55 protein-coding genes and 1 riboswitch (2 of these 56 only partly in view) are annotated in these 55,087 nt (G+C 73.0%); of the genes, 28 read left to right on the top strand and 27 right to left on the bottom strand.

Going from position 1 to position 55,087, the window contains the following annotated elements; genetic code table 11:
- Positions 1-1,275, bottom strand: the 5' portion of a protein-coding gene (locus ACZ6IM_RS14410) for an NCS2 family permease (RefSeq protein ID WP_052839158.1). It extends 183 nt beyond the left edge of the window; only the first 1,275 of its 1,458 coding nucleotides appear in the window; its start codon is at positions 1,273-1,275; the stop codon falls past the left edge of the window.
- A gap of 204 nt (positions 1,276-1,479) precedes the next feature.
- Here ACZ6IM_RS14410 and ACZ6IM_RS14415 point away from each other — a divergent pair, with 204 nt between their 5' ends.
- Positions 1,480-1,737: a DUF2530 domain-containing protein gene (locus ACZ6IM_RS14415; RefSeq protein ID WP_052839157.1), complete on the top strand. Its 258-nt coding sequence runs from the start codon at positions 1,480-1,482 to the stop codon at positions 1,735-1,737.
- Between the two features lie 99 nt (positions 1,738-1,836).
- Positions 1,837-4,245, top strand: coding sequence for an HAD-IC family P-type ATPase (locus tag ACZ6IM_RS14420; RefSeq protein WP_469556733.1), 2,409 nt, complete (start codon positions 1,837-1,839; stop codon positions 4,243-4,245).
- A 4-nt stretch (positions 4,246-4,249) separates the two neighbouring features.
- On the opposite strand, the gene ACZ6IM_RS14425 is transcribed toward ACZ6IM_RS14420, so the two are convergent.
- The 3 genes from ACZ6IM_RS14425 to ACZ6IM_RS14435 all read right to left on the bottom strand — a co-directional run bounded on the left by ACZ6IM_RS14425 (position 4,250) and on the right by ACZ6IM_RS14435 (position 9,384).
- Complete coding sequence (locus ACZ6IM_RS14425; protein WP_052839155.1) at positions 4,250-5,008, bottom strand: hypothetical protein; 759 nt, start codon at positions 5,006-5,008, stop codon at positions 4,250-4,252.
- Positions 5,009-5,179: 171 nt separating this feature from the next.
- Complete coding sequence (locus ACZ6IM_RS14430; RefSeq protein WP_469556735.1) at positions 5,180-8,308, bottom strand: sacsin N-terminal ATP-binding-like domain-containing protein; 3,129 nt, start codon at positions 8,306-8,308, stop codon at positions 5,180-5,182.
- A gap of 149 nt (positions 8,309-8,457) precedes the next feature.
- Positions 8,458-9,384, bottom strand: a complete 927-nt coding sequence (locus ACZ6IM_RS14435; protein WP_052839153.1) for a DUF3027 domain-containing protein — start codon at positions 9,382-9,384, stop codon at positions 8,458-8,460.
- A gap of 344 nt (positions 9,385-9,728) precedes the next feature.
- On the opposite strand from ACZ6IM_RS14435, the gene ACZ6IM_RS14440 reads away from it, so the two are divergent.
- Genes ACZ6IM_RS14440 through ACZ6IM_RS14455 form a run of 4 tightly spaced genes read left to right on the top strand, consistent with a single transcriptional unit; the run spans position 9,729 to position 13,257 of the window.
- Positions 9,729-11,120, top strand: a complete 1,392-nt coding sequence (locus ACZ6IM_RS14440) for an MFS transporter (protein ID WP_052839152.1) — start codon at positions 9,729-9,731, stop codon at positions 11,118-11,120.
- Between the two features lie 58 nt (positions 11,121-11,178).
- Complete coding sequence (locus tag ACZ6IM_RS14445) at positions 11,179-11,688, top strand: DUF2771 domain-containing protein (RefSeq protein ID WP_469556738.1); 510 nt, start codon at positions 11,179-11,181, stop codon at positions 11,686-11,688.
- Positions 11,689-11,702: 14 nt separating this feature from the next.
- Positions 11,703-12,419: a futalosine hydrolase gene (locus ACZ6IM_RS14450; RefSeq protein WP_052839151.1), complete on the top strand. Its 717-nt coding sequence runs from the start codon at positions 11,703-11,705 to the stop codon at positions 12,417-12,419.
- Positions 12,409-13,257 (top strand): 1,4-dihydroxy-6-naphthoate synthase, encoded by an 849-nt coding sequence (locus ACZ6IM_RS14455; protein WP_052839294.1) that lies wholly within the window; start codon positions 12,409-12,411, stop codon positions 13,255-13,257. Before ACZ6IM_RS14450 ends, ACZ6IM_RS14455 begins: the two co-directional genes overlap by 11 nt.
- 19 nt (positions 13,258-13,276) lie before the next feature.
- On the opposite strand, the gene ACZ6IM_RS14460 is transcribed toward ACZ6IM_RS14455, so the two are convergent.
- Positions 13,277-13,660 (bottom strand): cold-shock protein, encoded by a 384-nt coding sequence (locus ACZ6IM_RS14460; RefSeq protein ID WP_003974650.1) that lies wholly within the window; start codon positions 13,658-13,660, stop codon positions 13,277-13,279.
- 174 nt (positions 13,661-13,834) lie between these two features.
- Here ACZ6IM_RS14460 and ACZ6IM_RS14465 point away from each other — a divergent pair, with 174 nt between their 5' ends.
- A complete protein-coding gene (locus ACZ6IM_RS14465) occupies positions 13,835-14,113 on the top strand; it encodes a hypothetical protein (RefSeq protein ID WP_052839150.1) in 279 nt (92 codons plus the stop codon).
- On the opposite strand, the gene ACZ6IM_RS14470 is transcribed toward ACZ6IM_RS14465, so the two are convergent.
- Positions 14,062-14,724: a haloacid dehalogenase-like hydrolase gene (locus tag ACZ6IM_RS14470; RefSeq protein ID WP_052839149.1), complete on the bottom strand. Its 663-nt coding sequence runs from the start codon at positions 14,722-14,724 to the stop codon at positions 14,062-14,064. The genes ACZ6IM_RS14465 and ACZ6IM_RS14470 overlap by 52 nt on opposite strands.
- A gap of 82 nt (positions 14,725-14,806) precedes the next feature.
- Positions 14,807-15,823 carry a hypothetical protein gene (locus tag ACZ6IM_RS14475; RefSeq protein WP_052839148.1) on the bottom strand — a complete coding sequence of 339 codons (1,017 nt, stop codon included), beginning with the start codon at positions 15,821-15,823 and terminating at the stop codon, positions 14,807-14,809.
- 140 nt (positions 15,824-15,963) lie between these two features.
- Between ACZ6IM_RS14475 and ACZ6IM_RS14480 the strand changes: the two genes are divergently transcribed.
- From ACZ6IM_RS14480 to ACZ6IM_RS14490, 3 genes are all read left to right on the top strand, one after another.
- Entirely contained in the window at positions 15,964-18,567 is a 2,604-nt protein-coding gene (locus ACZ6IM_RS14480; protein ID WP_469556741.1) for a helicase-associated domain-containing protein, read from the top strand.
- A gap of 404 nt (positions 18,568-18,971) precedes the next feature.
- Positions 18,972-19,148 (top strand): hypothetical protein, encoded by a 177-nt coding sequence (locus ACZ6IM_RS14485; protein WP_052839145.1) that lies wholly within the window; start codon positions 18,972-18,974, stop codon positions 19,146-19,148.
- Between the two features lie 78 nt (positions 19,149-19,226).
- Positions 19,227-20,873: a DNA repair helicase XPB gene (locus ACZ6IM_RS14490; protein ID WP_052839144.1), complete on the top strand. Its 1,647-nt coding sequence runs from the start codon at positions 19,227-19,229 to the stop codon at positions 20,871-20,873.
- A 45-nt stretch (positions 20,874-20,918) separates the two neighbouring features.
- Here the strand turns inward: ACZ6IM_RS14490 and ACZ6IM_RS14495 are convergent, their stop codons facing one another.
- Positions 20,919-21,665 carry an SDR family oxidoreductase gene (locus ACZ6IM_RS14495; protein ID WP_052839143.1) on the bottom strand — a complete coding sequence of 249 codons (747 nt, stop codon included), beginning with the start codon at positions 21,663-21,665 and terminating at the stop codon, positions 20,919-20,921.
- Between the two features lie 99 nt (positions 21,666-21,764).
- On the opposite strand from ACZ6IM_RS14495, the gene ACZ6IM_RS14500 reads away from it, so the two are divergent.
- Positions 21,765-22,646 (top strand): LysR family transcriptional regulator, encoded by an 882-nt coding sequence (locus ACZ6IM_RS14500; protein WP_052839142.1) that lies wholly within the window; start codon positions 21,765-21,767, stop codon positions 22,644-22,646.
- On the opposite strand, the gene ACZ6IM_RS14505 is transcribed toward ACZ6IM_RS14500, so the two are convergent.
- On the bottom strand, positions 22,643-22,828 hold the full coding sequence (locus ACZ6IM_RS14505; protein WP_003974657.1) for a hypothetical protein: 186 nt from the start codon (positions 22,826-22,828) through the stop codon (positions 22,643-22,645). The genes ACZ6IM_RS14500 and ACZ6IM_RS14505 overlap by 4 nt on opposite strands.
- Before the next feature lie 289 nt (positions 22,829-23,117).
- On the opposite strand from ACZ6IM_RS14505, the gene ACZ6IM_RS14510 reads away from it, so the two are divergent.
- Entirely contained in the window at positions 23,118-25,163 is a 2,046-nt protein-coding gene (locus ACZ6IM_RS14510) for a HelD family protein (RefSeq protein ID WP_052839141.1), read from the top strand.
- 154 nt (positions 25,164-25,317) lie between these two features.
- Here ACZ6IM_RS14510 and ACZ6IM_RS14515 read toward each other — a convergent pair whose 3' ends face one another.
- From ACZ6IM_RS14515 to ACZ6IM_RS14525, 3 genes are all read right to left on the bottom strand, one after another.
- A complete protein-coding gene (locus ACZ6IM_RS14515; RefSeq protein ID WP_052839140.1) occupies positions 25,318-26,007 on the bottom strand; it encodes a copper homeostasis protein CutC in 690 nt (229 codons plus the stop codon).
- Between the two features lie 85 nt (positions 26,008-26,092).
- The gene (locus ACZ6IM_RS14520) at positions 26,093-26,776 is read right to left on the bottom strand and encodes a maleylpyruvate isomerase family mycothiol-dependent enzyme (protein ID WP_052839293.1); all 684 of its coding nucleotides are present in this window, start codon (positions 26,774-26,776) and stop codon (positions 26,093-26,095) included.
- A 10-nt stretch (positions 26,777-26,786) separates the two neighbouring features.
- Positions 26,787-27,437, bottom strand: coding sequence for a helix-turn-helix domain-containing protein (locus tag ACZ6IM_RS14525; RefSeq protein WP_052839139.1), 651 nt, complete (start codon positions 27,435-27,437; stop codon positions 26,787-26,789).
- 101 nt (positions 27,438-27,538) lie between these two features.
- On the opposite strand from ACZ6IM_RS14525, the gene ACZ6IM_RS14530 reads away from it, so the two are divergent.
- Both ACZ6IM_RS14530 and ACZ6IM_RS14535 read left to right on the top strand, forming a co-directional pair.
- Positions 27,539-28,219 (top strand): HD domain-containing protein, encoded by a 681-nt coding sequence (locus tag ACZ6IM_RS14530; RefSeq protein ID WP_469556745.1) that lies wholly within the window; start codon positions 27,539-27,541, stop codon positions 28,217-28,219.
- Between the two features lie 10 nt (positions 28,220-28,229).
- The gene (locus ACZ6IM_RS14535) at positions 28,230-29,318 is read left to right on the top strand and encodes a GNAT family N-acetyltransferase (protein WP_052839137.1); all 1,089 of its coding nucleotides are present in this window, start codon (positions 28,230-28,232) and stop codon (positions 29,316-29,318) included.
- On the opposite strand, the gene ACZ6IM_RS14540 is transcribed toward ACZ6IM_RS14535, so the two are convergent.
- Both ACZ6IM_RS14540 and ACZ6IM_RS14545 read right to left on the bottom strand, forming a co-directional pair.
- On the bottom strand, positions 29,300-29,599 hold the full coding sequence (locus tag ACZ6IM_RS14540; protein ID WP_052839136.1) for a DUF4031 domain-containing protein: 300 nt from the start codon (positions 29,597-29,599) through the stop codon (positions 29,300-29,302). The genes ACZ6IM_RS14535 and ACZ6IM_RS14540 overlap by 19 nt on opposite strands.
- 10 nt (positions 29,600-29,609) lie before the next feature.
- Positions 29,610-29,990 (bottom strand): hypothetical protein, encoded by a 381-nt coding sequence (locus tag ACZ6IM_RS14545; protein ID WP_052839135.1) that lies wholly within the window; start codon positions 29,988-29,990, stop codon positions 29,610-29,612.
- A gap of 67 nt (positions 29,991-30,057) precedes the next feature.
- Between ACZ6IM_RS14545 and ACZ6IM_RS14550 the strand changes: the two genes are divergently transcribed.
- From ACZ6IM_RS14550 to ACZ6IM_RS14590, 9 genes are all read left to right on the top strand, one after another.
- Positions 30,058-31,017, top strand: a complete 960-nt coding sequence (locus ACZ6IM_RS14550; RefSeq protein ID WP_469556748.1) for a MurR/RpiR family transcriptional regulator — start codon at positions 30,058-30,060, stop codon at positions 31,015-31,017.
- Between the two features lie 133 nt (positions 31,018-31,150).
- On the top strand, positions 31,151-32,086 hold the full coding sequence (gene murQ / locus ACZ6IM_RS14555; protein WP_052839133.1) for an N-acetylmuramic acid 6-phosphate etherase: 936 nt from the start codon (positions 31,151-31,153) through the stop codon (positions 32,084-32,086).
- A 68-nt stretch (positions 32,087-32,154) separates the two neighbouring features.
- A complete protein-coding gene (locus tag ACZ6IM_RS14560; protein ID WP_052839132.1) occupies positions 32,155-32,724 on the top strand; it encodes a hypothetical protein in 570 nt (189 codons plus the stop codon).
- 1 nt (position 32,725) lies between these two features.
- Positions 32,726-33,322, top strand: coding sequence for a TetR/AcrR family transcriptional regulator (locus ACZ6IM_RS14565; protein ID WP_052839131.1), 597 nt, complete (start codon positions 32,726-32,728; stop codon positions 33,320-33,322).
- A 164-nt stretch (positions 33,323-33,486) separates the two neighbouring features.
- Positions 33,487-34,182 (top strand): sigma-70 family RNA polymerase sigma factor, encoded by a 696-nt coding sequence (locus ACZ6IM_RS14570; RefSeq protein ID WP_052839130.1) that lies wholly within the window; start codon positions 33,487-33,489, stop codon positions 34,180-34,182.
- A 112-nt stretch (positions 34,183-34,294) separates the two neighbouring features.
- Complete coding sequence (locus ACZ6IM_RS14575) at positions 34,295-36,610, top strand: helix-turn-helix domain-containing protein (RefSeq protein ID WP_052839129.1); 2,316 nt, start codon at positions 34,295-34,297, stop codon at positions 36,608-36,610.
- A 197-nt stretch (positions 36,611-36,807) separates the two neighbouring features.
- Positions 36,808-37,767 (top strand): AraC-like ligand-binding domain-containing protein, encoded by a 960-nt coding sequence (locus tag ACZ6IM_RS14580; protein ID WP_052839128.1) that lies wholly within the window; start codon positions 36,808-36,810, stop codon positions 37,765-37,767.
- A 63-nt stretch (positions 37,768-37,830) separates the two neighbouring features.
- Positions 37,831-38,268 carry an SsgA family sporulation/cell division regulator gene (locus ACZ6IM_RS14585; RefSeq protein WP_052839127.1) on the top strand — a complete coding sequence of 146 codons (438 nt, stop codon included), beginning with the start codon at positions 37,831-37,833 and terminating at the stop codon, positions 38,266-38,268.
- 168 nt (positions 38,269-38,436) lie between these two features.
- On the top strand, positions 38,437-39,408 hold the full coding sequence (locus tag ACZ6IM_RS14590) for an alpha/beta hydrolase (RefSeq protein WP_469556807.1): 972 nt from the start codon (positions 38,437-38,439) through the stop codon (positions 39,406-39,408).
- Positions 39,409-39,437: 29 nt separating this feature from the next.
- Here ACZ6IM_RS14590 and ACZ6IM_RS14595 read toward each other — a convergent pair whose 3' ends face one another.
- Positions 39,438-40,187: an SDR family NAD(P)-dependent oxidoreductase gene (locus ACZ6IM_RS14595; protein WP_469556752.1), complete on the bottom strand. Its 750-nt coding sequence runs from the start codon at positions 40,185-40,187 to the stop codon at positions 39,438-39,440.
- Between the two features lie 96 nt (positions 40,188-40,283).
- Here ACZ6IM_RS14595 and ACZ6IM_RS14600 point away from each other — a divergent pair, with 96 nt between their 5' ends.
- Positions 40,284-40,892: a TetR/AcrR family transcriptional regulator gene (locus tag ACZ6IM_RS14600; RefSeq protein WP_052839125.1), complete on the top strand. Its 609-nt coding sequence runs from the start codon at positions 40,284-40,286 to the stop codon at positions 40,890-40,892.
- A 4-nt stretch (positions 40,893-40,896) separates the two neighbouring features.
- Here ACZ6IM_RS14600 and ACZ6IM_RS14605 read toward each other — a convergent pair whose 3' ends face one another.
- Both ACZ6IM_RS14605 and ACZ6IM_RS14610 read right to left on the bottom strand, forming a co-directional pair.
- Positions 40,897-41,433, bottom strand: a complete 537-nt coding sequence (locus ACZ6IM_RS14605; RefSeq protein WP_469556754.1) for a hypothetical protein — start codon at positions 41,431-41,433, stop codon at positions 40,897-40,899.
- A 32-nt stretch (positions 41,434-41,465) separates the two neighbouring features.
- Positions 41,466-41,855: a hypothetical protein gene (locus ACZ6IM_RS14610; protein WP_469556756.1), complete on the bottom strand. Its 390-nt coding sequence runs from the start codon at positions 41,853-41,855 to the stop codon at positions 41,466-41,468.
- Between the two features lie 118 nt (positions 41,856-41,973).
- Here ACZ6IM_RS14610 and ACZ6IM_RS14615 point away from each other — a divergent pair, with 118 nt between their 5' ends.
- On the top strand, positions 41,974-42,813 hold the full coding sequence (locus ACZ6IM_RS14615; protein ID WP_469556758.1) for a helix-turn-helix domain-containing protein: 840 nt from the start codon (positions 41,974-41,976) through the stop codon (positions 42,811-42,813).
- The gene (locus tag ACZ6IM_RS14620) at positions 42,797-43,069 is read left to right on the top strand and encodes a DUF397 domain-containing protein (RefSeq protein WP_052839122.1); all 273 of its coding nucleotides are present in this window, start codon (positions 42,797-42,799) and stop codon (positions 43,067-43,069) included. The genes ACZ6IM_RS14615 and ACZ6IM_RS14620 overlap by 17 nt, the downstream gene beginning before the upstream one ends.
- Here ACZ6IM_RS14620 and ACZ6IM_RS14625 read toward each other — a convergent pair.
- The 7 genes from ACZ6IM_RS14625 to thrC form a co-directional block, all read right to left on the bottom strand.
- Positions 43,032-43,379, bottom strand: coding sequence for a hypothetical protein (locus ACZ6IM_RS14625; protein ID WP_052839121.1), 348 nt, complete (start codon positions 43,377-43,379; stop codon positions 43,032-43,034). The genes ACZ6IM_RS14620 and ACZ6IM_RS14625 overlap by 38 nt on opposite strands.
- Positions 43,376-44,917: a carboxylesterase/lipase family protein gene (locus tag ACZ6IM_RS14630; RefSeq protein ID WP_052839120.1), complete on the bottom strand. Its 1,542-nt coding sequence runs from the start codon at positions 44,915-44,917 to the stop codon at positions 43,376-43,378. Before ACZ6IM_RS14630 ends, ACZ6IM_RS14625 begins: the two co-directional genes overlap by 4 nt.
- A gap of 33 nt (positions 44,918-44,950) precedes the next feature.
- Complete coding sequence (locus ACZ6IM_RS14635; RefSeq protein WP_469556761.1) at positions 44,951-46,081, bottom strand: NADH:flavin oxidoreductase; 1,131 nt, start codon at positions 46,079-46,081, stop codon at positions 44,951-44,953.
- Positions 46,082-46,315: 234 nt separating this feature from the next.
- Positions 46,316-47,941 (bottom strand): chaperonin GroEL, encoded by a 1,626-nt coding sequence (gene groL / locus ACZ6IM_RS14640; protein ID WP_030186285.1) that lies wholly within the window; start codon positions 47,939-47,941, stop codon positions 46,316-46,318.
- Between the two features lie 325 nt (positions 47,942-48,266).
- Entirely contained in the window at positions 48,267-48,470 is a 204-nt protein-coding gene (locus ACZ6IM_RS14645) for a cold-shock protein (protein ID WP_004929928.1), read from the bottom strand.
- A gap of 419 nt (positions 48,471-48,889) precedes the next feature.
- Positions 48,890-49,165: a ubiquitin-like small modifier protein 1 gene (locus ACZ6IM_RS14650; protein WP_052839118.1), complete on the bottom strand. Its 276-nt coding sequence runs from the start codon at positions 49,163-49,165 to the stop codon at positions 48,890-48,892.
- Complete coding sequence (gene thrC / locus ACZ6IM_RS14655) at positions 49,162-50,481, bottom strand: threonine synthase (RefSeq protein WP_052839117.1); 1,320 nt, start codon at positions 50,479-50,481, stop codon at positions 49,162-49,164. Before thrC ends, ACZ6IM_RS14650 begins: the two co-directional genes overlap by 4 nt.
- A gap of 17 nt (positions 50,482-50,498) precedes the next feature.
- A riboswitch (SAM riboswitch) is annotated at positions 50,499-50,646 on the bottom strand.
- Between the two features lie 141 nt (positions 50,647-50,787).
- Here thrC and ACZ6IM_RS14660 point away from each other — a divergent pair.
- Together ACZ6IM_RS14660 and ACZ6IM_RS14665 are read left to right on the top strand one after the other, a co-directional pair.
- Entirely contained in the window at positions 50,788-51,732 is a 945-nt protein-coding gene (locus tag ACZ6IM_RS14660) for a glucosyl-3-phosphoglycerate synthase (protein WP_469556764.1), read from the top strand.
- Positions 51,733-51,814: 82 nt separating this feature from the next.
- Positions 51,815-53,203, top strand: coding sequence for a trehalose-6-phosphate synthase (locus tag ACZ6IM_RS14665; protein WP_052839115.1), 1,389 nt, complete (start codon positions 51,815-51,817; stop codon positions 53,201-53,203).
- Between the two features lie 7 nt (positions 53,204-53,210).
- Here the strand turns inward: ACZ6IM_RS14665 and ACZ6IM_RS14670 are convergent, their stop codons facing one another.
- The 3 genes from ACZ6IM_RS14670 to ACZ6IM_RS14680 form a co-directional block, all read right to left on the bottom strand.
- Positions 53,211-53,702, bottom strand: coding sequence for a hypothetical protein (locus ACZ6IM_RS14670; RefSeq protein ID WP_052839114.1), 492 nt, complete (start codon positions 53,700-53,702; stop codon positions 53,211-53,213).
- Between the two features lie 139 nt (positions 53,703-53,841).
- Positions 53,842-54,711 carry a trehalose-phosphatase gene (otsB, locus tag ACZ6IM_RS14675; protein WP_469556765.1) on the bottom strand — a complete coding sequence of 290 codons (870 nt, stop codon included), beginning with the start codon at positions 54,709-54,711 and terminating at the stop codon, positions 53,842-53,844.
- 161 nt (positions 54,712-54,872) lie between these two features.
- A protein-coding gene (locus ACZ6IM_RS14680) for a DUF3263 domain-containing protein (RefSeq protein WP_052839112.1) crosses the window boundary here: on the bottom strand, positions 54,873-55,087 show its 3' portion. It continues 19 nt past the right edge of the window; the window shows 215 of its 234 coding nt (coding positions 20-234); the start codon falls outside the window, past its right edge; it ends in the stop codon at positions 54,873-54,875.

The raw sequence follows: 55,087 nt of genomic DNA on the forward strand, positions 1-55,087 counted from the left end.
GGCCGGGATGGCGATCGTGAAGTCCGACCAGTCGATCTCCCGGATCGAACCGGCCAGGATCAGGAAGCCGACCGCGATCAGCGCCGGGGTCGCCGCCTGGGACGGGACCATGGTGGCGACCGGCGTGAGGAACAGCGCCAGGGCGAACAGCGCGCCGGTGACGATGTTGGCGAAGCCGGTGCGGGCGCCCTCGCCGACGCCCGCCGTGGACTCCACGAAGCAGGTGGTGGCGGAGGCGGAGCTGGCACCGCCCGCGGCGACGGCGACACCGTCGACGAACAGGACCCTGTTGATGCCCGGCATCTGGCCCTCGCCGTCGGTCAGCTTCGCCTCGTCGCTGACGCCCATGATCGTGCCCATCGCGTCGAAGAAGCACGACAGCAGCACCGTGAAGACGAACAGCAGGCCGGTCAGGACGCCGACCTTGTCGAACCCGCCGAACAGGCTGACCTCGCCGACCAGCCCGAAGTCGGGCGTGGCGACCGGGTTGCCGGGCCACTCGGGGGTGGTCAGGCCCCAGGACGGGATGTCGGTGACCGCGTTGATGATCACCGCGACGACCGTCATCACGACGATGGAGATCAGGATGGCGCCCGGGGTCTTGCGGACGATCAGCGCGAGGGTCAGCAGCACACCGAGGACGAAGATCAGGACCGGCCAGCCGTGCAGGTGCCCGCCGACGCCCAGCTGGAGCGGGACCGTGGTCTGCGCGGCGTCCGGCATCCGGGTGACGAAGCCGGAGTCCACGAGGCCGACGATCATGACGAACAGGCCGATACCGATGGAGATGGCCTTGCGCAGCCCGTAGGGCACCGCGTTCATCACGCGCTCCCGCAGGCCGGTGGCGACCAGCAGCATGACGATGAAACCGGCCAGCACCACCATGCCCATGGCGTCCGGCCAGGACATCCGCGGGGCGAGCTGGAGGGCGACGACGGAGTTCACGCCGAGGCCCGCGGCCAGCGCGATCGGGACGTTGCCGATGACGCCCATCAGGAGGGTGGTGAAGGCGGCCGTCAGGGCGGTGGCGGTCACCAGCTGACCGTTGTCGAGCTGGTTGCCGTACATGTCCTTCGCGCTGCCCAGGATGATCGGGTTCAGCACGATGATGTAGGCCATCGCGAAGAAGGTGGCGAAGCCGCCGCGGATCTCACGGGGCAGGGTGCTGCCGCGCTCGGAGATCTTGAAGTAACGGTCGAGGCCGTTCTGCGGGGGCCGCCGGTCTTCCGGCGACTCGGGGGACGGGGGGACCTTGGCGGAGGCCGAGGTGGACATGCGGGGACCTCATGCACCAACAGGTTCCCCCACGGCCTTGTCGGTGTTCCTGTTGGTGGTTTCTACGAATGAAAGCGGTCAGAGACAAACGGGTTCAGTATGAACGTATGAGCCCCTGATCGCTATCTCCGCGCGTAGACCCGCGCCGTCACCGTATGGCGCCGCGCCGTCAATCCGTTCGCGCGCTCCTCGTAAGCTGTACGCATGACGAAGTGGACACCCACGCACGAGGCGCCGGAGCCCCTGGAGGGCCCCGTGGTTCCGACCATCGTCGGGGGCACCGTCCTCTGGTTCGTCCTCTTCCTGGTGCAGCTGCCCTTCTACGGCTGGTTCGACGACCACGGGCACACCTGGTGGGTGTGGACCTGCCTGGCCGGCGCCGGTCTCGGCCTGATCGGCATCTGGTACGTCCGGGGGCGCGACGCCGCGATCAAGCGGGACGCCGCCAGGGCCCAGAAGTAGTACCGGAGCAGCACACCGCGCCGGTACACCTCGTACCCAGGTCGGATCTTCTCCGCACTCGGTGGGTGAAGCCGTAAATCCGCACGTACCGTCGATTGCATGACGCATCTCGACGCGGACAGACGCGAGCCCGCGCACCCCGTGCACGCCGTTGACACCACCCCGCCCGCGACCGGCCTCACGGCGGCCGCCGTCGCCGAACGGATCGCGCGCGGCCAGGTCAACGACGTGCCGGTGCGCAGCAGCCGCTCGCTTGCCGACATCGTCCGCGCCAACGTCTTCACCCGGTTCAACGCGATCATCGGCGTGCTCTGGGTGATCATGCTGTTCGTCGCGCCGATCCAGGACAGCCTGTTCGGCTTCGTGATCCTCGCCAACACCGGGATCGGCATCGTCCAGGAGTGGCGGGCGAAGAAGACCCTCGACTCCCTGGCCCTGATCGGCGAGGTCCGGCCGACGGTGCGCCGGGACGGGAAGCCCGCCGAGATCAGCACCTCCCAGATCGTGCTGGACGACGTCATCGAGATCGGCCCCGGCGACAAGGCCGTCGTCGACGGGGTGTGCGTCGAGGCGGACGGGCTGGAGATCGACGAGTCGCTGCTGACCGGCGAGGCCGACCCGGTCGTCAAGCAGCCCGGCGACCAGGTCATGTCGGGCAGCTTCGTGGTCGCGGGCGGCGGCGCCTTCCGGGCGACCCGGGTGGGGCGCGAGGCGTACGCCGCGCAGCTCGCCGAGGAGGCCTCCCGCTTCACGCTGGTCCAGTCCGAGCTGCGCTCGGGCATCTCCACGATCCTCAAGTACGTCACGTGGATGATGGTCCCGACCGCGATCGGCCTGATCCTCAGCCAGCTGCTCGCCAAGGACAACGAGCTGGACGACTCGATCGCGCGCACCGTCGGCGGCATCGTGCCCATGGTCCCCGAGGGGCTGGTCCTGCTCACCTCCGTCGCCTTCGCGATCGGCGTCGTCCGGCTCGGCCGCAAGCAGTGCCTGGTCCAGGAGCTGCCCGCCATCGAGGGGCTGGCCCGGATCGACACCGTCTGCCTGGACAAGACCGGCACCCTCACCGAGGGCGGCATGGACGTCACCGACCTGCGCCTGCTCGACGGCGCCGAGGAGTCCTACGTCCGCACCGTGCTCGGCGCCCTCGGCGAGTCCGACCCGCGCCCCAACGCCTCCCTGCAGGCGATCATCGACACCTACCCGGTCGACGGGTCCGCCGGGGCGTGGCGGCCCACGGGGGCGCTGCCCTTCTCCTCCGCCCGCAAGTACAGCGGCGCCGCCTTCGACGAGGGCGACGGCGTCTTCCGCACCTGGCTGCTGGGCGCACCGGACGTGCTGCTGGCCGAGGACGACCCGGCGCTCGCCGAGACCGGGCGGCTCAACGAGCAGGGCCTGCGGGTGCTGCTGCTGGCCCGCACCGCCCGCGCGCTGGACGACCCCGGGGTCGCCGAGGGTGTCGTACCCACCGCCCTGGTCGTCCTGGAGCAGCGGCTGCGCCCGGACGCCGGCGACACTCTGCGCTACTTCGCCGACCAGGACGTGCGCGCCAAGGTCATCTCCGGCGACAACGCGGTGTCGGTCGGCGCGGTCGCCGCCAAGCTCGGGCTGTCCGGGGCCGCCGTCGACGCGCGGCGGCTGCCGGCCGAGCGGGAGGGGATGGCCGAGGCGCTCGACGAGGGCACGGTGTTCGGGCGGGTCACCCCGCAGCAGAAGCGGGACATGGTGGGCGCCCTTCAGTCACGCGGTCACACGGTCGCGATGACCGGCGACGGCGTCAACGACGTCCTCGCGCTCAAGGACGCCGACATCGGCGTGGCGATGGGCTCCGGATCGGAGGCGACGCGGGCGGTCGCGCAGATCGTGCTGCTCGACAACAGCTTCGCGACGCTGCCGTCGGTGGTGGCCGAGGGCCGCCGTGTCATCGGCAACATCACGCGGGTGGCGACCCTGTTCCTGGTCAAGACCGTGTACTCGGTGCTGCTTGCGATCCTGGTGGTCTGCTCGCAGGTGGAGTACCCGTTCCTGCCCCGCCACCTCACCCTGCTCTCCACCCTCACCATCGGCGTCCCCGCCTTCTTCCTGGCCCTCGCCCCGAACAAGGAACGGGCCAGGCCCCACTTCGTCCGGCGGGTGATGCGCTACGCGATCCCGGGCGGAGTGGTGGCGGGCGCCGCGACCTTCGTGACGTACCTGGCCGCCCGGCAGCACTACACGGGGCCGGGCGCGCTGGACGCGGAGACGAGCGCGGCGACGCTGACGCTGTTCCTGATCTCGATGTGGGTGCTGGCGATCATCGCCCGGCCCTACACGTGGTGGCGGGTGCTGCTGGTGGCGGCGATGGGGCTGTGCTTCGTGGTGGTGCTGGCGGTGCCGTGGCTCCAGGACTTCTTCGCGCTGAAGCTGGTGGGCGTGACGATGCCATGGGCCGCCGTCGGCATCGCGGTGGCCGCGGCGGCCGTTCTGGAGCTCCTGTGGAGGTGGGTCGGCCGCCGCTTCCCCGTGTAACGGGCTACTTCACGTCGACGAAGTCGGAGACCGAGGTGATCGCCCCGGACGCCGAGTTGCCGGCGAAGACGTAGCGGTAGTAGCCGTCCGCGCCGGCCTTGACGGTGGTGCTGAGGTTGCCCGCCGAGTTGGACTTGACGGTCTTCAGCACGGTGTACGCCTTCGTGCCCTTCTTCAGGTACTGGAGCTGCACCGACTGGCCGGAGTACGCCCCGTACTTGAGGGTCTCCCAGTTGGCCCGGCTCAGCTTGCCGGTGACCGTGAGGGTCTTGCCCTTCTTCACCGGCTCCGGCGAGGCGTTGGTCGTCACGGCGCTGCCCCGCTGGAACTTGAAGGACCCGGCCTTGTCCTTCCACACGTAGTCGCCGTCCTTGGCGTCGATCCACACGCCGACGTACCAGGTGCCCGCCATCGCGTTGCCGAGGTAGTCGGTCCGCGGGTCGATCTTCACCGAGGCCGTGCAGGTGGAGGTGGTGGCACCGGCCTTCTTGCAGGTCGGCTTGCCCGTCGTCTCGTATCCGTAGCCCGGCCCCTTCAGATCGAAGGAGTCGGCGCCCAGGATGCCGGAGTCGTCGGTGGCGGTCACGCTGACCGAGAAGGTCTTGGCGCTGCCGGTGCCGATGGACACCTTGTTGTCGCCGTCGACGACGACCTTGGTGATCCGGATGTCGCCGCTTCCGCCGTCGGCCTGAGCGGCCGGGACGGCGAGGGCGGTCAGGGCCAGGGCGCCGGTGGCGGCCGCCACCAGGACTCGTGTGCGCATGTGTTCCCCACGTCAGGACAAGGGGTCCCGGCCATCGTCACCGCGCCGGGACCCGGAGGGTCGTGAGTCTGCTGACTCGACTCATAGATCCACGGCGCGGCGAGATGGTTGTACAAGAAGTGAAGGAAATGTGCGTACACCTTCACATCCGGACGGTCCGGGCGGAGCGGTTCAGTCGAACCAGCGGTCCCGGGCCAGCTCGTCCGTCCGCGACTCGTCCTCCAGCAGCGCCGCCACCTCGAACCGCCGCGGCCACTGGCCCGCCGCCCAGGCGAGCCCCGCCGCGACGCCCTCCAGCGTCGCCGCGTGCAAGACCCCGTCGTTCGTCAGCCGCCAGTCGATCTCCACGCCGTCGACGACCAGTTCCCCGTGCTCCACGTACGACGCCGGGGTCCGCGCCCCGAGCAGCACCCGCACCGGCTCCGGTACGCCGTGCTCGGTGCCCTCGGAGTCGACGCGGCCGGTGACGGACTCGCTCAGCCGCCGCACCTGGAACAGTTCCGCCAGCTCGGCGGCCCGGGCCGGGCGGACCGGCAGCAGCGGCACGCCGGACGTGAAGGGCAGCAGGTCCGGCGAGTCGACCACGACCGCGTCGGCGGCGTCCACCACGCGCACCTCGCCGTCGACCACCGCCCGCACCTCGTCCGGCAGGGTCACCCGCTCCGGGTCCAGCTCGGCCAGCGCGCCGTACAGGGCGTGCAGTTGGGCGGCCGTGACCGGACGGCCCGGGTCGGCGAGCCGGTCCAGGAGTTCCGCCGCGCCGCCGGGCTCGTCGAGGAGCGCGGCGACCGAGGTGCGCACGCCCAGCGCCCGCAGCACCTGCTCGTCCTCGAAGCCGGACGCGTCGGCCTCCTCGTACAGGCCCCGCAGCAGCGGGTCGCCGCCCGCCGCGCGCAGACCGGCCGGGCGGCGTCCGCCCAGCACCGGGTGCCCGCGCAGCCACCACGCCGTGTACGGCCGTACGACCTCGTGGGTGCCGTCGGGCAGCAGGACGCGCACGGGCTGGACGAGCGCGTCGCGCAGCGGCGGCCGGGACAGCAGGGCGAGGGCCTCGGGCCAGTGGTCGTCGTCCACGAGGTCGAGGTCGCGCACGGCGACGATCTCGGTGGCGACCGGCGGCACGGGGGTGTCCGGGAAGCGGTCGAGGACGTCCTCGCTCCACACGTCCACGGCGTCGAGCAGGCCCGCGTCGTCGGGCTCGGCGAAGTCTCCCTCGCGGGGCTCCAGTTCGTCCGGGTCGAGGACCACGTCGGTGGCGCGGACCAGGGCGAAGGTGACCAGGACGCCGCAGGCGGCCAGCGGCTCGGGGCCCCACCTCTCGGCGAGTTCGGCGTCCACGGCGGCGAGTTCGTCCTCGCGCATGATCCGGGCGAACGGGCCTCCGGGGAAGACGAGTTCACCCGCCGGGGAGAGTTCGCCGTCCTCGTCGGGCAGGGCGAGGGCGCCCAGCCAGGGCTCGTCCCCGGGGTCGAGTCCGGCGTCGCGGACCAGGCCAAGGACGGTGTCGGCCAGTTCCTCGGCGTCGAGGGCGTCCTCCTCCCAGTTCGTGCCGCCCTCGTCGTCCAGGGAGGCGGCGACGGCGGCCCGGACCTGCGGGGTGGTGAGCACGGCGCGCGGGGTGGCCGGGAGGGCGCCGAGCTTCTCCAGCAGCGGGTGCGCGGCGTCCGGGTGGGCGACCTTGAGGCCGAGCCGGGTGAGGACCTCCGGGTCGAGGGAGGCGGCCTCCGGGGAGGGCAGCAGTACCTGCCGGGGGCCGATGGTCGTACGCCCGTCGGCGAGCGGCACCGGCAGCCCGGACAGCCGGTCGGGGTCGACCCCGGCGAGGCTGTCGTAGAGGCGCCGCCACCAGCCGGGGGCCTTCTCCAGGCCCGCCAGCCGGTCGACCGCGTCGGTCAGCGGCACCCGGGCCACGCCCAGTGTGCGCAGTTCGGCACGGCGTTCGAGACCGGCGGGCAGCAGGGTCGGCAGCACCTCCGCCAGCACCCGCACGGTGTCGGCGCCCGCGCCCTCCACCACCTCGGCGTCGCGCGGCCGCAGGGACTCCGGGAGGTCGTCCTCCGCGTCCCGGCCGCCGGAGGGAAGGGCGGGCGGCAGGAAGGACGTACGGGGCAGCCGGTCGAGGATCGCCTGCCGCAGCGCGCCGTCCAGTTCGCCCCGGCCCAGCGCGCCGGGCACCAGGTCGATGAGGCCGGCGGTGACCGGGTGCCAGTCGGCGAGCAGTCCGGCGTAGGCGTCGGCGGCCCGTTCCGTCAGGAAGTCGGTGAGCGGCCCCGGCGCGGTGTGCCGTCGGGTGGCGTCCAGCGGGAAGGACGCGATCAGCAGGGCGGGCACGCCGAGCGGCTCGTCGCTGGGCGTCGGGGCGTGCACGACGGGGCTGGTGCGGGGGCGGGCGGGGGCACCGTCGGCGTCGACGGGCACCGCCCAGGTCACGGACCAGTGCGGGCGCAGCCGTTCCTCCACGGGCCGGTCGGCGAGGAGGTCGGGGGTGAGCGGGCCGTGCGCGGCGGCAGTGCGCCAGCGGGTGACGCCCTGCCGGGAGTCCTCCACGACGGTCAGGGCGTCCTCGGTGCGGCGGGAGAGGGTGCGCGCCTCGTCGCCCGCCTCGATCACCACCTCCGCCAGGCCCGGCAGGGCGAGCAGCAGGGCGTCGTCCACACCGTGCAGGAGGCGTTCGGCGAGGTCGGCGGCGGCCGTGTCGCGCAGCGGCAGGATGACGGCCGTGTCGTACGGGGCGGGGGCGCTGCCCTCGGCGGGGAACGGCAGCCGCAGCAGCGGGACGTGGCCGTCGCGCCGCCGGATCTCGTCGCCGAGCCCGGGGCTGTGCCCGGCGGTGTCGGCGGCCAGGTCGCGGGCCTCGGCCAGGGACCAGCGGACCCCGCCGTGCCGGCCGACCACGGCGGGCTCGTCGGTGACGGCCAGGACGGCGGCGAAGCCGACCCCGAACCGGCCGACCGATCCCTCCACCGCGTCCCGCTTGGCGGAGGCGCGCAGCGTGGACAGCGACTCCACGCCGGTCGCGTCGAGCGGGGCGCCGGTGTTGGCGGCGACGAGGACGCCGTCGCGCAGGGTCAGCCGGAGCCGGCCCGGCACACCGGACCGCGCGGCGGCGTCGGCGGCGTTCTGCGCGAGTTCGACGACCAGCCGGTCGCGGTAGCCGCCGAGGACGAGGTCCTCCTCCGCGTTGGCGTCCTCACGGAAGCGGGCCGGGCTCGTCGCCCACGCGTCCAGCACCCCGCGCCGCAGACGCGCCGTCCCGAACGGGTCCGCGCCTTCGTCGGCAGGCCGTACGAACATGCTCACGGTGACTCTCCTCATCGACGGACCACGAAGGTACCGCCCATCCAGCCCGTTGGAGGTGCCCCCTCTGGGGGAGTTCGAGGACGAGGCCGTCAGGCCGAAGGGGATCTGGGGGCACAGCCCCCAGGGACCTCAGCCACCCACGGCGGACCTCAGGAGTGCCCCAACTCCGCCGAGGCCTGGTCCTCACTCACCGGCACCGAGCCGGAGTCCGCGGCCGGCCGCAACGGGAACGGGTCCACCCGCGTCTCATCGATCACCGGCGGAGCCACCCGCGGCGGCTTCGGCATGACCGCCGCCTCGGAGTGCCCCCCGCACCCGTAGGCCAGCGACACGACGTGCCCGTCGGCCGGGGAGAACTCGTTGGCGCAGACCCCGAACGCCTGTCCGAGCGAGCCGCCGATCCGGGCGAGGAAGCCGCAGCTGACACAGGAGGCGGGGGCCGCCTGGGCCATCGCGGTCTTGGGGCCGTAGCCCTCCTCCCAGCGGTCGGCTGCGACGTGCAGGCCGTACCGGGACAGCACCCGGGTACGGCGCAGGCCCAGCTCCTCGGCGACCGCCGAGATGGTGCCGCGGGCCGGGACGGTGGACAGCTCGGCGGGCGGCCCGGAGGTCACCTCGGCGTCCTCGGCCTCGACCAGGTCGGCCATCTCGTGGGAGACGGCCGAGTTCGGCGGCGGCTCGTCCTCGCCGGTCCAGCCGGGCTCAAGGCGCAGGTCGTCCGCGTCGGTGGGCAGCAGGTCGCCGGGGCCCATGTCGCCGGGCCGCAGCCGCTCGCTCCACGGCACCCACTCGGGGGCGAGCAGCGCGTCGGGGCCGGGCAGCAGCACCGCCTCGTCCACCGTGACGATCTTGGCGCGGGAGGCGCGGGCCACCGTCACGGCCCAGCGCCAGCCCCGGTACCCCAGCTCCTTGCATGCGAAGTAGTGCGTGACGACCCGGTCGCCCTCCGACACCATGCCCTCGTGCTCGCCGACGACGCCGGGTGCGGCGGCCTCCTCGGCTGCGGCGCGGGCGAGGTCGACGGCCTCGGCGCACAGACGGTCAGGGGTGCGGCTTCGCGTTGTCGCTGCGCTCACAGGTATCGCTTCTCTCCATACGCCGTCTCACGAGTGCGCCGCTGCCTGCGAGGGGCGGACGGAGCGGACCTGTGGACCGCGTCGACGTCCGCGCCCGATCGCGCTCGGGCGCACCTACGTCATCCATTCTGCGGGATGGCCGTAAGGCGCGCGGCCGAGAACGTTCGCCACGGCGCGCTACGCACGCTACCTGCTCATGTGCCCTGGGCCTACACCGACGGGAGTTTCGGCGGGGTACGACCCCGCGTTCCCGGGCGGTGCCGGCCTCGGAGTCACTCGACCCGATCACCGCCATACGCGCCGTATCGACGCTACAGCCGCCGCCGACGGGGCACTATGACGGGGTGGCCACCGCACGGACGGAGTTCAAGCGCGGGAGCCGGCGGCGCGGCCCCGGCTCCCGGTTCCGTGCGGTCGGCCGGGCGCTGCGCCTGCCGGTGACCGGTGCCGTGCGCGGCATCCGGCGGGCGACGCACGCGCACGGCGCGGGCGAGTCGGGCCTCGGCAAGCTGATCGAGCTGCACGGGGTGAACGGTGCCGGGGACGTGATGATCACCGTCGCGCTGGCCTCCACCGTCTTCTTCTCCGTCCCCACCGACGAGGCACGCGGGCGGGTCGCGCTGTACCTCGCCATCACCATGGCGCCGTTCACGCTCCTCGCGCCGGTGATCGGCCCGCTCCTGGACCGGCTGCCGCACGGCCGCCGCGCCGCGATGGCGACCGCGATGGGCGCCCGCGCGGTGCTCGCGCTGGTGCTGTCCGCCGCGGTCGTCACCGGCGGCATCGAGCTGTACCCGGCCGCGCTGGGCGTGCTGGTCGCGTCGAAGGCGTACGGGGTGGTCAGGAGCGCGGTGGTGCCCCGGCTGCTGCCGCCCCGGGTCTCCCTGGTGAAGGCGAACTCGCGGGTCACGCTGTGCGGGCTGCTGGCCACCGGCGTGGCCGCGCCGATCGGTGCGGGGCTCCAGCAGGTGGGGCCGCGGTGGCCGCTGTACGGCGCGTTCGTGATCTTCGTGGCGGGCACCGTGCTGTCGTTCACGCTGCCGCGGAAGGTGGACTCCTCGCGCGGCGAGGACCGGGCGCTGCTCGCCGCGGACGAGGAACACCTGCCGGGACCGCTGCGGGAGCGGGGCAAGCGTCCCGGCCTGCGCACGGTGGGTCCGGCGGTGACGCACGCGCTGGCCGCCAACGCCGCCATCCGCTGCCTGACCGGCTTTCTGATCTTCTTCCTGGCGTTCCTGCTGCGGGTGCACCCGATGACCGGCCAGAGCGCGGCGGTGTCGCTGGGGATCGTGGGCGTCGCGGCCGGTGCGGGCAACGCGCTGGGCACGGCGGTCGGGGCGTGGCTGCGGTCCCGGGCGCCGGAGGTGATCATCGTGACGGTGGTCGCGATCGTGCTGGGCGCGGCGGTGGTGGCCGCGGTGTTCTTCAGCGCCTTCCTGGTGGCGTGCCTGGCGGCGGTCGCCGGGTTCGCGCAGGCGCTGGCCAAGCTGTCCCTGGACGCGCTGATCCAGCGGGACGTGCCGGAGCAGGTGCGGACGTCAGCGTTCGCGCGCTCGGAGACACTGCTCCAGGTCTCCTGGGTGCTCGGCGGCGCGGTCGGCATCGTGCTGCCGCTCAACGGCACGCTGGGCCTGGCGGTGGCCGCCGCGATCATCGCCGCCGGGTGGCTGACGACCGTACGGGGGCTGCTCGACTCGGCCCGGCACGGGGGACGGACTGGGCCGAGGGTGGCGTGACCACGCCACGCCGTACCCAGGTGGGGGGCGGGGCGGAGGCGCCGTATAGCCTTCCGCCATGACCACGTTGCCCCGCGGCACCGCCGCTCTCGGACACCGCGTTGTGCGACGCCGCCGCGCCGTCGCCGCCGCAGGCGCCGTGTCCGCCGGACTTCTCCTGCTGTCCGCCTGTGACGAGCCGACCCCGATCTCGACGATCACGGTCGGCAGTGACTCGGTCAGCTCCGAGGCCACCTGCGGCGGAGAGGGCAAGACCCTTTCGGCCGACGAGATCGACAAGTGCCTGCAGGACAAGGACGCGAAGTCCATCACCGTCGACCAGGACGAGACCGTGCGGTTCGGTGTCGACCCGGACGTCGCCGACAAGCACTGGACGATCCTGATGAACGGTCAGCAGCTGGTCGAGGACAGCGACAAGACCTACCGCACCGTGCCGGGCAGCGTGTTCTTCAACGCGCAGTACGGCGCCCAGGGCAACTCGACGAACGTCGCCGTCGCGGCCCGTGACGGCAAGGACGACAGCCAGAACATCACCGGTGTGTGGGTCTTCAAGCTGAAGAAGGACTGACGCCCACGTCCTCCGTGCACCTCCTCGTGGCCACCGCGGTCCCCGCCGAACGGGACGCGGTGGCTCGGGCGTTCCCGGCGCCGGGCACCGAGGTCTCCCGTCCGGGGGTGGTCCTGCACCGGCTGCCGGACGGCTGGGACCTGCTGGCCGCCGGGGTCGGACCGGCCCTCGCCGCCGCCTCCACGGCCGCCGCCCTGACCGCGGCGGCCCTCGACGGCACGCCCTACGACCTGGTCGTCTCGGCCGGCATCGGCGGCGGCTTCGTCCCCCACGCGCCCGTCGGCTCGCTCGTCGTCGCCGACGCGATCACCGCGGCCGACCTGGGTGCCGAGACCGCCGACGGCTTCCTGCCGGTCACCGACCTCGGCTTCGGCAGCGTCACCCACCTGCCGCCTGCCGGTCTGGTCCGCGCCGTCGCCGGGGCGACCGGGGCCCGGCCCGGCACCGTCCTGACCGGCTCCACCGTCACCGGCACCGCGGAGCGCGCCGCGCTGCTGCGCGAGCGCCACCCGGGCGCCCTGGCCGAGGCGATGGAGGGCTTCGGCGTCGCCGAGGCCGCCGCCGCGCACGGCGTGCCGGTGCTGGAACTGCGCGCGGTCTCCAACCCGGTCGGCCCGCGCGACCGTGCCGCCTGGCGCATCGGCGAGGCACTCGCGGCACTGACGGACGCCTTCGGGAAGCTCGCCCCCGCCCTCACGAGTTGGAACCCACATGACCGACATGACCACTGATCCCCTGCGGATCGCGTACTCCCCCTGCCCGAACGACACCTTCGTCTTCGACGCCCTGGCCCACGGCCGCGTCCCGGACGCCCCCGCCCTCGACGTGACCTTCGCGGACATCGACATCACCAACGGCATGGCCGAGCGCGGCGAGTTCGACGTGCTGAAGGTGTCGTACGCCGTGCTGCCGTACGTCCTGGACGACTGGGCCCTGCTGCCGTGCGGCGGTGCGCTGGGCCGGGGCTGCGGCCCGCTGGTGCTGACCCGGGAGGCGGGCGCGGACCTGCGCGGACGCACGGTGGCGGTGCCCAGCGAGACCTCGACGGCGTACCTGCTCTTCCGCCTGTGGGCGGCGGACACCGTGCCCGGCGGGGTCGGCGAGATCGTGGTCATGCCCTTCCACGAGATCATGCCGGCCGTGCGGGACGGGAAGGTCGACGCGGGCCTGGTGATCCACGAGGCGCGCTTCACGTACCGGAACTACGGGCTGCACAAGCTCGCCGACATGGGCGAGCACTGGGAGCGCACCACCGGGCTGCCCATCCCGCTCGGCGCGATCATCGCGAAGCGCTCGCTGGGCGCGCAGACGCTGAACCGCCTCGCCGACGCCGTCCGCGCCTCGGTCCGCGCGGCCTGGGACGACCCGGAGGCGTCCCGGGCGTACGTCATGGAGCACGCGCAGGAGATGGACCCGGCCGTCGCCGACCAGCACATCGGGCTGTACGTCAACGAGTTCACCGCCGACCTCGGCGAGGACGGCTACGCGGCGATCCGGGGCCTGCTGACCCGCGCGGCGGCCGAGGGACTCGTACCGGCCCTCGGCCCGGACGCGCTGGCGTTCCCTTAGGACTGCGGGGGCGGGGGGATCAGACGTCGAGCTGGTCCGCGACCGCGCGCAGCAGCCCGGCGATCTTCTTGCCCGCCGTCTTCTCCGGGTAGCGGCCGCGCTCCAGCATCGGCGTGATGTTCTCCAGGAGCGTCGTCAGGTCCTGCACGATGGAGGCCAGCTCGTCCGGCTTCTTGCGCTGCGCGGCCGCGACCGAGGGGGCCGGGTCGAGGAGGGCGAGCGACAGGGCCTGGTCACCGCGCTGCCCGGCGACGACCCCGAACTCGACGCGCTGTCCCGGCTTCAGGCTCTCGACTCCGGCGGGGAGGACCGAGGAATGGACGAAGACGTCACCGCCGTCGTCGCGGGAGAGAAAGCCGAAGCCCTTCTCGCTGTTGAACCACTTGACCTTGCCGGTAGGCACGTCTGTCCTCGTCCTCGTACTCGTCGGAAAACTGCTCGGAAATATGCTCGGAAACGGCTCTTGATAGCACTTGGGCGGGTCGTCCTGACCCGCCGGTACCAAGGCTAATGGTCTTCAGGCCGGTGACAAGACGTCCCCCGGCTGTTCTCCAGGCCTGGGAACTACCCTGGTCGGGTGCGTGAACAAACCCAAACGAATTCCGCCGCCCCCGGCGACCGGCTGATCCGCGCCGGTGCGATCGTCTTCTTCGTCGGCGCCGTGGCCACTCTGGTCACCGTGGCCCCGCTGCTGCTGGGCACGACGCCCTTTCCCACCTACATGTTCGGACTGAGCATGCTGATGGGAGTGGGCTTCCTGGTCGCCGGTGCCGGGGTGCTCCGGTCGATCGCCGCCGGGCGGCGTCAGGCGCGCGCCGCGACCGGCCCCTCGGCGTCGCCCTCGCCGTCCCGGTAGGCCGCGAGCCACCCCGGGAACTCGCTGAGGTCGGCGAGGACCACGTCGGCGCCCGCCGCGCGCAGCTCCTCGGCGTCGCACGGCCCGCTGGCCACGGCCACCGAGCGGGCACCGGCGGCGCGGGCACCGCGTACGTCGCCCACGTGGTCGCCGACGTAGACGTCCGCGTCGTGCTCGCGCAGCGCGACGGCCTTCTGCTCGGCCCACAGCCCGCCGATCACGGCGTCCGGCTCGATGCCGAGGTGCACCAGGTGCAGCTTGGCGTTCGGTTCGTACTTGGCCGTGACGACGACGGCCCGCCCGCCCGCCTCGCGCACGGCGGCGACGGCCTCCCGGGCGCCGGGCAGCGCGAGCGTCGGCTCTATCGCGTACGCCGGGTAGATCTCCCGGTACAGGTCCGCGACGGCCTCGATCTCCCCGGCCGGGAACCAGTGGGCCAGCTCCTCGGCCAGCGGCGGCCCGAGCCGGGTGACGGCCAGGTCGGCGTCGACGTGCGTCCCCGTGCGCGCGCTCAGCTCCAGGTAGCAGGCGCGGATGCCGGGCCGCGAGTCGATCAGCGTCATGTCGAGGTCGAAGCCGACGGTGGGCGCGGGGCGAGTCGTGGAAGCCATGGCCCCCATTGTGCCGGGACCCTTGGCGGGCCCGGCCGCCCGCCGGTTTCGGTCGGCCGGGGGGGCAGCCCGGGGGGGGCGGTCAGCCGCGGGGGCGGCGGGCCTTCCAGAGGAGATACAGCGCGGTGGCGACGGCGGCGCCGCGCAGGACCCAGGGCCAGGTCTCGGCGATCGCCTCGCTCATGTGGCCCTCGGCGACCGGATCGCCCCAGCGGCCCTCGGTGCGGCCCCACAGCCAGACGACACCCGCGACGGCGACCGTGCCCGGCAGGCCCAGGACGGCCCACTTCGCCTGGGCCGGCGTGAGCCGGCGGGAGAGGTAGGCGATCAGCCAGCCCAGGCCGAGGGGGACGAGGCTGCCGAGCACGGCACCGGCGATCAGCAGCGCCGCGGCGAGCAGCAGGAGGGGGTTGTTCCAGCCGCCCTCGGGCCACAGCCGGGGCAGGCGGCGGACCCTGCCCTTCCCCGTCGGCCCGGCTGCCGGCACGTCGGCCTCCACCGGCGCCGCGGCCCCGGGTGCCTTCCCGGCGGGGGCGCCCGGCCGGTCCGCGTCCTCGTCGCCCGGCCCCGGCGGTCGTCTGAGCAGCTCCGGGATCTCCACCCCGCCGACGAACCCGGGCACGCTGTCGCCGAGTCCGCCGCCGGCGAAGGGGCCGTCGTCGACGCGCCACCAGTCGGGCCGGCCGTCGCCGACGTCCCCCAGCTCCCGCGCGCTCGCCAGGTGGGGCGGGGAGGCGGCCTCGGGCGCGGCCGGGGGCTCGGGTGCGGGGCGCCGCCTGCCCTTGCGCCGCTCGGCGTCTCGGGGACCGGTGTCCCGCTGCTCGGGCACGGCGGTGGGCGACGGCGCCGGCGCCGGCGGCCGTACGCCGGCGGCACCGCCCGCCGCGGTGACGATGTCGTCGGGGTCGCCGAGCCGGTCCAGGATGCGGCGGACCGCGGCGGGGCTGTCCACGGTGGTCTTCGCCCGGTGCCGGTCGATCTCGTTGCGCAGCTCCGACACCAGCCGCATCCGGGTGGCCGACGGCAGCTGCCGCTGCTGGGCCACGTCGCCGACGCGGCTCAGATACTCGAAGACGACCTGGTCGCTCTCGATCCCCACGTTCCCCTCCGGGCCGGTGCGTTGCGGTACTCCGGCGTACCCCGTCGGACGAAGGTACCGAATCCTCCCCGTCCGGCCGACGGCACCGCACCGTCGCACACGCACCCCCGCCGTCCGGCCCACCCGCTAACGTGGACCGGATGAGCACCGAGGAGAAGTCCGCGGCCCCCCGGTCCCTGGCGGAAGCGCTCCGCGTCAGGGACGACGTCTCGCTGGCCGCCCTCCTGCGCAGCCGTCCCGACCTCATCACCCCCGTGCCGACCGACCTCACCCAGCTCGCCACCCGCGCCGGCACCCGCGCCTCCGTCGTGCGGGCGCTGGAGCGACTGGACCGGTTCACGCTGCAGACCGCCGAGGCCCTGGCCGTGGCGCCGGACCCGGCGTCGTACGGCGAACTGCTCGCCCTGATGGCCGGCGACGAGCAGGACCCGGCCGTCGCCGCCGCGCTGCCCCGGGCCGCCGCCCTGCTGCGCGAACAGGCGCTGGTGTGGGGCGCCGACGACCGGCTGCGGCTGGTGCGCACCGCCCGTGAGCTGCTCTCGCCCTCCCCGCAGCACCCGTCCCCGACGGGGCTCGGCCCCACCGTGCGGGAGGCGACGGCGGGCATGTCCCCGGGGCGCATCCAGGAGATCCTCGCCGCGGTCGGGCTGCCCTCGACCCACGACTCCGTCTCCGCCGTGTCCGCGCTCGGCGCCCTGTTCGCCGACCGGCGGCGGACGGCCGCGCTCCTCGCCGGGCTGCCGGCGGAGTCCCGGGAGGTGCTGGACCGGCTGGTGTGGGGACCGCCGTACGGCCAGGTCACCCACGACCCGGCCGCGCATCTGCGGGCCCTGCTGGACCGGGGCCTGCTGCTGCCGACCGCGCCCGGCACGGTCGTCCTGCCCCGCGAGGTCGCCCTGCACCTGCGCGCCGGCCGGGCGCACCGCGCGCCCGAGCCGGTGCCGCCGCCGGTGGAGGCGGCCGCCACGCACCGTCCACAGGTGGTGGACGCCACCGCGGCCGGGCAGGCCCTGGCGGCGCTGGCGACGGTGGACGAGCTGCTGAAGGAGTGGGACGAGGGGGGACCCACGGTGCTGCGGGCCGGCGGTCTGAGCGTGCGCGACCTGAAGCGGACCGCCGTGGCCCTGGACGTGCCCGAGCCGGTCGCCGCCTTCTGGGTCGAACTGGCCTACGGCGCCGGTCTGATCGCCTCCGACGGTGAGGAGGAGGAGCGGTACGCGGCGACCCCGGCGTACGACGAGTGGCGCGAGCTGCCGCCCGCCGAGCGCTGGGCCAGGCTCGCGGGGACATGGCTGGCGGCCACCCGGACGCCGGGTGTGGTCGGCGGGCGGGACTCGAAGGACCGGACGCTCTCGGCGCTGGGCCCGAACCTTGACCGTTCGGCGGCGCCGGAGGTGCGCCACCGGGTGCTGGCCCTGCTGGCGGGGCTGCCCGAGGGCGCCTCGCCCGTCGAGGAGTCGCTGCTGGCCCGGCTGCGCTGGGAGCGCCCGCTGCGCGGCCCGCAGCGGGAGCAGCGGGAGCACCGGGAGCCGGGGAAGGCGCGGGACGACGATCTGCGGAGCCGGCTCGCCCGGTGGACGCTGTCCGAGGCCGAGCTGCTGGGCGTCACCGGGCGCGGCGCGCTGGCGGCACCGGGGCGGGCCCTGATCGGCGCCCCCGAGGCACCCCGCCCGGCGGCGGAGGAGGAGGAACCCGAGGGTCCGGGCGACAAGCTCCCCGTCCACCACCACCGCACGCCCCCGGTGACCGCTGAGCCGACCCCCGCCGAACGGGCCGCGGCCACCGCGAACGCCGCCCGGCTGCTGGCACCGCTCTTCCCCGAGCCGCTGGACCACGTGCTGCTCCAGGCCGACCTGACGGCGGTGGCGCCGGGGCCGCTGGAGCGCGAGCTGGCCGACGTGCTGGGGGTGCTCGCGGACGTGGAGTCCAAGGGCGGGGCGACCGTCTACCGGTTCACGCCGGGTTCGGTACGCCGGGCGCTGGACGCCGGGCGGAGCGCCGCCGAGCTGCATGCTTTCCTCGCCCGGCACTCCCGTACGCCGGTGCCGCAGCCCCTGACGTACCTGATCGACGACGTGGCCCGGCGGCACGGGCGGCTGCGGGTGGGCGCGGCCTCGGCGTACGTGCGCTGCGACGACGACGCGACGCTGGACGAGATCCTCGCCGACAAGCGGGCCGCCGCCCTCGGCCTGCGCCGGCTGGCGCCCACCGTGCTGGCCGCCCAGGCCGACCCGGCGGCGCTGCTGGAGGGGCTGCGCGCGCTGGGGTTCGCGCCGGCCGCCGAGTCCGCCGCGGGCGACGTGCTGATCGCCCGCGCGGACTCCCACCGCACCCCGCCGAGGACGGCACCGGAGCCGGTCCCGGACGGTCCGCCGGCCCCCGACGACACGCTCCTGACGGCGGCGATCCGCGCCGTGCGCGCCGGTGACCTGGCCTCCACGACCCCGCGCAAGCCGGGTGCCGGGAGCGGGGAGGGCGGCGGCGAGGACGGTGCCCCGGGCGGCGCGCTGCCCCGCACGGGCGCCGCCGAGACGCTGGCCACGATGCAGGCGGCGGTCCTGACCGGCGAGACGCTGTGGATCGGCTACGTGAACGCCGAGGGCGCGGCCAGCCAGCGCGTGATCGCGCCGATCCGGGTCGAGGGCGGCTTCGTCACGGCGTACGACCACACGGCGGACGAGGTGCGCACCTACCCGCTGCACCGGATCACCGGCGTGGCCGAGCTGGCCGACGACGCGGGCTGAACCGGCGTACGAGGTTCAGCGCACTTTCGGGTGTACGCGGTGGTTCATGCACGCCACGCCGGGTGATTCGCACCTGCGAGGGAGCTTTTTTCATATTCCGCATCGGGTTCGGGGCGGTCGGGCAGCCACCGGGTGCCCCGCAAACCAACCGAAAGGAAGAACCCGATGCGTACTGCCGTTCGCCGTGTCGCCACCGTCCTGACCTCCACCGCGGCACTGCTCGCGGCGTTCGCCGCCGAGGCCGCCGCGATCGGCATCGACCTCGGCGGAGGCGTCACCCTCTGACCGTCCCCCTGCCGCGTTCCCGGCGGCGGGCCGGTCCCCAGCCCTTCGGGCCCGGCCCGCCGCGCTCTCCCTCCTCCCGCTGGATCTCCTCGAACCGTCGGCTCCCCGAAAGGCCTCCCGTGCGCGACACGACCACCGACCCCGCCCGTTCCACCGGCCGTTCCACGGTCCGTTCCGCCGTCGCCGTCTCCGTCGCCGCCCTGATCACCGCCGCGGCGCTGTTCGGGGCCCTCGCCCCGAAGGCCGCCGCGCTGGAGGGACCGCTCATCAACAACATCAACGTCGCTCTCCGGTAGGCCCCGCCCCGCGATCAGGCACACTGGACGTTTGGCCGAGCCGTCGTCCGGCCGTACGCACGCGAAAGGGTGCCGCCCGTGAATGGTCCGCTGATCGTCCAGTCCGACAAGACCCTGCTCCTCGAAGTCGACCACGAGCAGGCCGCCGACTGCCGTCGGGCCATCGCGCCGTTCGCGGAGCTGGAGCGGGCGCCGGAGCACATCCACACCTACCGGGTGACCCCGCTGGGCCTGTGGAACGCCCGGGCGGCGGGCCACGACGCCGAGCAGGTCGTGGACGCGCTCGTCGAGTACAGCCGCTACCCGGTGCCGCACGCGCTGCTGGTCGACATCGCCGAGACGATGGACCGCTACGGCCGCCTGACCCTCTCCAAGCACCCGGCGCACGGACTGGTCCTTACGACCACCGACCGGCCGGTGCTGGAAGAGGTCCTGAAGTCGAAGCGGATCGCGCCGCTGGTCGGCACCCGCATCGACGCCGACACGGTGGCCGTGCACCCCTCCGAGCGCGGGCAGATCAAGCAGACGCTGCTGAAGCTGGGCTGGCCGGCCGAGGACCTCGCCGGGTACGTGGACGGCGAGGCACACCCGATCGAGCTGGCCGAGGACGGCTGGGCGCTGCGCCCGTACCAGAAGCAGGCGGTGGAGAACTTCTGGCACGGCGGCAGCGGCGTCGTCGTGCTCCCCTGCGGCGCGGGCAAGACGCTGGTCGGGGCGGGCGCGATGGCCGAGGCCAAGTCGACGACGCTGATCCTGGTCACCAACACCGTCTCCGCCCGGCAGTGGAAGCACGAGCTGGTCAAGCGCACCTCGCTGACCGAGGACGAGATCGGCGAGTACAGCGGCACCCGCAAGGAGATCCGGCCGGTCACCATCGCCACGTACCAGGTGCTGACGACCCGCCGGAAGGGCGTCTACCCGCACCTGGAGCTGTTCGACTCCCGGGACTGGGGGCTGGTCGTCTACGACGAGGTGCACCTGCTGCCGGCGCCGGTGTTCAAGTTCACCGCCGACCTCCAGGCCCGGCGCCGTCTCGGTCTGACCGCGACCCTGGTGCGCGAGGACGGCCGCGAGTCGGACGTGTTCTCCCTGATCGGGCCGAAGCGGTTCGACGCGCCGTGGAAGGAGATCGAGGCGCAGGGCTACATCGCGCCCGCCGACTGCGTGGAGGTCCGGGTCAACCTCACCGACGCCGAGCGGCTCGCCTACGCCACCGCCGAGACGGAGGAGAAGTACCGCTTCTGCGCGACGACCGACACCAAGCGGAAGGTGACGGAGGCGATCGTGCGGCGCTTCGCCGGGCAGCAGATCCTCGTCATCGGCCAGTACATCGACCAGCTCGACGAGCTGGGCGAGCACCTGGGCGCGCCGGTCATCAAGGGCGAGACGTCCAACGCCCAGCGGGAGAAGCTCTTCGAGTCCTTCCGGCAGGGCGAGATCAGCGTGCTGGTCGTGTCGAAGGTCGCGAACTTCTCGATCGACCTGCCGGAGGCGACCGTCGCCATCCAGGTGTCGGGCACCTTCGGCTCGCGGCAGGAGGAGGCCCAGCGCCTGGGCCGGGTGCTGCGGCCGAAGGCCGACGGCCACCAGGCGCACTTCTACTCGGTCGTCGCCCGCGACACCCTCGACCAGGACTTCGCCGCCCACCGCCAGCGCTTCCTGGCGGAACAGGGCTACGCCTACCGGATCATGGACGCGGACGAGGTGCTGTCGGAGGACGCCTGAGCAGGCCTTGGGAGCTCGCCGGTGCTCTCCCATGCGGTCACAGCACTAGAGTTGCGATGCCCCTCCGTCGACAGGGAACTCTGTTCCCGTCGAGAAGGTCGCACCGAACGCCAGGTACGCCACCGCGGCAGCCACCTCCTCGGACGACCCAAGCCGCTGCATCGGAATGGTGCTCCGGTAGGTGTCCTTCGTCGCCTCGACGACATCGGCGGGCAGCGAGGAGCGGTCCAGGATGCCCGAGTCGATCGGGCCGGGGCTCACGGCATTGACGCGCACCTTGCGCGGCAGCAGTTCGCGGGCCAGGGTGCGCGTCATCGACCGCAGGGCCGCCTTGCTCGCCGAGTAGACACTGAGCGCGTCGAGGCCCAGGACGTTCACCACCGACGTGGTGAGCACCACGCCGCTTCCCTCGCGCAGCAGCGGCGCCAACGCCTGCACCGTGAAGTACGGGCCCTTGGTGTTGACGCCGAACAGCTCGTCGTACATCTCCTCCGTCGTCGAGTCGAACGGCGCGGACGCGGTGACGCCGGCGTTGACGAACAGCGCGTCCACCGCGCCGAACCGCTCCTGCACCGTGCCGGCCAGCGCCTTGATGTCCTTCAGGGACGCGGCGTCGCTACGGACGGCGATCGCCTTGTCCCCCAGCCGTTCCAACGCGGTGTCCAGCGAGGAGCGGGTACGGCCCGTGATCAGTACGTGCGCCCCGCCGTCCGCGAACAACCGGGCCGTGGACAGGCCGATACCGCTGCTTCCGCCCGTGATCACGATCTTCTTGCCGTCGTAAGTGGTCATGCCCGCAAGCCAAATACCCACCCGCGCACCGTGTCCAAGACCTGTTCCGTATGCCGTCATGCCCCGGGCGTATGACAGCGCGCGGCGTACCCTGAGCCGATGGACGTCGATCTGCGGCTCGTGCGCTATTTCACGGTCGTGGCGGAGTACGGCAACTTCGGCCGGGCCGCCACCAAGCTGCACCTGGCGCAGCCGTCGCTGAGCCGCCAGATCCAGCGACTGGAAGCCCAGCTCGGTGTCCGGCTCTTCGACCGCTCGCCGCACGGCAGCAGCCTCACCGACGCCGGTCGGGCCTTTCTTCCCGGTGCACGGACACTGCTCCACGAGGCCGAGCGAGCCGCCTACACGGCCAGAGCCGCCGTCCAGCCCCGTACCATCACTGTCGGCTGCGCCGAAGGACTGGTCATCACCTCCTGCGTGCAGGAGCTGCGCCGCCGGCACCCCGACAGCCAAGTCCGCACCCGGCACCTCGACTGGCGGGACACACACGCCCTCGCCGAGGGCCGGGTCGACGCCCTCGTCGCCTACAAACCCCTGCCCTGGCCCACGGACGGCCTCCGGGTGACCAAGCTCCACGAGGAGCCGCGGGTGCTCGTCACGTCGGCGAGCCATCATCTGGCGAGGGGGAAACCCGTCAGCCTGCGGGCTCTGTCGGACCAGGAACTGGTGAGCTGCGTCAGCACTCCGGTCGTCTGGAGTACGCCCAAGCCGGTCGGCGACCGGCCGGCACCGCCCCCGCCCGCGATCGACGACAGCTACGAGGACAAGCTGGAACTCATCGCCACCGGCCACTGTGTCGCGATCTTCCCTGTCGGCGATCGACGCCCCGCCATGCGTGAGGACATCGCCCTGGTGCCTGTCGTCGACGTCGATCCCTGCGAAGTCGTGCTCGTCACGCGCGCCGACGACCCCGACCCGCTGCTCGGATCACTCGAGGACGTCGCACGTACGGTGTTCGGCACGGTGCGGTCGGAGCACTAGTGGCGGCGGACTCCGGCCTCCTCGCCGTACTCACCGAGGACGACCACGTCGAAGGCGGCGCCCGCGAACACCCTGACGGCGCGCAGGGTGTCACCGAGCCGGTGCCGGTGGCTGCCGGCCACGGGCGTGGCACCGGACGCGCGGCCCGGTGCGGGGGCGGGGGAGATGGTTGCTGCGCTCATGTCTCCATGGTGCGACCGCCCTCCCCCGACCGGCATCGGTCTGCGGACCCAACCTCCGTAGTCCTCCGCTACGACCCGGGAGGGAGCGCATCCCCCGGAGCGGATGACGCGATCCCCTAAGGGTCGAGCGCGGGGCGGAGAAAAAGGGTTGGCCCGCGCCGCACCCGCTCCCCTAGAATCTCCGCTCTTGCCCGCCTCCCCACGGAGTGCCGCCGTCCGGACGGAAACCGGTCGGCCCACCGCGCGCGTCCCGCGCCCACCGCACCGCAGGTCATCCGGAGGCACTCCCTTGTCCACGCCCGTCCACGACGACCCTCTCTCCAGGGAACGCGCCCACCTCGCCGCCTCCCGTTCCGCGCTGCGCGCCATGCGTGAGGACGTCGAGTCCCTGGACATCACCGACGTGACCGCGAACTGGGTCAACGCCGCCGTCCTGGAGAGCCAGATCGAGCAGCGCATCAAGGCGCTCGCCGATCTCAGCGAGACCCCGCTGTTCTTCGGCCGGCTCGACTACCTGCACGCTCCGGGGGCGGAGCAGGCCGAGGGCGGGGAGGGCGAGCGCTTCTACGTCGGACGCCGGCACGTGCACGACGCGGACGGCGACCCGATGGTGATCGACTGGCGGGCACCGGTCTCCCAGCCGTTCTACCGGGCGTCCAAGAAGGACCCGCAGGACGTCTCGCTGCGCCGCCGCTTCGGCTACACCGGCGGGGACCTGACCGCGTACGAGGACGAGCACCTGCTCGACCCGGCCGAGGCGGCGACCACCAGCAAGCTCCTCCAGCAGGAGATCGAGCGGCCCCGCGTCGGGCCGATGCGGGACATCGTGGCGACGATCCAGCCCGAGCAGGACGAGATCGTGCGCGCCGGGCTGGCCGGCTCGGTGTGCGTGCAGGGCGGCCCCGGCACCGGCAAGACCGCCGTCGGCCTGCACCGGGTGGCCTACCTCCTGTACGCGCACCGGGAGCGCCTGGCCCGCACGGGCACGCTGGTCATCGGCCCGAACCGGTCCTTCCTGCACTACATCGAGCAGGTGCTGCCGGCGCTCGGCGAGCTGACGGTCCGCCAGGCCACCGTCGACGATCTGGTCGCCCACGTCGAGGTGCGCGGCACGGACGAGGCGGCGACCGCGGTGATCAAGGGTGACGCGCGGATGGCGGAGGTGCTGCGCCGGGCCCTCTACTCCCACGTCACGCCACCCGCCGAGGGCGTCGTCGTGGTGCGCGGCTCGCGCCGCTGGCGGGTGCCGGTGTACGAGCTGGAGGAGATCGTCCGCGAGCTGCTCGCCCGTGACATCCGCTACGGCGCCGCCCGCGAGGCGCTGCCGCAGCGGATCGCGCACGCCGTGCTGGTGCAGATGGAGCGGGCGGGCGAGGCGCCGGACGACCGGGTGCAGAACGCGGTGGCGCGCAACGCGGCCGTGAAGGCGCTGGTGAAGTCGGTCTGGCCGCAGGTCGACCCGGCCAGGCTGGTGCTGCGGCTGCTCACCGACGCGGACTTCCTCGCGGCGCACGCCGCGGGTGTCCTCACCGAGGACGAGCAGAAGGCGCTGCTGTGGGTGAAGCCGGCCCGCTCGGTGAAGTCCGCCAAGTGGTCACCGGCCGACGCCGTACTGATCGACGAGGCGACCGACCTGATCGAGCGCACCCACTCCCTCGGGCACGTGGTCCTCGACGAGGCGCAGGACCTGTCCCCGATGCAGTACCGCGCGGTGGGCCGGCGCTGCACCACCGGCTCGGCGACGGTCCTCGGCGACCTGGCGCAGGGCACCACGCCGTGGGCGACCCGGAGCTGGGCGGAGGCGCTGGGGCACCTGGGGAAGGGCGAGGCGGTGGTCGAGGAGCTGACGGCCGGTTTCCGCGTGCCGACGGACGTCATCGCGTACGCCTCCCGGCTGCTGCCGCACATCGCGCCGGGCCTGACGCCGGTCGCGTCGATCCGCGAGAACCCGGGTTTCTTCGACATCCGTACGGCCCCGGACGGGGCGGCGGACGTGGTGGCGGCCTGCCGTGAGCTGCTGGAGCGGGAGGGCTCGGTCGGTCTGATCGCCGCCGACGCGCGGGTGCCGGAGCTGGCGGCGGCCCTGGCGGCGGCCGGGATCGGCCACGTCGGCCCCGGCGAGGAGACCACCCACGCCACCCGCCTGACCCTGGTCCCGGCCTCGCTGGCCAAGGGCCTGGAGTACGACTACGTGGTCCTGGACGAGCCGCAGGCGGTGGTCGACGGCGAACCGGACGAACGGACGGGACTGCGCAGGCTGTACGTGGCGCTGACCCGAGCGGTCTCGGGCCTCGTCGTGACCCACGCGACGGAGCTGCCGCCGCAGCTGGCGTAGCGCCGCTGCGGGCAGTCGTGCCTCCCCCAGGGCCCGAACGGCCTGGGAGGTACCCCCAGGCGGCACGGGTGGGCGCAGCGGCACCCCGCCACGCCGGGCTGCGCTCCCCACCCCCCGCGAGCACCAGCGCAGGCGTACGGGACAAGCCGAACGCTCAGTGTCCGAGCACCCTCCGCCACTCAGCCACCGCCTCCGCCGACACCGGCCCCTCCCACCCGGAGGGCCGTGCCGCCCCGCCGATGTGGAAGCCGTCGATCCCCGCGTCCAGCAGCCCCGGCACGTGGTCGAGCCGCAGTCCGCCGCCGACCAGCAGCTGCTGCTCGTACCCCGGCTCGCCGCGCCGCCGCGCCTCGGTGAGCAGCGTGTTCAGGCCGTCGTCCACGCCGCCGGCCGCCCCGGCCGTCAGGTACGTGTCCAGGCCCGGGAAGTCCGCGAGCTGCTTGCGCAGCGCGTCCCGGTTCGCGGCGCGGTCGATGGCCCGGTGGAAGGTCCACCGGCACCCGTCCAGCACCTCGGCGATCCGCTCCACCGCGCCGAGGTCCACGTCGCCCTCCGCGTCGAGGAACCCCAGTACGAACTGCGTGGCCCCGGCCTCCCGCATCTCACCGGCGACGCGTGTCAGACGCTCGACGTCACCGGCGGCGAACCCGTCCGCGAGCCGGAGCATCACCCGTACGTCGATGTCGACGGCGGCGCGGATCGCGGCGACGGTCGCGGCCGACGGGGTGAGTCCGTCGGCCGCCATGTCGGTGACCAGTTCGAGGCGATCCGCGCCTCCGGCCTGGGCGGCGACCGCGTCCTCGGCGTCGAGGGCGATCACCTCCAGGACTGCACGCTTGCTCATGGGACCCCATTCGTCGGCCTGCTACAGGTCTAGTCCAATCCAAGACTACGCGCCCGACGGCAGGCCCGGGTCCCCGCGTCGCCGCTCAGTCGCCGAAGATGTTCAGTTCCGCCGCCTCCACCCCGGCCAGCTCGTATCCCGCCGCGCCGTCCAGCGGGCGGCCCGCGTAGAGTCGTACGAGGGTGGCGGCGTCGCCGATGTACCGGCCCGGCGGCCGCTCACCGCTCACCTCGCCCAGCTTCAGCGGCTCGTCGAGGTCGTCCAGGTCGGCGTGGAGCGGCACGTGACCGCGCGCCCGGGTGATGGAGGCGAGCAGCGCGAGCGCCTCCGGCAGCCCGCGCCCCGCGTACGCCCCCGGCTCGCCGAAGGTCACCCGTACGTCACCGGCGTGCACCCACTCGCCCAGCGCGACGGCGTCCAGCACGCCGTCCGCCCGGGCGATCACCGGCCCGGCCTCGGTCATGCCGCGTTCCAGCTCGTCGACGACGCGGCCGTTGCTCCAGTCGGCGCGTTCGGCGATGTCGCGGTCGTTGCACTCGGGTGAGAAGACGCCCTTCTCGAAGCTTTTCTCCACCACTCGGATCAGCGCGCTGGAGCAGTGCGCCAGCATGTCGCGCACGGTCCAGCCCGGACACGCGGCCACCGGCAGCGCGAAGTCCGCGTCCGGGCGGGAGCGCAGCAGCGGCACCAGTGCGTCGCGTTCGAGGGTCAGCAGCCGGCCGGGCAGCTCGGGGTCGCGTACGTCGTGCAGGTCTGCGGGAGTCGTCATGGACTCCACGTTAGGGGCCCAGCAGGTCCTTCAGTTCGGCGTCGAAGAGAAGGGCGGGGTCGAAGCCCATGCCGGTGAACTGCCCGGCGAGTTCCAGGGACAGGACGCCGTGCAGCCGGGACCAGAAGGTCAGGGCGCGGTGCAGGGCGGCCGGGTCGGCCGTACGGTCCCCCGCCCACCGCCGGTGGGTGTCGAGGTGGGCGTCGAACACGTCGGCGGCGCCCTCCGACGGCGGCAGCGCGGCACAGGCGTCGACGATGACCGCCATGGTCTCGGCGGCGATCTCGGTGATGTCGTCGGGGGCGCGGTAGCCGGGGACGGGGGTGCCGAAGATGAGGAGGTAGCGCTGCGGGTCGTCCAGGGCCCAGGAGCGCAGGGCGTGCGCGAGACCGGCCAGGTCGGCGCCGGCCTCGGCGGCCGCCCGGAAGGTGTCGGCCTGGCTGCGGTAGGCGTCCCTGATCAGTTCCGTGATCAGCTCGTCGCGGCCGTCGAAGTACCGGTAGAGCGCGGGCCCGCTCATGCCCATCCGCTTGGCGATCGCGTTGAGGGACAGCGCGGAGGCTCCCGCCGTGGCGATCTGCTCCCAGGCGTGTTCCTTGATCTCCGCGCGCACCTGGGTGCGGTACCGCTCGCGCGGGGTGCTGGTGCGCGCCTTGGGCATGGTCCGGTCGCCGCCTCTCGACTTCCGCCCGGCCCGCCCGGCCGGGAACGCAGACACTTCGGTTAGAAGCTATCACGAACATTATCTGGAAGAATGCGCCCATGGCCGACCTCGACGCCCTGCGCTCCCGCTTCGCCCGCGCCCTGGCGGGAGCCACCGCCCACGGCACGGCGCCCGGCGCCGCCCCCGTCCCCGACCCCGCGCCGTACGCCGACGACCTGCTCGCCCGCTGGCAGGAGCCCCAGCGGCGGTACCACACCCTGGCGCACCTCACCGCGGTCCTGGACCACATCGACGTACTGGCGGAGCACGCAGACGACGTGGACGTCGTCCGGCTCGCCGCGTGGTTCCACGACGCCGTCTACCGGCCCGACCGGTCCGAGAACGAGGAGCGCTCGGCCCGGCTCGCCGAGCGCGCCCTGCCCGAGGCCGGGGTGCCGGCGGCGAAGACCGCCGAGGTGGCCCGGCTGGTGCGGCTCACCGTCAGCCACGCGCCGGACGGCGACGACCGCGACGGGCAGGTGCTGTGCGACGCGGACCTCGCGGTCCTCGCCTCGCCGCCGTCGGCGTACGCGGCGTACACGGCGGCCGTCCGCGAGGAGTACCACTTCGTGCCGAACGCGGCCTTCCGCGAGGGCCGCGCCGCGATCCTGCGCCAGCTCCTCGCCCTGCCCAGCCTGTTCCACACCCCGCACGGACGGCGGGAGTGGGAGGCGACCGCCCGCCACAACCTCACCGGCGAGCTGGAAATGCTGTCGCTCCCCGACACCCCGGACGTCTAGCCTGCCCGGCATGCGGACACTGGGCGGGGAACAGGTCGAAGAGGCCGTGGCGGGCGCCGTCGCGCTGCTGCGGACGGCGACGGACCGGGACTGGGAGGCGGCGCGGGCCGGACGGCTGGAGTGGAGCTGCCGGACCACGGCGGAGCACATCGCGGGCGACCTCATCACCTACGCCGGCCAGCTGGCCGGACGCGCCACCGAGGGGTACGTGCCCTTCGAGATCACCCTCGACGAGGGCACCGGCAACAAGGGCCTCCTCCAGGTCGTCGAGACGACCGGCGCACTGCTCGCCGCCACCCTGCGCACCACCCCGCGGGAGGTCCGGGCCTTCCACCCGTACCCCTTCCGCAGCGCGGACCGCGAGGGCTTCGCCGCGATGGGGATCACCGAGGTGTTCCTGCACACGCACGACATCGCCGAAGGTCTCGGGCTGGCCTACGAGCCGCCCGCCGAGCGGTGCGCGGACCTCCTGGCCCGGCTCTTCCCGCACGTCCGGCCCGACACCGACCCCTGGCGCACCCTGCTGTGGGCCACCGGCCGCGGCGACCTGCCCGGACGGGCCCCGGTCACCGAGTGGCGCTGGCGCAACAACCTGGTGATCCCGGCCGAACGGCTCACCCTCCAGGGCCTCACGCCCGCTGCCGCCGCCGACCTCACCGCGGGCGGCGACGGCGGCTTCACATGGGTCGACGGCGGCCCCTTCCAGGGCACCCGGGACGCCGCCGGAATGCTGCTGAAGTCCTACGAGACGGGGGTCCACCGCCCGGTGTGGGGGATCTTCGTCCTCGTCCGGCGCGAGGACGGGCGCGCGGTCGGCGGCATCGGCTTCCACGGGGTGCCGGACGAGAAGGGCCGGGTGGAGATCGGCTACGACCTCGCCGAGGCGGCCCGGGGCAACGGCTACGCGACCGAGGCCCTGCGCGCCCTGTCCGCGTGGGCGCTGGGGCGGGAGGCGGTGACGTCCGTGCTCGCGACGACCGAGCCGGGGAACACCGCGTCGCAGGCCGTCATCGCCCGCGCCGGGTTCACCCGGATCGCCGGGGAGTCCGCCGAGGGCGGCGAGAGTGCCGGGCAGTTCGCCTACGAGCTGCGCCGCTGAGCACCCGGGGCGGCCCAGCCGGTGGACCCCTTGCGGCGGCGCAGTCCCGCCCCGTGCAGCAGCCGCACCACCTCGCGGCTGCTGACCTCCCGCGCGCCGGCGGACACCGCGTCGGCGTACCGGTGGGCGGGCAGGTCGTAGTGGTCGCGTTCGAAGGCCCGGCGCGGCACGCCCAGGGCCTCGGCGAAGGCGTGCAGTTCGGCGTAGGAGACGTCGCTGACCAGGTGGGACCAGAGGCGGCCGTGGCCCGGCCAGGTCGGCGGGTCGATGTAGAGGGTCACCGGAGGGTCCTCACGAGGGGGCACCGCCGGTGGCCGTGCCCAGCGAGCCGACGGCCGCGACCTTCACGCCCGCCTTGCCGCACACCCAGTGCGGGTCGGGACCCAGCTCGGGCTCGACGTCCAGCGCGTGCGGGTCGCCGGAGCCGCACACCGGGCACAGCGGCCAGCGGCCGTAGCGCTCCAGCAGGGCGTCCTGCACGTCCTGGGCGACCAGCCCGGCCACGAACTCCGCGCCCTCCGGCCACTGCTCGACCCACCAGCGCCGCTGTACGACGGACTCCTCGACCAGCGACACGACGTCCGGTTCGGCGACCTCGCCCGCCACCAGGTCGGCGAGCACGAGGGCGCGGGCGGCGTGCAGCGCCTGCTCCAGGGGGCTGATGGGGTTCATGCACCCATTGTGCGCACTCTTGACCCGCGGACCGAAACGAAAATATCTTTCATGAGTGACCGATGAAGTGAAGGAAACTTTCGCGACCGCTTCCGGGGGCCGCCGGGCCGCCGGCGGCGGAAACGCACCACCCGCACCGCCCGCGCCCGCCGCCCTCGCTGCCAAGGTCCGCACCCTGGCGCCGTCGATGACCCGGTCCATGCAGCGGGTCGCCGAGGCCGTCGCGGGCGACCCGGCCGGCTGCGCGGCCCTCACGGTCACCGGCCTGGCCGAGCTGACCGGCACCAGCGAGGCGACCGTCGTCCGCACCGCCCGGCTGCTCGGCTACCCCGGCTACCGCGACCTGCGCCTCGCGCTCGCCGGGCTGGCCGCCCAGCAGCAGTCCGGCCGTGCCCCCGCCATCACGACGGACATCGCGGTCGACGACCCGATCGCCGACGTGGTCGCCAAGCTGGCCTACGACGAGCAGCAGACTCTCGCGGACACCGCCGCCGGACTGGACACCGTCCAGCTCGGCGCGGCCGTCGCCGCACTGGCCGCCGCCCGCCGCACCGACGTGTACGGCATCGGCGCCTCCAACCTGGTCGCCCAGGATCTCACCCAGAAGATGCTGCGCATAGGTCTCATAGCCCACGCCCCGGGCGACCCGCACCTCGCCGTCACCAACGCGGTGCAGCTGCGCGCGGGGGACGTGGCCCTGGCGATCACGCACTCCGGCTCGACGGGGGACGTCATCGAACCGCTCCGGGTCGCCTTCGAACGGGGCGCGACGACCATCGCCATCACCGGCCGCCCCGACAGCTCCGTCACCCAGTACGCCGACCACGTGCTGACCACGTCCACCGCGCGGGAGAGCGAGCTGCGGCCGGCGGCGATGTCGTCGCGGACCAGCCAGCTGCTGGTCGTGGACTGCCTGTTCGTGGGGGTGGCGCAGCGGATCTACGAGTCGGCGGCACCGGCTCTGGCGGCGTCCTACGAGGCGTTGGCGCATCGGCACGGGGCGCTCCGCGCGGACCGTGGCAGGTGATCGCCGTGGGTGACTGCGGGCCCGTCGCGGCTGGTCGCGCCCACGCGGCGGAGCCGCACATCGATACAGCCCCGCGCCCCTGAGGGCGTTGCACCACCCAGCATCGAGCATTGACCGGAAAGAGCGCATCCTCATGACCTCCACCCCCCATCACCCCGATCTGCGTTCCCAGTTGGAGACGTTGACCACCGAGGAGTTCCGGCCGGAGCTGGCCGAGATCGATCAGTTGCCGACGCTCGACATCGCGCGGCTGATGAACGGTGAGGACGCCACGGTGCCCGCCGCCGTCGCCGAGCGGCTGCCCGAGATCGCCGCCGCCATCGACGCCGTGGCCGCCCGGATGGCGCGCGGCGGGCGGCTGGTCTACGCGGGCGCCGGTACGGCCGGCCGGCTGGGCGTGCTGGACGCCTCGGAGTGCCCGCCGACCTTCAACACCACCCCCGGGCAGGTCACCGGCCTGATCGCGGGCGGCCCGGACGCCATGGTCACCTCCGTGGAGGGCGCCGAGGACTCCCCCGAGCTGGCCCGCGCCGACCTGGACGCCCTCGCGCTGACCGCCGACGACACCGTGGTCGGCGTCTCCGCCTCCGGGCGCACCCCCTATGCCGTCGGCGCTGTCGAGTACGCCCGCTCGCGCGGCGCCCTGACCGTCGGGCTCGCCTGCAACCGGGACAGCGCCCTGGCCGCCGCCGCCGAGCACGGCATCGAGGTGGTCACCGGGCCCGAGCTGCTCACCGGCTCGACGCGGCTCAAGGCGGGCACGGCGCAGAAGCTGGTCCTGAACATGCTGTCGACGATCACGATGATCCGGCTGGGCAAGACGTACGGGAACCTGATGGTGGACGTCCGCGCCTCCAACGAGAAGCTGCGGGCCCGCTCGCGCCGTATCGTCGCGCTCGCCACCGGCGCCGCCGACGACGACATCGAGCGTGCCCTGACCGCGACCGACGGAGAGGTCAAGCACGCGATCCTGGTGCTGCTGGCCGACGTGGACGGCCCGACGGCCGCCCGGCTGCTGGCGGAGTCCGGCGGTCACCTGCGGGCGGCGCTGGCGGCGGCGCTCGGCTGACCGCCGCGGCACCTCCGGCCGGTCCCGGGCGGCCGGGACCGTCGGCGCCGTGTGCGATTCTGAAGGACATGAACCACGCCCAGCTGACCGCGCTGGGCCGCGCCCTGCGCCTCCTCGGTGAGCACGGCGAGGCCCTGACCGCCGACACCCCGGAGGCCAAGCTGCACGAGGTCCGCGCGGACCTGAAGCGTGCGCTGGACCAGCTGGAGGAGAGCGTCACCACGGCGGCCCCCAGCACCCGCTGCCCCGAGCATCCGAACGGGCCGGTCGACAAGGCCGCCCCCGACCTGTGCCTGCTGTGCGAGACCCGCCGCCGCACGGCCCGCCGCGCGGAGTACAACGGCGGACCGCTGCCGGCCCGGCCCGCCGAGCCGGTCCAGTCCCGCTACGGCGTACGGGGGGACCGGCCGCAGCCCCAGCAGCGCTGGCTGCCCGAGCAGTGGACCGGCCAGGCGTGGCAGCTGTGCGGCACCCCGCGCCGCGACCGCCGCGAGGCCGAGCTGTACATCGCTGCCCAACTGCGCGGCCCGCGGGCCGCGATGGCGTACCGCCTCGTCCACGAGTTCACGGACTACGAGGTGCTGCGGGTGTGGGGCACGCCGGTCCGGGTGGACATCGAGCCGATGGGCGGCCTCTGACATGGTGCGACGCAACGACCAGCGCCGGGCGGCCCTCGTCGACGCCGCGATCGAGGTGCTGGCCGCGCAGGGCGCCCGGGGCCTGACCTTCCGGGCGGTGGACACGGAGGCCGCCGTACCGGCCGGGACCGCGTCCAACTACTTCGCCAACCGCGACGATCTGCTCACCCAGGCGGGCGCCCGTGTCTACGAGCGGCTGCACCCCGGCGAGGCCGCCCTCGCGCGCCAGCACACGGCCCCTCGCGACCGTGACACCTACGTGCGGCTGATGCGCGAACTGGTCGACCGGGTCGCCGGGTTCCGCACCGGCTACCTCGCCCTGCTCGAACTGCGCCTGGAGGCCACCCGGCGCCCCGAGCTGCGCGCGGTGCTGACCGAACGCGTCCGCGAGGACGTCGCCGCCAACGTCGCCCACCACGAGGCATCGGGCCTCCCCGGCGACGCCACGGCCGTCAAGCTGCTCATGCTCGCCCTGAACTGGCTGATCGTCGAACAGCTCACCCTGCCGGACGTGTTCACCCCGGCCGAGCGTAACGAACTGGTGGCTGCGGCGGTCGAACGTATCGTGGCGCCGCAGGGCGCGCTTGACTATCCGTGACCAAATAGCCCGTAGCACCCTATCCGCCCAGCAAACGACCCATACTCGGCAGCGTCGTGGACATCGGACGTACTCGATGAAATCCACCGGCGAGGCCGTCTGCAGGCATGCGGCAGTTCCTCGCTCACCAAAGGTCAGCCCAGAGGAACGGAGACCGCCCGCCCATGCCTTCACAACGGTCCCAGACGCCACTCGACGCGGACGTTGCCGTCGCCGTCTTCGTCGAGTACCGGCCACGTCTCCTCGGCATCGCCCACCGCGTGCTCGGCAGCGCCGTCGAGGCGGAGGACGTGCTCCAGGAAGTGTGGCTGCGCTGGCAGAAGACCGACCACTCGACGGTGGTCAGCCCGGCGGCGTTCCTCGCCACGGTCACGACCCGGCTGGCCCTCAACGTCGTACAGTCCGCCCGTGTGCGCCGGGAGACCGCGATGGGACCGTGGCTGGCCGAACCCGTCGACATCGGACCGGATCCGGAGTCGCGCGTCCAGCAGCACGAGGACCTGGCACTGGCCCTGCTGCTGTTGCTGAAGCGGCTGACCCCGGCCGAACGCGCCGCGTTCCTCCTGCGGGAGGCGTTCGACTACGGCTATCCCGAGATAGCCGGGATGCTGCGGATCAGCCAGGGCAACGCGAGGAAGGTCGTGAGCCGCGCCCGCGGACATCTGGCACAGGAGCGGCGGGTTCGCGGCAGCACGGTGGGCCACAGACGCCTGCTGGCTGCGTTCGTCGCCGCGGCCGGGGCGGGGGACGTGGCTTCCCTGGAGGCGCTGCTCACCGCCGACACCGGTGCCCTGCCCACCGCCGACGGAGCGCTCCACGGGGACGCGGCCGTGACGGGCAAGGCACTCGTGGGCACGTGATGGGGCGCGACCACGCTGTGAAGTGACTCCCCCGGGGCCCTGCTCGTCCCGTTAGTATGCGCTTCCATCAGCCGTGTCGCGGAGAAGGCGCGGAGTGGCGACGGGGGGCCGCGTGGCCGGTGAGCAGGTGACGTTCGGCACCTTGCTGCGGGAGTTGCGGCTGGCCGCGTCCTTGACGATCGAGGGACTGGCCGAGACGTCCGGTGTGAGTGTGCGGGGCATCGGGGACCTGGAGCGGGGGCGGCGGGCGGCTCCACAGCGGCGGACCGTGGCAGCCCTGGCCGACGGTCTGGGGCTGGGCGACGCGGAGCGCGAGCGACTGCTGGCCGCGGCGCGCACCGGGCGGGCCCCGCGCTACGCGCCGACGGGGGTGCGTTCCTTCCCCCGGGGCATCGACGACTTCATCGGCCGCGAGCACGAGATCAAGCAGCTCACCGACCTGGCGCAACGCGGCGCCGTCGACGGCGAAGGCGGCGAGGACGGTTCGCGGGGTCACGCGGGGCCGGACGTCGTCGTGATCTCGGGGCCGCCCGGTGCCGGGAAGACGACGCTCGCGCTGCAGGCGGCGCAGGAGGTGGCCGACGCGTTTCCCCACGGCCAGCTGGTGGTGGATCTGCGTGGCACGGCCGACGAGCCGGCCGGCCCGGCGGAACTGGTGCTCGGCGTGCTCAAGGCGTTGCAGGTGGCGGACCGGGACCTGGCCCAGGTCGGTCCCGAGGGTCACCCGGAGCTGTACCGGCGGGTGCTCGCCGACCAGCGCTGCCTGCTGGTCCTCGACAATGCCCGGGACGAGGCCCAGGTCCGCCCGTTGCTGCCCAGTGCGGGCACGGGCATGGTGATGGTGACCAGCCGGCGCATGCTGACCGGGCTGGACAGCGTGCGGCGCCTGCCCCTCGGGGAACTCGGCCCCCAGGAGGCCACGACCCTGCTGGCCGGTCTGGTGGGCGCCGACCGTGCGGCGGCCGACCCGGCGGCGCTCGCCGAGGTCGCCGAGCTGTGCGGTCATCTGCCGCTGGCCCTGCGGGTGGCGGGCAACTGGCTGGCCACCCGCACCGGCTGGAGCGTGCGGCGGCTGGCCGACCGCCTCGCCCGCGAGGACCGGCGGCTGAGCGTGCTGTCCGCCGGTGACGTGCACGTCTCTGCGGCCTTCGAGCTGTCCTACCAGCAGCTCACCCCCACGGCCGCGCGTCTCTTCCGGCGGCTGGCCCTGGTGCCGGGCGCCGACACCTCACCGGCCGCGGCGGCCCAGCTGGTCGGGCAGGATCTCTTCGACACCGAGGACACCCTGGAGGAGCTGGTCGAGACCGGGCTGCTGGGCAGCAACGGCACCCGGTACCGCCTGCACGACCTGCTGCGCCTGTACGCCCGTACCCGTCTGAGCGCCGAGGAGAGCGCGGCGGACGCGGACGCGGCTCGTGCGGCGCTGCACTCCTGGCTGCTGGAGACGGCGAGGGTGGCCGGACGCTGGTACGAACCCGACTACGGCGCCCTGCCCGCCGACTGGGCCGGGGACGTCGACCTGTCCAGCGCCGACCTGGCCCGCGCCTGGCTCCAGGCCGAGGGCGACAACTGGCTCGCCGCCTACCGCACGGCCGCCGCGAACGGCGACCACACCACCGTCGTCGAAGTCGCCGAGGCCCTGCACTGGTTCTCCGACCAGTGGATCTTCTGGGGCCACTGGACGGAGGTCTTCGACACCGCCGCCCGCAGCGCCCAGGCACTCGGCGACCCGCTCGTCGAGGCCACCCAGCTCAACTACCACGCCTGGGCACTGTCCCTGATCGACGGCCGGCACCAGGACAGTCTCGACCGGTCGGCACAGGCCCTGGCCGCCGCCGAACGCGCCCGGGACCTCAACCAGCAGGCATGGGCCCACACCTACCAGCACAGCGCATGTCGGCGTATCGGAGACTTCGAGCGGTCCATGGAGCACACGCTGAGGGCGGCCGAGCTGTTCGAGGCCTGCGGCGATCTCAACGGCGCCCTGCAGGCCCGGTTCGGGCTCGCCGCACTCCTCGTCGAGACCGGCCGCCCCGCCGAGGGCCTGACGCGCTTCGCGGAGGCGTTCGCGTTCATCGAGGAGTCCGGCGACCGTATCGCGCCCCACATCGCGCGCTTCTCCAGGATCCAGATGCACTCGGTCTCCAGCAGGGCCCACCGACATCTCGGCGACTGGGACTCGGCCGTCGGCCACCTCCGTACCGCTCTCGACCTGAGCCGGGACAACCCGGGGATGACCAGCCGGACATTCAACACCCTGGGCCACACCCTGTTGGAGGCGGGTCGCACCGGGCCCGCCCGTGACGCCTTCCTCTCCTGCGTGGCCGTCGGCCGCGAGGCCGACCCCTCGAAGGTCGCCGACGCGCGGGAACAACTCGCCCTCCTAGACGCGGCACCCGAGCCGCCCCCGGGGGACTCCTCACCGTAGCCCCGAGGGCGCCTGCGGTCCTTTCCCCTCGGCGCCCGCCCCGCTCTCCACGTGTCCCTGCGCGCACACGTTCCCACCGCCCCGCGCTGCTGCCGGTTTCTGCCTGCTTCCTGCCTGGAGTGCCGGGCGGCCCGCTGCTTGTCTGATGAAGGCAGGGCAAGGGCCCCGCAGAGCGGGACGTGGAGAAGGAGAGCCAGATGGGCCAGGTGCTGACGACCGCTTCGGTTCCCGACCGGGACAAGCTCGCCTTCTGGCACGACGCGCTGGGCCGGGCGCTGGTGCCGATGACCGTCGTCCCGCTGGGGGACGGTCCGTTCGCCGGCCGCATCGCCGCCGGCCGGGTGGGTCACCTCCGGGTGTGCGACATCAACGCCGACGCCCAGCGCGTCACCCGGACCACCGAACCCTCCTCCCGCACCCCGGAGGGGTTCATCGGCTTCTCGGTCCCGAAGTCGGGCACCACCACGCTCGTCCAGGACGGACGGACGGTCACCGCCGCACCGGGCGACCTGCTGGTGTACGACACGACGCGTCCGTACTCCTTGGAGTGCCCGGCGCCGTTCTCCGCGCGGGTGGTGCACATCCCCCGGACGCTGCTGAGGCTGTCGGAGCGGGAGATCGGGCTGGTCACGGGAACCGTGGTCGACGCCACGGAGGGCCTCGGCGTGGCCGTGGTGTCCCTGCTGACGACGCTGGTCACGCCGGAGCAGCCCTACTCCCGGGAGATCGCGGGCCGGCTGGCCGCCGGCGTCGCCCACCTGTTCGCGACGCTGGTCGCCGAACGGGCCCAGCAGGCCGAGGCGGAACCGGCGCCCCGGCGCGACCGGATGCTGCTGCGCATCCGCGACCACATCGAACGCCACCTGGACGACCCGTCACTGTCGCCGGAGACCGTGGCGAAGGCCCAGCACATCTCGGTCCGCTATCTGCACCGGCTCTTCGAGGGCGAGGACACCACCGTCGCCAGGCACATCCAGCGCCGCCGACTGGAGCAGTGCGCGCGTGAGCTGTCCCGAGGCGACAAGACGGTCCCGACCGTGGCCGCGGTGGCCCAACGGTGGGGCTTCATCAGCCCCGCCCACTTCAGCCGGGCGTTCCGCGGCGTCTACGGCGTCCCCCCGCGCGACTGGCGCGACGCCCGCCTCGTCGTCCGATGAGCGGTTCCATCCGTCCCATGAGCAGGCAGTCCCAAGCATCAGTCGGTCGAGGAGGAAGACCCCATGAGAGACAAGAGTGAGCACGCCACAACGGTCGCGTCCCCGGTGACGGTGGCCGTCGGCCTCCCCGGTGATCCCCCCGTGCTGCTGTGCGCGCAGTTGGTCTACGACGTGGCCGACCCCTATGCCGTACGACTCTCCCTGGGCGCGGGCGAGACTCGGGAGCCGGTCGACTGGTTCTTCGCCCGTTCCCTGCTGGAGGAGGGCCTGCGCCGACCGGCCGGTGTCGGGAACGTGCTGGTGAGTCCGCCGCACCGGTGCCATCGGGACACCGTCTCCATCGTCCTCAGGTCGGCCGTGGGCTCCGCGCGGATCGAGGTCCCCGCCCTGGACACCGCCGAGTTCCTGCGGCGCTCGCACGAGCTGGTGCCGATGGGGGAGGAAGGCCGGCACGTCGACATCGACCACTCGCTCGCCGCTCTCATGAACAGCTGCGAGTGACATGCGCGGGCGCCTTGTGCACGCCGGATCAAGCACGGTGCGCCGACAGGCAATTCGCCCCTGCCGACGCCCACTAGCGTGCCAGGGGCGAGGCGGGCCGAGCCGGGTCCGCCGTGGAGCCGAAACGCCGGAGACCCCGGCATGGCCCAGGTCACCCAGGAGTACGTGATGTCCCACCCTGCCGAGCCGGTACGGCCCGTGCTGGAGCCGTCGGCGGCAGCGTTCGCCGAGGCGACGGCCCGCCGGCCGTTTCTCCACGAGTTGCCGCCCGCCGAGGCACGCGGGGTCGTCGACGAGGCGCAGTCGGGCCCGGTGGCACTGCCCGCCGTGACCGAGGAGTGGATCACCGTCCCGAACGGGCCCACCGGCGGCGTCCGCACCCGGATCGTCAGACCCGCCGGGGCTGCCGGGCTCCTGCCGGTGATCCTCTACCTGCACGGCTCCGGCTGGGCGTACGGCAACGCCCGCACCCACGACCGGCTGGTCCGCGAACTCGCGGTCGGCACCGGGGCCGCGGTGGTCTTCCCCGAGTACGACCTCTCACCCGAGGAGCGCTATCCGGTGGCTCTCGAACAGAGCTACACCGTCGCCCGGTGGATCACCGTGAAGGGACCGGCGAGGGACCTCGACAGCCGTCGGCTGGCCGTGGCCGGTGACTCGGCGGGCGGCAACATGGCCGCCGCCCTGACCCTGATGGCCAAGGAGTACGGCGATGTCCCCCTGGTGCAGCAGGTGTTGTTCTACCCCGTGACCGACGCGGCATTCGACACCCACTCGTACCACCAGTTCGCCGAGGGGTACTTCCTGCGCCGCGACGGCATGCAACGGTACTGGGACCAGTACACGACCAACCAGGCCGAACGCGCCCAGATCACCGCCTCCCCCTTACGGGCCACGACGGAGCAACTGACGGGGCTGCCACCGGCCCTGGTCGTCACCGGTGAGGCGGACGTGCTGCGCGACGAGGGCGAGGCCTACGCGAACAAGCTCCGCGAGGCGGGCGTCCCCGTCACCGCGGTCCGCTTCCAGGGCATCATCCACGACTTCCTGATGCTCGACGCCCTGCGCGAGACCCACGCCGCCCGGGCCGCGATCTCCCTGGCCGTCGCCATCCTGCGCACCGCCCTGCACCCGGCCTGACCTCGGGCCGGGAGATGCGGCCCGCCGGGTCAGATCTGGTTCTCGCCGCCGTCGACGTACCAGTTGGCGCCGAGGACGAAGCTGCTCTGGTCCGAAGCGAGGAAGGCCACTACCGCGGCGACCTCCTCCGGGCGCCCCATCCGCCCGATCGCGGTGTCCCCGGCGAGCTTCGTGTGGACGGCGGGCAGATCCGTCCCGTCGAAGAGGCTGGTGATCCCGGGAGTGTCGACCGGGCCCGGGGAGATCGCGTTGACCCGGACGCCGCGGCCCTTGAGTTCGTTGGCCCAGCCCCGCGCGAAGGTCCGGACGGCGGCCTTGGAGGCGGCGTACAGGCTGAACGCCTCGGCGCCGTTGTCCGCGGCGGTGGAGGCGTTGAGGATCACCGAGGCACCGTCGTTGAGCAGCGGCAGCGCCTTCTGCACGGTGAAGAGGGTGCCCCGCACGTTGACGCCGAAGATCTCCTCGAACCGCTCCTCGGTGATCTCCTCCAACGGCACGAGCGAGGCGGTCGCCGCGTTGGCGAAGACCACGTCGAGACCCCGGCCGCGGGCGCGGACCGCTTCGTAGAGCCGGTCCACGTCGGCCGGGTCCGAGACGTCACCGGCCACGGCCGTGACCCGCTCGGCGCCGATGATCTCCACGGCCTCGTCCAGCGCGGCCTTGCGCCGCCCGGTGATGAACACGTGCGCGCCCTCGTCCGCCAGCCGCACCGCACTGGCCAGACCGATCCCCGTGCCGCCGCCGGTGACGACGGCGGTCCTGCCTTCGAGCTGTCCCATGGTGAATGACCTCCGCTGAAATTCAGTACCGATCGGTACTGAAAGCGAACGTAGCACATCTGTACCGACCGATACGGAAGACGTAGACTGGAGGACATGGAGACGCGACAGAAGGCGGCGGTCGGCCGGCCGAGGGGCTTCGACACCGACGAGGCCCTCAAAAAGGCCATGCGGGTCTTCTGGGAGCAGGGCTACGAGGGCGCCAGCCTCACCGACCTGACCGGTGCCATGGGCATCACCCGCACCAGCATGTACGCGGCCTTCGGCAACAAGGAGGACCTGTTCCGCAAGGCGCTGGAGCGCTACGAGGAGGGTCCCGCCTCCTACGTGGCACGCGCCCTGAAGAAGCCCACCGCCCGCGAAGTGGCCACGGCGTTCCTGAACGGCGCCGTGGAGGTCAGCACCCGCCCGGACTGCCCGGCCGGCTGCCTGGGCGTCCAGGGCTCCCTCGCCTCCGGCGAGACCGGACGCCCCGCCCGTGACCTGCTCGCCGACTGGCGCGAAGGGGGCGTCGCCCAACTCCGCGACCGGTTCGGGCAGGCCGTCGACGACGGGGACCTCCCGCCCGGCACCGACCCGCTGCACATCGCCCGCTACCTGATGACGTTCGCCAACGGCATCGCCGTGCAGGCCACCGGGGGCGCCACCCGGGAAGACCTCCGGCGGGTGGCCGACACGGCCCTGAGCAACTGGCCACCCGCGTGATCCGTCAGGGGCCGACCGGGCCGGCTGCCGCCAGAGCCTCCGCCACCGCCTGCCTCAGCGAACGGCCGGTGATCCAGCGGTTCTCCCCGCCCGCCAGATGCGCCGCGGCACGGCCCACCCATTCCGGGTCGCCGAGAAGCTGGAGCTTCCCGTCATCGGCGAGCTGCCGCAGCAAGGCCTCCAGCCGGAGCGCGTCAACCGCCCGGTAGGGGCGCGTGTGCTGGTCGAAGCGCAGCTGGTGGTCCTCGTAGGGGTGGCGCAGCGTCATGTGCAACCAGCCGCCGTCACGCGTGGCGACCGTGCCCCTCAGCGTGTACAGGCCCCTGTTGTTCGTGTCCCAGGGGTGCTTGCCCCAGGTGATCCTTACGCCGTTCATGATCCTGCCCCAGGGGACCAATCGCCCCTCGGAGTCCGGCTCGTGCTGGTGGAGCCCTTCCGGGCGGAGCTCCACCCAGTGGGTGTCAGGCCGTGTGGCGTCCCCGACTCCCCAACGGCCGTCGGTCAGTTCCAGCGGCCCAAGAGACGCACGGTCCTCCCCCATGCGGTCATTGAACCACGCGGACGGCCACGCCCTCAGGGGCGGGCACTCTCCCGGTTCGCCCCGCGCAGCCGCGCCTTCAACACCTCCTCGGGCCGCGCCACGCCCACCGACGCCCGCGGGCAGTCCCACTCCCGGCCCCCCGCGACCGGCCGCAGCTGCACGCGGCCGCCCACGTGGCCCATCACCTCCCCCACCCGGCCGTCCCTCGCGTCCACGGCATGCGTGCCGACGGCCGGCCGCTCGCCCCGCACCACCGACGCCAGCCGCTCCGCGACCCGCACGTTGCACCGCCCCAGGTCGACCAGGGCGAACGGCTCGTCACTCGCGCCGGTCACCGGGTCGACGCACAGGGACGGCAGTACGACACCGGCGCCCACGAGGGCCTGCCGCAGGGACTCGACGACTTCTTCGGTCGACCGCACCCTTCCTCACCTCCACGCTGAGTTCGTGATTCGCGACACAGCGTGTCCGACCCGCCCCTAACCTGGCCATACAGGGCGCTCCAACAACCTCCGCTGTGCGACCGGGAGTTCCGTCACCATGCCAGGACCCAAAGACCTCGACCCGTCCTCCTCCCCCCGCGCCCTCCTGGGCGCCGAGCTGCGCCACGCCCGCGAGAAGTCCGGCCTGAGCCAGGAGGAGCTGGGCGCGCGGCTGTTCGTCAGCGGTTCGTTCATCGGGCAGTTGGAGTCCGGCACGCGCCGGATGCAGCCGGAGTACGCCCGCCTGCTGGACGACGTCCTGGGCACGGAGGATTTCTTCCGCCGGAACTGCGCGGCGTCGGCGAAGTCGAAGTATCCGGAGCACTTCGCGGAGGCGGCGGAGGCGGAGGGGGCGGCCACGGAGATCAAGGAGTACGCGTCGATGCTGATCCCCGGTCTCCTGCAGACGCCCGCCTACGCGCGGGCCGTCTGCCGCGCCTATCAGCCGACTACGGCTGACGAGGTGATCGACGGGTTAGTGACGGCGCGGATGGAGCGGGCCCGTATGCTCGCCGATCCAACAAGGTTCGTGTTGTGGGCCGTCATTGACGAGTCCGCATTGCGTCGATCCACGGGCGGCGCCGAGGTGATGGCGGAGGCTCTGCGCCATCTCGCCTCCCTGATACGGGAGAACCGGGTCATCGTGCAAGTACTGCCCTTCGATGCGGGAGCGCACCCGGCCATGCAGGGCTGCGTCAAACTGATGGACTTTGCGGACGCCCCTTCGCTGGTCTACCTCGAAGGCGTCGGGACCGGACGGGTCGACGACGATCCCGCCACCGTGGGGCGTTACCGCTTCTACTACGAACTCCTCATGGTCGCCGCGCTCTCGCCCGCCAAGTCCCTGTCCTTGATCGAGAAGCTGGCGCAGAATTACGCGCATGGAGACCACCCCTGAGTACGACTGGTACAAGTCCAGCTACAGCGGCGGAAGCGGCGACAACTGCCTGGAAGTCGCCTGCTGGCGCAAGTCCAGCTACAGCGGCGGAAGCGGTGGCAACTGCCTCGAAGTCGCCACCGGCGCCCCCACCGCCGTCCCGGTCCGGGACTCGAAGAACCCCGCAGGGCCCACCCTCCGCTTCCAGGCCGAGGCATGGTCGGTGTTCGTCGACGGAGTCAGGCGCGGCGGCGTTTCAGGCCGAGGTGGACGGTGACCACGGTCAGCCCGGCCACGCCGTACGCCAGCCACAGGCCGCCGGTCCAGTAGTCCCGCGTCGCCTCCGCGTCCTGCGCCTTCTGCTGCTGCGCGTACGTCCGCGTGCCCGCCGAGCGGCCGTCGGTGAAGTCGTACAGGTCGCACGTCTCCCCCGGTTTCATGGGGCCGGAGCGCTCCGCGTCGCCGTACTCCGTGATGATGCCGTCGCACTGCGGGGTGCCGTCGGCGGTCGCCGTCGCGGTGAGGAAGTACCCGCCGACGACGACCGGGACGGCGAACAGGCCCAGCAGGAGACCCCGGAAGCTCACGCCTCCGGCCCCACCAGGGGCAGCGGCGCAAACTCGTACCCCTCCCACAGGCGCCGGGAGGTCTCCTCCGGGTACGGTGCGACGGCCGGCTCCGCGTCGAAGACCCGTACGAGACGCTGCCCCGTGTCGTACGCGGGCCAGCCCGGGTCTCCGGTGTGGGCGAACGCCGTCCAGGCGGCGCGGAACCGGGACGACAGGGCCAGCGCCTCCTCGGACGGCTCCGCGCCGCCGAACTGGAGCAGCGCCAGGTCCGCCTGGAAGGTGCCGAAGAGGAGGGGGATGTCCAGGGCGTGGCAGGCGCCCAGCGCGCCGCCGTAGGCCGGTGCTGGCCAGGTGAGTTCGTAGACGTGGGCCCGGCCGCCGCCCGCGAGGTGGGCCTCTGCCAGGTGGAGGGACGGCATCGCGAACAGCCAGTCGGTCTGGACGTGTTCGTACAGGTCGTTGGCCGCCGCGTCCGGGAAGGCCGCGCGGTAGGCGGCCTCACCGCCCGGGGCGTACAGGCGCAGGGCGGCGCTCGCCCGGTCCTCACCGATCTCGCCGAGCTTGCCCGCCATCATCGTGAACAGCCGGTTCTCGTCACGGTTGTGACCGACTATCACCTCTACGTCCCGGGCCGCGCCGGACGCCAGCGCCTGCCACGGCGCGACCGGCAGGAACTCGCCGTCCACGACCGGCGCGTACGGGGTGAGCGTGGGCGCCGCCTGGCCCCAGCGGGCGACGTTGCCGGGCATCTTCGGGGCGAGGGCCTGGCCCGCCCCGACGAGCTGCGCCGGGGCGATGTCCGAGAGGTCCTCGACGGTCGGGCGCAGGCCCAGCTCGGCGGCGAGGGCGGAACCGATGTCGGCGGCGAGTTCCGGGGAGAAGAAGGTGCCCGGCACGCTCTGCGCGACGGCCCGCCGGAAGAGTCCGGCCGCACGGGGCATCGCCAGCAGCGAGGCCACGGAACCGGCGCCGGCCGACTCGCCGAAGACGGTGACCCGGTCGGGGTCGCCGCCGAACGCGGCGATGTTCTCCTGCACCCAGACCAGCGCCGCCACCTGGTCGAGCAGGCCCCGGTTGGCGGGGGCGCCCTCGATGTGGGCGAAGCCCTCCATGCCGACGCGGTAGTTGAGGGTGACGACGACGAGGTCGCCGTCGGCGGCGATGCGGCGGGCGTCGTAGGCGGGGTTGCCGGAGTGGCCGAGTTTGTAGGCGCCGCCGTAGATCCAGACCATGACCGGGCGCTGGGCGGCCGGATCGGGGGCGGGGGTCCAGACGTTGACCGTCAGCCACTCGTCGCCCCCGGTGGCGTCCGGGGGGCCGGCGGTGCCCGCGGCGCCCAGGTCCTGCGGGGGCGGCGGGCCGAAGGCGTACGCGTCGCGCACGCCGTCCCAGGGACGGGGGCGGCGCGGGGCGGCGAACCGGGCGTCGCCCACCGGTGGCTGGGCGAACGGGATGCCCCGGAAGACGGTCAGGCCGTCCTCGGTCCGGCCGCGCACCGCGCCGGAGGAGGTGCGCACCACGGGTTCCACTGACTCGGCAGCTCCAGAGATCGTCATCCTTGGGACCCTACGCCGTGGTGCGCACCGGGCTCAGCTGAGGGTCTTCAGCGATGCCGCGTCGTACGGGGCGAGTTCGTCGAAGCGGCCGGTGAGGACCTTCTCGGCCCACCGCGGGTCGTGGAGCAGCGCGCGGCCGACGGCGACGAGGTCGAACTCGTCGCGCTCCAGGCGGTCGAGGAGGTTGTCGAGACTGCGGACGGGGGCGCCCTCGCCCTGGAAGGCCTTGGTGAAGTCGCCGTCGAGGCCGACCGAGCCGACGGTGATGGCGGTCTTGCCGGTGAGCCTCTTGGTCCAGCCGGCGAGGTTGAGGTCCGAGTCCTCGAACTCGGGGAGCCAGTAACGGCGGGTGGAGGCGTGGAAGGCATCGACACCGGCCGAGGCGAGCGGGGCGAGGATGGCCTCCAGCTCCTGGGGCGTCTCGGCGAGGCGGGCGTCGTAGGCCTCCTGCTTCCACTGGGAGTAGCGGAAGATCACGGGGAAGTCCGCGGAGACGGTCTCCCGTACGGCGGCCACGATCTCGGCGGCGAACCGCGTCCGGGCCACGGGGTCGCCGCCGTAGGCGTCGGTGCGGCGGTTGGTGCCGGACCACAGGAACTGGTCGACCAGGTAGCCGTGGGCGCCGTGGATCTCCACGCCGTCGAAGCCGATGCGCTCGGCGGCCGCGGCGGACTCGGCGAAGGCGCCGATGACGTCGTCCAGGTCGCGCTGGGTCATCGCGGTGCCGGTGGGCTCGTCCTCGCCGATGCGCAGGCCGGACGGGCCGACGGCGGGGGCGTCAGGGAAGGGCTGCTCCCCGGGCTTGCGTACCATGCCGATGTGCCACAGCTGCGGCACGATCGTGCCGCCCGCCGCGTGCACCGCCTCGGCGACCTTCGTCCAGCCGGCGAGCTGCTCCTCGCCGTGGAAGCGCGGGACGCGGTCGCTCTGCCCGGCCGAGTCGTGGCCGACGTAGGTACCCTCGGTGACGATCAGTCCGACTCCTGCGGCGGCACGGCGGGAGTAGTACGACACCACGTCCTCGCCGGGGACGCCGCCCGGGGAGAACATCCGGGTCATCGGCGCCATCGCGATGCGGTTGGGCACGGTGAGGCCGTTGATCGTGGCCGGGCGGGCGAGCAGTTGGGCGGCGCGGGTGGCGGCCTCGGCGGGGGTGACGGTCACGTGGGGGCTCCTGAGGTGGGTACCGGTCAGTATGTGCGCGCGCATTCAACGCACTCCAACGGGAACGGACCCGCCCCGCCGGACCATTCCGCCCGGCGTCCCGGTGTGACCCGGGCCATAGCGGAAGGGCGTGGGGGACGAGTGGGGGCCGGACACGCCCGAGGGCGGCACCCCCCTCTCGGGGAGTGCCGCCCTCGGTCCGTACTGGACGGTCGATCAACCGGAAGCGGTCGATCAGAAGTCCATGTCACCGCCCGGCATGCCGCCCGGGGCGCCCGCCGCGGCGGCCTTCTCCGGCTTGTCGGCGATGACGGCCTCTGTGGTGAGGAACAGCGCGGCGATGGAGGCGGCGTTCTGCAGGGCAGAGCGGGTCACCTTCGCCGGGTCGATGATGCCCTCGGCGATCATGTCGACGTACTCACCGGTCGCGGCGTTCAGGCCGTGGCCGACGGTCAGGTTGCGGACCTTCTCCACGACGACGCCGCCCTCGAGACCGCCGTTGACGGCGATCTGCTTGAGCGGGGCCTCCAGGGCGAGCTTCACGGCGTTGGCGCCGGTCGCCTCGTCACCCGTCAGCTCCAGCTTCTCGAAGACCTGGGAGGCCTGGAGCAGGGCCACGCCACCACCGGCGACGATGCCCTCCTCGACGGCCGCCTTCGCGTTGCGAACGGCGTCCTCGATGCGGTGCTTGCGCTCCTTGAGCTCGACCTCGGTGGCGGCACCGGCCTTGATGACGGCCACGCCGCCGGCCAGCTTCGCCAGGCGCTCCTGGAGCTTCTCGCGGTCGTAGTCCGAGTCGCTGTTCTCGATCTCGGCGCGGATCTGGTTGACGCGGCCCTGGACCTGGTCGGCCGAGCCGGCGCCGTCCACGATCGTGGTCTCGTCCTTGGTGATGACGACCTTGCGCGCGCTGCCCAGCAGGTCCAGCGTGGCGTTCTCCAGCTTGAGGCCGACCTCCTCGGAGATGACCTCGCCGCCCGTGAGGATGGCGATGTCGCCGAGCATGGCCTTGCGGCGGTCGCCGAAGCCCGGGGCCTTGACGGCGACGGACTTGAAGGTGCCGCGGATCTTGTTGACGACCAGGGTCGACAGTGCCTCGCCCTCGACGTCCTCGGCGATGATCAGCAGCGGCTTGCCCGACTGCATGACCTTCTCCAGGAGCGGCAGCAGGTCCTTGACGTTGCCGATCTTGGAGTTGGCGATCAGGATGTACGGGTCGTCGAGCGACGCCTCCATACGCTCCATGTCGGTGGCGAAGTACGCCGAGATGTAGCCCTTGTCGAAGCGCATACCCTCGGTGAGCTCCAGCTCCAGACCGAAGGTCTGGGACTCCTCGACGGTGATGACGCCTTCCTTGCCGACCTTGTCCATGGCCTCGGCGATCAGCTCGCCGATCTGGGTGTCGGCGGCGGAGATGGAGGCCGTGGAGGCGATCTGCTCCTTGGTCTCGACATCCTTGGCCTGCTCGAGCAGGGCGGCGGAGACGGCCTCGACGGCCTTCTCGATGCCGCGCTTGAGGGCCATCGGGTTGGCGCCGGCGGCTACGTTGCGCAGGCCCTCCTTGACCAGGGCCTGGGCGAGAACGGTCGCGGTGGTCGTACCGTCACCGGCGACGTCGTCCGTCTTCTTGGCGACTTCCTTGACCAGCTCGGCGCCGATCTTCTCGTACGGGTCCTCGAGCTCGATCTCCTTGGCGATGGAGACACCATCGTTGGTGATCGTGGGGGCGCCCCACTTCTTCTCGAGGACGACGTTGCGGCCCTTGGGGCCGAGCGTCACCTTGACGGCGTCCGCGAGCTGGTTCATGCCGCGCTCGAGGCCGCGCCGCGCCTCCTCGTCGAACGCGATGATCTTGGCCATGTGAAGTGGTCCCTCCAGGACTGGGGGTGATTCCTTCGGACCGCGCCCGCGCCCGCGACGGACGGCTCGCCGACCTTGTGGTTCCTTCCCCACCCGGCCCGCGGGCCTCACCGACCCGGTCCTTCGTTGTCACTCTCACCTTCAGAGTGCTAACGCAATGATTAGCACTCGGCATGGTCGAGTGCAAGCGCCTCTCGGGGATCGGGGCCCGCCGTCAGCCGCCCGCGAACAAGGTCCCGGCGGGCATCCGGACAGGCCGAAGGGCCCGTACCCAGTGGGTACGGGCCCTTCGGACGAAGGCCGGGTGCTGCGCTGGCCGCGCGTCTCAGGCGCTGAGGCGAACCATGTCGGCCTGCGGGCCCTTCTGACCCTGCGAGATCTCGAACTCGACCCGCTGGCCTTCTTCGAGGGTGCGGTAGCCGTCCATCTGAATCGCGCTGTAGTGGACGAAAACATCCGCACCACCGTCGACCGCGATGAAGCCGTACCCCTTCTCCGCGTTGAACCACTTGACGGTGCCCTGAGCCATGCCTAACTCCCCTATTACTGGCCCTTGCACAGATCCGCACTTCGCGGACCCGGGTCAGACCTCGCCCCCTCACGACTGGGGGCGTGCGCCGGAACGCGTCGACCGCGGCTGAATGTATCTGTCCAACTGCCGTCTGCAACAGGTCAATCGGACGAGAAATCTGGACGCACCCGGTCCGGAATGTGGCGAGAATTCGCCTGAATTCGGGTCAAGTCGGGGCACACAAAGGGAACAAAAGCCGCAGAATACGCACGCACTTTGGCTACTTCTTGTCGGGCGGGCGGCAGGAATTAACGGTTCCCGTTGTGCTGATCGGGAGCGCGTTCCCCAACTCTACCGCGCTCAATCACATGGAATTGCCCCCTCCGTTTCTCTTACGGAGAGGGCAATACGCACTACAAGGTGTATCTGCTACCGCCTCATCCGCCGGCGACCGCGGGGATGATCGAGACGCCCGCACCGTCCGGGGTGGCGGTCTCCAGGCCCTGCTCGAAGCGGACGTCGTCGTCGTTGACGTAGACGTTGACGAAGCGGCGCAGCTTGCCCTGGTCGTCCAGGACGCGGGCGGCGATGCCGGTGTGGTTCTTCTCCAGGTCGGAGATGACCTCCCCGAGGGTGGCACCGTCGGCGCTCACCTCGGCCTTGCCACCGGTGTAGGTACGCAGGATGGTCGGGATACGAACGGTCACGCTCATGCGAGGCCAGCCTCTCGGAAGGAGTCCAGGTTCGGGCGGATCGTGGCGGTCAGGCCGGTGCCGGCCACCGCGTCGAGGGTCTTGAGGCCGTCGCCGGTGTTCAGGACGACCGTGGTGAGCGACGGGTCCAGCACGCCGTTCTCGATCAGCTTCTTGGTGACGCCGACGGTCACGCCGCCCGCCGTCTCCGCGAAGATGCCCTCCGTGCGGGCGAGCAGCTTGATCGCGTCCACGACCTGCTCGTCGGTCACGTCCTCCACGGCGCCGCCGGTGCGGCGGGCGATGTCGAGGACGTAGGGGCCGTCGGCCGGGTTGCCGATGGCCAGTGACTTGGCGATGGTGTTCGGCTTCTGCGGGCGGACCACGTCGTGGCCGGCCTTGTACGCCGTGGAGACCGGCGAGCAGCCCTCGGCCTGCGCGCCGAAGATCTTGTACGGCCGGTCCTCGACCAGGCCGAGCTCGATCAGCTCCTTCAGCCCCTTGTCGATCTTCGTCAGCTGGGAGCCGGAGGCGATCGGCACGACGATCTGGTCGGGCAGCCGCCAGCCGAGCTGCTCGCAGATCTCGTACGCGAGGGTCTTGGAACCCTCGGCGTAGTACGGCCGCAGGTTGACGTTGACGAAGCCCCAGCCCTCGCCGGCCGAGTCGCCGATCAGCTCGGAGCAGAAGCGGTTCACGTCGTCGTAGTTGCCCTCGATGCCGACCAGCTCGCCGCCGTAGACGGCGGCCATCACGACCTTGCCCTGCTCCAGGTCGTGCGGGATGAAGACGCAGGAGCGGAAACCGGCCCGGGCGGCGGCGGCGCCGACGGCACCGGCGAGGTTGCCGGTGGAGGAGCAGGAGAGGGTGGTGAAGCCGAAGGCGCGGGCGGCCTCGATGGCCTGGGCGACGACGCGGTCCTTGAAGGAGTGCGTGGGGTTGCCGGAGTCGTCCTTGACGTACAGCCCGCCGGTGACGCCCAGCTCGCGGGCGAGGTTGTCGGCCTTGACGAGCTTGGTCCAGCCGGGGTTGATGTTCGGCTTGGTCGCGACGTCGGCCGGGACGGGCAGCAGGGGGGCGTAGCGCCAGATGTTCGCGGGGCCCGCTTCGATCCGCCCCCGCAGTTCCTCGGTGTCGTAGGCCGAGAAGTCGTAGGCGATCTCGAGGGGGCCGAAACACTCCTCGCAGGCGAAGACCGGTCCGAGCGGGACCCGGTGGCCGCACTCCCGGCAGCTCAGGGCGGCGGCGGGGCCGAGGTCGACGGCGGAACCCGGGGCGGGCGCGGAGTCCGCGGCGTTCGAGGGGTTCGTGGAGCTTTCGGCAGTCTGCACAGCCATGGAGGCGAGGCCCTTTCTCCTCATCTTCCTCACGACGCATCTCGCCGTGAGACGGATTTGGCACCTTCCCTAGCCGGGAGCCTCGCCACGTCCGTGTGACAAGAGCCGGCTGGAGGGTTGCCGGGGCTTCATCGGGCCGTATCCCTCTGCCCCTCTGGATGAGCGGTATGAAGTTGTTTCGCGCTGGTACGCGCGGCGACCCCGGCATGCGGTGGCCCCACGCGTTGTTCAAGACTGTAACCGAAGGCCAGGACGGTTGAGATAGTCGTCCGCACCGCGAGATGGATCACAAAGGAGCCCCGGGACGTGCTGGAAGAAGTCGAGCGCTGGCTGAACGCGCGCTCCTGGTCCGCCGGGGACCGGCCCGTCCAGCACCTTCTGTCCGCCAAGCACGCCACCGGGCAGTCGGTCAGCGTGGTGCTCCCCGCCCTGGACGAGGAGGCGACGGTCGGCGACATCGTCACGGTGATCCGGCGGGAGCTGGTGCTGCGGGCCCCGCTCGTCGACGAGATCGTGGTCGTGGACTCCGGGTCCAGCGACCGCACCTCGGAGGTGGCCGCGGCGGCCGGGGCGCGCGTCGTGCACCGCGACGCGATCCTCCCGCGCATCCCCGCCGTGCCGGGCAAGGGCGAGGTGCTGTGGCGTTCGCTGCTGGTGACCGGCGGGGACATCGTCTGCTTCGTCGACGCCGACCTGCGCGACTTCTCCGCCGACTTCGTCTCCGGGATCGTGGGCCCGCTGCTCACCGATCCGGACGTGCACCTGGTCAAGGCCATGTACGACCGCCCGCTCGGTGCCGCTCCCGGGCAGGGCGGCCGGGTCACGGAGCTGATGGCCCGCCCGCTGCTCAACATGCACTGGCCCCAGCTGGCCGGCTTCGTCCAGCCGCTGGGCGGCGAGTACGCGGCCCGCCGCTCCCTGCTGGAACGGCTCCCCTTCCCGGTCGGCTACGGCGTCGAGCTGGGCATGCTGGTCGACGCCCTGCACCTGGTGGGCCTGGACGCGCTCGCGCAGGTCGACGTGGGGGTCCGCGTCCACCGCCACCAGGACGGGCGGGCGCTGGGCCGGATGGCAGCCGCGATCTACCGCACCGCCCAGCTCCGGCTGGCCCGCGGCCACCTGGTCCGCCCGGCCCTCACCCAGTTCGAACGCGGCGCCGACGGCTTCGAGCCGCACACCTACACCGTGGACACCGAGGAACGCCCCCCGATGACGGAGATCGCGGAGTACACGGCCCGGAGGGTGGCCTGACGGCGGGCCGTGTGACCGAATCGCCGCCGGGGTGGTGTGGGGAGACGTTTGAGGCGGGAGGGGCCGGGCTAGGTTGAGGCGTATGGCTTCAAGGTTCGGTGCTGCTCAGGTGCTGGTCGCCTCCAACCGGGGGCCCGTCTCGTACGAGGTGCGGGAGGACGGGTCGCTGCACGCCAAACGCGGTGGTGGCGGGCTGGTCTCGGGGCTGTCGGCCATCGGACCCGACGCCGGTGCGCTGTGGGTGTGCTCGGCGCTGGGCGAGGGCGACCGCGAGGCGGTGCGGCGCGGGGTCGGCGAGGACGGCGTACGGATGCTGGACGTACCGGCCGAGGTGCACGCGGACGCGTACAACGGGATCGCCAACTCGGTGCTGTGGTTCGTGCACCACATGCTCTACCAGACGCCCCTGGAGCCGGTCTTCGACGCGGAGTTCCGGCGGCAGTGGGCCTCCTACGAGGCCTACAACCGGGCCTTCGCCGAGGCGCTGGCCGAGGAGGCCGCGGAGGGCGCGGTCGCGATCGTCCAGGACTACCACCTGACGCTGGTGCCGGGGATGCTGCGCGAGCTGCGTCCGGACCTCAGGATCGGCCACTTCTCGCACACGCCGTGGGCCCCGGTCGACTACTTCCGGCTGCTGCCGGACGACATCGCCGAGCAGGTGCTGCGCGGGATGCTGGGCGCCGACCGGCTCGGCTTCCTCACCCGGCGCTGGGCCGACGCGTTCACCGCCTGCTGCGACGCCGTGGTGGGCGGGCTCGGCGGCACGGAGATCGGCGTGCACGGGCTGGGCGCCGACGGGGACTTCCTGCGCGCGCGGTCGCACGAGGCCGACGTCGAGGAGCGGATGGCGGACCTGCGGAAGGAGATCGGGGAGGGCCGCCGCACGATCGTGCGGGTGGACCGGACCGAGCTGTCCAAGAACATCGTGCGGGGGCTGCTGGCCTACCGGGAGCTGCTGGCGGGCCGGCCCGAGTGGCGCGAGCGGGTCGTGCACGTCGCCTTCGCCTACCCCTCACGGCAGGACCTCGCCGTGTACCGGGACTACACGGCCGAAGTGCGGCGGGTCGCCGAGGCGGTCAACGAGGAGTTCGGCACGCCGGGGTGGACGCCGGTCGTGCTGAACCTGAAGGACGACTTCGCCCGGTCGCTGGCGGCGTACCGGCTGGCGGACGTGGCACTCGTCAACCCCGTCCGGGACGGGATGAACCTGGTCGCGAAGGAGGTGCCGGTCGTCTCCGACACGGGGTGCGCGCTGGTGCTGTCGCGGGAGGCGGGGGCGTACGAGGAGCTGGGCGAGGACGCGGTGGTGGTGAACCCGTACGACGTGGTCGGCACCGCGGACGCGCTGCACGAGGCGCTCTCCCTGCCGGCCGGGGAGCGGGCCGAGCGGTCGAAGCGGCTCGCGGCCGCCGGCACCGCGCTGCCCCCGGCGCGGTGGTTCCTGGAGCAACTGGACGCGCTGCGGGGCTGAGCGGGGGCTACTTGTCCTGGACCGGCGGGCAGGTGCCGGTCTCCTCGCCGATCGAGTTGATCTCGGCGTTCGACCGCGGGTCACCGGCGTAGTTCAGCTGGTCCGTGCACTTCACCCCGTCCTCCTTCGGGGTGCCGGACTGCGTGCCGCCCGACTGGACCGGCGGGCAGGTGCCGGTGTCCGCGCCGATCGAGTTGATCTCGGCGTTCGACCGCGGGTCACCGGCGTAGTTCAGCTGGTCGGTGCACTTCTCGCCCGTGCCCGTGCCCGTGCCCGTGTCCTGGTCCGGCTGCGTGCCCTGCGGGGTGTCCGAGGACGTGCCGCCGGTGGTGGGGGTGGTCGGGGTGGTGGACTGCGCGGTGCTCGCAGCGGTGGCGGCGGGGGCGGCGTCGTCGTTGCTGCCGCCGTTCCCGCCGCTGCCGCCGTTGCCACAGGCGGTCAGGGTCAGGCCGAGGGCCAGGGCGGCGAGGGCGAGCATCGGCGTCTTCCGAGCGGACATGGGGTGTTCCTCCACGGTTCTGGGCCCCGCTGAGCAGGCTTTACGCCCCCCAAGACCGTGCGGACGGGAGACCGGGTTCCCCCGCCCGCGGCGTCAGGACACGCCTGTGACACGCGGGGGAACCGTCCGTGACCTTGTCTCAGGCCAGCCGGTGCGCGAGGGCCGCCAGGAGGGCCACCACTCCGGGCGGACCGGCCACCTCGACGTCCGCGCGCTTGCTCAGCTCCGTCACCTCGTCGCTGCCGCTGCAGACCAGGAGCCCCGGGGTGCCCTCGGCGCGGAGGGTGTCGACGGCCGCGTAGGCCGGGAGGTCGCCGAGGTCGTCCCCGGCGAAGAGGACGGAACCGGCGTCGAGGGAGTGGACGTACGAGCGCAGGGCCGCGCCCTTGTCCATGCCGGGTGGACGCAGTTCGAGGACCATGCGGCCCGGTTCGACGATCAGGCCGTGCCGGGAGGCCAGGTCGGTGAGGGGGGCCCGCAGGGCGTCGAAGGCGGCCTGCGGGTCGGGGGCGCGGCGGGTGTGGACGGCGACCGCGTGGCCCTTGTCCTCCGTCCAGGTGCCCTCCGCCGCCCCGGACCGCTCCAGCAGTCCCGGCAGCTCGGCGCGGACGGCGGCGACGCCGGGGTGCGGTTCGGGCGTGGTCAGGGTACCGGTGGCGGCGTCCCAGCGCTCGGCGCCGTAGTGGCCGAGGACGACGAGGCGGTCGAGGCCGGGGACGTCCGCGAAGCCGCCGTGGTGGACGGCGACATCGGCGGGGCGGCCGGTGATCACGGCGATCGAGGCGACCTTCGGGGCCAGGGCCGCGAGCGCCGGTACGGCCTGCGGGTGGGCGCGGGCCCGGTCGGGGTCGGGCACGATCGGCGCGAGCGTGCCGTCGAAGTCGAGCGCGACCACCGCGCGGCCGGGGTGCGCGAGGATCGCGTCGAGCCCCTCGCGTCCGGCCGCCGTCGCGGGCGTCGGCAGGGGGTGTGGGGAGTCGTCTCGGCTGGAGTCCTGGTGGCTGCCCATACCGCGAACCTATCCCGCCGGACCCGGGCGCACGCGTCGCCCGCGAGCCGCATCCCGCCGGCCGGCTCCCGGCGCCCGTTGACCACCGGCCCGCTGGGGACCTGCCTCTCCCGCACGGCACGCCGGACGAACCGGCGCGGGGGCCCGCTCGGCGCGCGGCCTCAGCGCTCCGCGCGGCGGGACTCGCGGACGCGGCGCAGGCGGTTGACCGTCACCGGGTCGGTCGCCAGGGCGCGGGGGTCGTCGAGGAGGGCGTTGAGGAGCTGGTAGTAGCGGACGGGGGCCAGGCCCAGCTCCTCGCGGATGGCGCGCTCCTTGGCGCCGGGGCCGGAGAAGCCGCGGCGTTCCAGTGCGAGGATGCGGCGCTCCCGCTCGG

The sequence above is a fragment of the Streptomyces sp. NPDC042336 genome (assembly GCF_055581985.1).

Bases quoted from the DNA above. Each gene is read 5' to 3' on its own strand.
- ACZ6IM_RS14415 (WP_052839157.1), top strand. From the start codon at position 1,480: ATGACGAAGTGGACACCCACGCACGAGGCGCCGGAGCCCCTGGAGGGC.
- ACZ6IM_RS14420 (WP_469556733.1), top strand. From the start codon at position 1,837: ATGACGCATCTCGACGCGGACAGACGCGAGCCCGCGCACCCCGTGCAC.
- ACZ6IM_RS14425 (WP_052839155.1), bottom strand. From the start codon at position 5,008: ATGCGCACACGAGTCCTGGTGGCGGCCGCCACCGGCGCCCTGGCCCTG.
- ACZ6IM_RS14445 (WP_469556738.1), top strand. From the start codon at position 11,179: ATGACCACGTTGCCCCGCGGCACCGCCGCTCTCGGACACCGCGTTGTG.
- ACZ6IM_RS14455 (WP_052839294.1), top strand. From the start codon at position 12,409: ATGACCACTGATCCCCTGCGGATCGCGTACTCCCCCTGCCCGAACGAC.
- ACZ6IM_RS14470 (WP_052839149.1), bottom strand. From the start codon at position 14,724: ATGGCTTCCACGACTCGCCCCGCGCCCACCGTCGGCTTCGACCTCGAC.
- ACZ6IM_RS14480 (WP_469556741.1), top strand. From the start codon at position 15,964: ATGAGCACCGAGGAGAAGTCCGCGGCCCCCCGGTCCCTGGCGGAAGCG.
- ACZ6IM_RS14495 (WP_052839143.1), bottom strand. From the start codon at position 21,665: ATGACCACTTACGACGGCAAGAAGATCGTGATCACGGGCGGAAGCAGC.
- ACZ6IM_RS14500 (WP_052839142.1), top strand. From the start codon at position 21,765: ATGGACGTCGATCTGCGGCTCGTGCGCTATTTCACGGTCGTGGCGGAG.
- ACZ6IM_RS14505 (WP_003974657.1), bottom strand. From the start codon at position 22,828: ATGAGCGCAGCAACCATCTCCCCCGCCCCCGCACCGGGCCGCGCGTCC.
- ACZ6IM_RS14515 (WP_052839140.1), bottom strand. From the start codon at position 26,007: ATGAGCAAGCGTGCAGTCCTGGAGGTGATCGCCCTCGACGCCGAGGAC.
- ACZ6IM_RS14520 (WP_052839293.1), bottom strand. From the start codon at position 26,776: ATGACGACTCCCGCAGACCTGCACGACGTACGCGACCCCGAGCTGCCC.
- ACZ6IM_RS14525 (WP_052839139.1), bottom strand. From the start codon at position 27,437: ATGCCCAAGGCGCGCACCAGCACCCCGCGCGAGCGGTACCGCACCCAG.
- ACZ6IM_RS14530 (WP_469556745.1), top strand. From the start codon at position 27,539: ATGGCCGACCTCGACGCCCTGCGCTCCCGCTTCGCCCGCGCCCTGGCG.
- ACZ6IM_RS14535 (WP_052839137.1), top strand. From the start codon at position 28,230: ATGCGGACACTGGGCGGGGAACAGGTCGAAGAGGCCGTGGCGGGCGCC.
- ACZ6IM_RS14545 (WP_052839135.1), bottom strand. From the start codon at position 29,990: ATGAACCCCATCAGCCCCCTGGAGCAGGCGCTGCACGCCGCCCGCGCC.
- murQ (WP_052839133.1), top strand. From the start codon at position 31,151: ATGACCTCCACCCCCCATCACCCCGATCTGCGTTCCCAGTTGGAGACG.
- ACZ6IM_RS14560 (WP_052839132.1), top strand. From the start codon at position 32,155: ATGAACCACGCCCAGCTGACCGCGCTGGGCCGCGCCCTGCGCCTCCTC.
- ACZ6IM_RS14565 (WP_052839131.1), top strand. From the start codon at position 32,726: ATGGTGCGACGCAACGACCAGCGCCGGGCGGCCCTCGTCGACGCCGCG.
- ACZ6IM_RS14570 (WP_052839130.1), top strand. From the start codon at position 33,487: ATGCCTTCACAACGGTCCCAGACGCCACTCGACGCGGACGTTGCCGTC.
- ACZ6IM_RS14580 (WP_052839128.1), top strand. From the start codon at position 36,808: ATGGGCCAGGTGCTGACGACCGCTTCGGTTCCCGACCGGGACAAGCTC.
- ACZ6IM_RS14585 (WP_052839127.1), top strand. From the start codon at position 37,831: ATGAGAGACAAGAGTGAGCACGCCACAACGGTCGCGTCCCCGGTGACG.
- ACZ6IM_RS14590 (WP_469556807.1), top strand. From the start codon at position 38,437: ATGTCCCACCCTGCCGAGCCGGTACGGCCCGTGCTGGAGCCGTCGGCG.
- ACZ6IM_RS14595 (WP_469556752.1), bottom strand. From the start codon at position 40,187: ATGGGACAGCTCGAAGGCAGGACCGCCGTCGTCACCGGCGGCGGCACG.
- ACZ6IM_RS14600 (WP_052839125.1), top strand. From the start codon at position 40,284: ATGGAGACGCGACAGAAGGCGGCGGTCGGCCGGCCGAGGGGCTTCGAC.
- ACZ6IM_RS14605 (WP_469556754.1), bottom strand. From the start codon at position 41,433: ATGGGGGAGGACCGTGCGTCTCTTGGGCCGCTGGAACTGACCGACGGC.
- ACZ6IM_RS14615 (WP_469556758.1), top strand. From the start codon at position 41,974: ATGCCAGGACCCAAAGACCTCGACCCGTCCTCCTCCCCCCGCGCCCTC.
- ACZ6IM_RS14620 (WP_052839122.1), top strand. From the start codon at position 42,797: ATGGAGACCACCCCTGAGTACGACTGGTACAAGTCCAGCTACAGCGGC.
- ACZ6IM_RS14630 (WP_052839120.1), bottom strand. From the start codon at position 44,917: ATGACGATCTCTGGAGCTGCCGAGTCAGTGGAACCCGTGGTGCGCACC.
- groL (WP_030186285.1), bottom strand. From the start codon at position 47,941: ATGGCCAAGATCATCGCGTTCGACGAGGAGGCGCGGCGCGGCCTCGAG.
- ACZ6IM_RS14645 (WP_004929928.1), bottom strand. From the start codon at position 48,470: ATGGCTCAGGGCACCGTCAAGTGGTTCAACGCGGAGAAGGGGTACGGC.
- ACZ6IM_RS14650 (WP_052839118.1), bottom strand. From the start codon at position 49,165: ATGAGCGTGACCGTTCGTATCCCGACCATCCTGCGTACCTACACCGGT.
- thrC (WP_052839117.1), bottom strand. From the start codon at position 50,481: ATGGCTGTGCAGACTGCCGAAAGCTCCACGAACCCCTCGAACGCCGCG.
- ACZ6IM_RS14665 (WP_052839115.1), top strand. From the start codon at position 51,815: ATGGCTTCAAGGTTCGGTGCTGCTCAGGTGCTGGTCGCCTCCAACCGG.
- ACZ6IM_RS14670 (WP_052839114.1), bottom strand. From the start codon at position 53,702: ATGTCCGCTCGGAAGACGCCGATGCTCGCCCTCGCCGCCCTGGCCCTC.
- otsB (WP_469556765.1), bottom strand. From the start codon at position 54,711: ATGGGCAGCCACCAGGACTCCAGCCGAGACGACTCCCCACACCCCCTG.